General features: G+C 38.6%; 51 protein-coding genes and 1 pseudogene. 21 read left to right on the top strand and 31 right to left on the bottom strand.

Translation table 11 applies throughout. The features are described from left to right. Positions 1–86: 86 nt before the first annotated feature. Complete coding sequence (locus tag NRL14_RS17900) at positions 87–575, bottom strand: DUF3658 domain-containing protein (RefSeq protein ID WP_008137482.1); 489 nt, start codon at positions 573–575, stop codon at positions 87–89. Between the two features lie 511 nt (positions 576–1,086). Between NRL14_RS17900 and NRL14_RS17905 the strand changes: the two genes are divergently transcribed. Both NRL14_RS17905 and NRL14_RS17910 read left to right on the top strand, forming a co-directional pair. Beyond that, positions 1,087–1,968 carry a CPBP family intramembrane glutamic endopeptidase gene (locus tag NRL14_RS17905; protein WP_306725284.1) on the top strand — a complete coding sequence of 294 codons (882 nt, stop codon included), beginning with the start codon at positions 1,087–1,089 and terminating at the stop codon, positions 1,966–1,968. Positions 1,969–2,072: 104 nt separating this feature from the next. Next, positions 2,073–2,468 (top strand): hypothetical protein, encoded by a 396-nt coding sequence (locus NRL14_RS17910; protein ID WP_033037979.1) that lies wholly within the window; start codon positions 2,073–2,075, stop codon positions 2,466–2,468. Between the two features lie 13 nt (positions 2,469–2,481). On the opposite strand, the gene NRL14_RS17915 is transcribed toward NRL14_RS17910, so the two are convergent. The 4 genes from NRL14_RS17915 to proB all read right to left on the bottom strand — a co-directional run bounded on the left by NRL14_RS17915 (position 2,482) and on the right by proB (position 6,044). Then, positions 2,482–2,781: a hypothetical protein gene (locus tag NRL14_RS17915; RefSeq protein ID WP_021032137.1), complete on the bottom strand. Its 300-nt coding sequence runs from the start codon at positions 2,779–2,781 to the stop codon at positions 2,482–2,484. Between the two features lie 159 nt (positions 2,782–2,940). Next, positions 2,941–4,425: a glutamate--tRNA ligase gene (gene gltX / locus NRL14_RS17920; RefSeq protein ID WP_306725286.1), complete on the bottom strand. Its 1,485-nt coding sequence runs from the start codon at positions 4,423–4,425 to the stop codon at positions 2,941–2,943. A gap of 39 nt (positions 4,426–4,464) precedes the next feature. Beyond that, positions 4,465–4,824 carry a glutaredoxin domain-containing protein gene (locus NRL14_RS17925; RefSeq protein ID WP_007377005.1) on the bottom strand — a complete coding sequence of 120 codons (360 nt, stop codon included), beginning with the start codon at positions 4,822–4,824 and terminating at the stop codon, positions 4,465–4,467. Between the two features lie 116 nt (positions 4,825–4,940). Then, positions 4,941–6,044: a glutamate 5-kinase gene (gene proB / locus NRL14_RS17930; RefSeq protein WP_306725287.1), complete on the bottom strand. Its 1,104-nt coding sequence runs from the start codon at positions 6,042–6,044 to the stop codon at positions 4,941–4,943. Positions 6,045–6,163: 119 nt separating this feature from the next. Here proB and NRL14_RS17935 point away from each other — a divergent pair, with 119 nt between their 5' ends. Beyond that, positions 6,164–7,123 (top strand): DMT family transporter, encoded by a 960-nt coding sequence (locus NRL14_RS17935; protein WP_033023620.1) that lies wholly within the window; start codon positions 6,164–6,166, stop codon positions 7,121–7,123. On the opposite strand, the gene NRL14_RS17940 is transcribed toward NRL14_RS17935, so the two are convergent. The 3 genes from NRL14_RS17940 to pdsO are packed head-to-tail and all read right to left on the bottom strand — an operon-like array spanning position 7,018 to position 10,422. Next, a complete protein-coding gene (locus NRL14_RS17940; protein ID WP_306725288.1) occupies positions 7,018–7,623 on the bottom strand; it encodes a class GN sortase in 606 nt (201 codons plus the stop codon). The two genes, NRL14_RS17935 and NRL14_RS17940, sit on opposite strands and share 106 nt — an antisense overlap. 17 nt (positions 7,624–7,640) lie before the next feature. Beyond that, the gene (locus NRL14_RS17945) at positions 7,641–9,644 is read right to left on the bottom strand and encodes a marine proteobacterial sortase target protein (RefSeq protein WP_306725289.1); all 2,004 of its coding nucleotides are present in this window, start codon (positions 9,642–9,644) and stop codon (positions 7,641–7,643) included. 46 nt (positions 9,645–9,690) lie between these two features. Beyond that, positions 9,691–10,422 carry a sortase-associated OmpA-like protein PdsO gene (gene pdsO, locus NRL14_RS17950; protein WP_306725290.1) on the bottom strand — a complete coding sequence of 244 codons (732 nt, stop codon included), beginning with the start codon at positions 10,420–10,422 and terminating at the stop codon, positions 9,691–9,693. A 204-nt stretch (positions 10,423–10,626) separates the two neighbouring features. On the opposite strand from pdsO, the gene pdsR reads away from it, so the two are divergent. The 3 genes from pdsR to NRL14_RS17965 all read left to right on the top strand — a co-directional run bounded on the left by pdsR (position 10,627) and on the right by NRL14_RS17965 (position 13,871). Then, a complete protein-coding gene (gene pdsR / locus NRL14_RS17955; RefSeq protein WP_306725310.1) occupies positions 10,627–11,316 on the top strand; it encodes a proteobacterial dedicated sortase system response regulator in 690 nt (229 codons plus the stop codon). Beyond that, the gene (pdsS, locus tag NRL14_RS17960) at positions 11,316–13,454 is read left to right on the top strand and encodes a proteobacterial dedicated sortase system histidine kinase (RefSeq protein WP_306725291.1); all 2,139 of its coding nucleotides are present in this window, start codon (positions 11,316–11,318) and stop codon (positions 13,452–13,454) included. Before pdsR ends, pdsS begins: the two co-directional genes overlap by 1 nt. 252 nt (positions 13,455–13,706) lie before the next feature. Next, positions 13,707–13,871 (top strand): hypothetical protein, encoded by a 165-nt coding sequence (locus tag NRL14_RS17965; RefSeq protein WP_002961633.1) that lies wholly within the window; start codon positions 13,707–13,709, stop codon positions 13,869–13,871. A 6-nt stretch (positions 13,872–13,877) separates the two neighbouring features. Here NRL14_RS17965 and NRL14_RS17970 read toward each other — a convergent pair whose 3' ends face one another. Beyond that, positions 13,878–15,137 (bottom strand): multifunctional CCA addition/repair protein, encoded by a 1,260-nt coding sequence (locus tag NRL14_RS17970; RefSeq protein WP_306725292.1) that lies wholly within the window; start codon positions 15,135–15,137, stop codon positions 13,878–13,880. 132 nt (positions 15,138–15,269) lie between these two features. Between NRL14_RS17970 and NRL14_RS17975 the strand changes: the two genes are divergently transcribed. Together NRL14_RS17975 and NRL14_RS17980 are read left to right on the top strand one after the other, a co-directional pair. After that, positions 15,270–15,488: a hypothetical protein gene (locus tag NRL14_RS17975; RefSeq protein ID WP_033023621.1), complete on the top strand. Its 219-nt coding sequence runs from the start codon at positions 15,270–15,272 to the stop codon at positions 15,486–15,488. Between the two features lie 128 nt (positions 15,489–15,616). Beyond that, positions 15,617–16,054 (top strand): hypothetical protein, encoded by a 438-nt coding sequence (locus NRL14_RS17980; RefSeq protein ID WP_306725293.1) that lies wholly within the window; start codon positions 15,617–15,619, stop codon positions 16,052–16,054. Between the two features lie 376 nt (positions 16,055–16,430). Here NRL14_RS17980 and NRL14_RS17985 read toward each other — a convergent pair whose 3' ends face one another. From NRL14_RS17985 to NRL14_RS18020, 8 genes are all read right to left on the bottom strand, one after another. Next, positions 16,431–17,582: a murein transglycosylase domain-containing protein gene (locus NRL14_RS17985; RefSeq protein WP_306725294.1), complete on the bottom strand. Its 1,152-nt coding sequence runs from the start codon at positions 17,580–17,582 to the stop codon at positions 16,431–16,433. Between the two features lie 146 nt (positions 17,583–17,728). Then, positions 17,729–19,816, bottom strand: coding sequence for a winged helix-turn-helix domain-containing protein (locus tag NRL14_RS17990; protein WP_306725295.1), 2,088 nt, complete (start codon positions 19,814–19,816; stop codon positions 17,729–17,731). 219 nt (positions 19,817–20,035) lie between these two features. Then, entirely contained in the window at positions 20,036–21,142 is a 1,107-nt protein-coding gene (locus NRL14_RS17995) for a metallophosphoesterase (RefSeq protein WP_096793634.1), read from the bottom strand. A 57-nt stretch (positions 21,143–21,199) separates the two neighbouring features. After that, positions 21,200–24,235, bottom strand: a complete 3,036-nt coding sequence (locus tag NRL14_RS18000) for a TonB-dependent receptor domain-containing protein (RefSeq protein ID WP_306725296.1) — start codon at positions 24,233–24,235, stop codon at positions 21,200–21,202. 601 nt (positions 24,236–24,836) lie between these two features. Then, the gene (locus tag NRL14_RS18005) at positions 24,837–25,337 is read right to left on the bottom strand and encodes a DUF1543 domain-containing protein (protein ID WP_306725297.1); all 501 of its coding nucleotides are present in this window, start codon (positions 25,335–25,337) and stop codon (positions 24,837–24,839) included. 10 nt (positions 25,338–25,347) lie between these two features. Beyond that, positions 25,348–26,694 (bottom strand): sigma 54-interacting transcriptional regulator, encoded by a 1,347-nt coding sequence (locus tag NRL14_RS18010; protein WP_306725298.1) that lies wholly within the window; start codon positions 26,692–26,694, stop codon positions 25,348–25,350. 2 nt (positions 26,695–26,696) lie between these two features. Next, positions 26,697–27,242: a hypothetical protein gene (locus tag NRL14_RS18015; RefSeq protein ID WP_024607489.1), complete on the bottom strand. Its 546-nt coding sequence runs from the start codon at positions 27,240–27,242 to the stop codon at positions 26,697–26,699. A gap of 1 nt (position 27,243) precedes the next feature. Then, positions 27,244–28,701 carry a sensor histidine kinase KdpD gene (locus tag NRL14_RS18020; protein WP_306725299.1) on the bottom strand — a complete coding sequence of 486 codons (1,458 nt, stop codon included), beginning with the start codon at positions 28,699–28,701 and terminating at the stop codon, positions 27,244–27,246. A gap of 330 nt (positions 28,702–29,031) precedes the next feature. On the opposite strand from NRL14_RS18020, the gene NRL14_RS18025 reads away from it, so the two are divergent. From NRL14_RS18025 to NRL14_RS18040, 4 genes are all read left to right on the top strand, one after another. After that, positions 29,032–29,265, top strand: coding sequence for a cag pathogenicity island protein Cag25 (locus tag NRL14_RS18025; protein ID WP_007581561.1), 234 nt, complete (start codon positions 29,032–29,034; stop codon positions 29,263–29,265). Positions 29,266–29,289: 24 nt separating this feature from the next. Further along, entirely contained in the window at positions 29,290–29,517 is a 228-nt protein-coding gene (locus tag NRL14_RS18030; RefSeq protein WP_169044215.1) for a hypothetical protein, read from the top strand. 187 nt (positions 29,518–29,704) lie between these two features. Next, on the top strand, positions 29,705–29,941 hold the full coding sequence (locus NRL14_RS18035) for a hypothetical protein (protein WP_007581558.1): 237 nt from the start codon (positions 29,705–29,707) through the stop codon (positions 29,939–29,941). Between the two features lie 9 nt (positions 29,942–29,950). Next, entirely contained in the window at positions 29,951–30,187 is a 237-nt protein-coding gene (locus tag NRL14_RS18040) for a calcium-binding protein (RefSeq protein WP_024598659.1), read from the top strand. Positions 30,188–30,244: 57 nt separating this feature from the next. Here the strand turns inward: NRL14_RS18040 and NRL14_RS18045 are convergent. After that, a pseudogene (locus tag NRL14_RS18045) lies at positions 30,245–30,523 on the bottom strand (energy transducer TonB); the annotation flags it as partial. A gap of 51 nt (positions 30,524–30,574) precedes the next feature. Next, positions 30,575–30,697, bottom strand: a complete 123-nt coding sequence (locus NRL14_RS18050) for a hypothetical protein (protein WP_306725300.1) — start codon at positions 30,695–30,697, stop codon at positions 30,575–30,577. A gap of 172 nt (positions 30,698–30,869) precedes the next feature. Here NRL14_RS18050 and NRL14_RS18055 point away from each other — a divergent pair, with 172 nt between their 5' ends. Next, positions 30,870–32,546 (top strand): amidohydrolase, encoded by a 1,677-nt coding sequence (locus NRL14_RS18055; RefSeq protein ID WP_306725301.1) that lies wholly within the window; start codon positions 30,870–30,872, stop codon positions 32,544–32,546. A 52-nt stretch (positions 32,547–32,598) separates the two neighbouring features. Here the strand turns inward: NRL14_RS18055 and NRL14_RS18060 are convergent, their stop codons facing one another. After that, positions 32,599–32,835, bottom strand: a complete 237-nt coding sequence (locus NRL14_RS18060; RefSeq protein WP_007377025.1) for a YgjV family protein — start codon at positions 32,833–32,835, stop codon at positions 32,599–32,601. 287 nt (positions 32,836–33,122) lie between these two features. Between NRL14_RS18060 and NRL14_RS18065 the strand changes: the two genes are divergently transcribed. Then, complete coding sequence (locus NRL14_RS18065; protein ID WP_002962665.1) at positions 33,123–33,779, top strand: Crp/Fnr family transcriptional regulator; 657 nt, start codon at positions 33,123–33,125, stop codon at positions 33,777–33,779. Positions 33,780–34,213: 434 nt separating this feature from the next. Here the strand turns inward: NRL14_RS18065 and NRL14_RS18070 are convergent, their stop codons facing one another. Further along, positions 34,214–35,053 (bottom strand): HDOD domain-containing protein, encoded by an 840-nt coding sequence (locus NRL14_RS18070; protein ID WP_007377026.1) that lies wholly within the window; start codon positions 35,051–35,053, stop codon positions 34,214–34,216. A gap of 300 nt (positions 35,054–35,353) precedes the next feature. Here NRL14_RS18070 and NRL14_RS18075 point away from each other — a divergent pair, with 300 nt between their 5' ends. Next, positions 35,354–37,054, top strand: a complete 1,701-nt coding sequence (locus NRL14_RS18075) for a Zn-dependent hydrolase (protein WP_306725302.1) — start codon at positions 35,354–35,356, stop codon at positions 37,052–37,054. 41 nt (positions 37,055–37,095) lie between these two features. Here NRL14_RS18075 and NRL14_RS18080 read toward each other — a convergent pair whose 3' ends face one another. Then, positions 37,096–37,500, bottom strand: coding sequence for an HIT domain-containing protein (locus tag NRL14_RS18080; RefSeq protein ID WP_008137532.1), 405 nt, complete (start codon positions 37,498–37,500; stop codon positions 37,096–37,098). A gap of 111 nt (positions 37,501–37,611) precedes the next feature. Between NRL14_RS18080 and NRL14_RS18085 the strand changes: the two genes are divergently transcribed. Together NRL14_RS18085 and NRL14_RS18090 are read left to right on the top strand one after the other, a co-directional pair. After that, positions 37,612–39,837 (top strand): S9 family peptidase, encoded by a 2,226-nt coding sequence (locus tag NRL14_RS18085; RefSeq protein ID WP_306725303.1) that lies wholly within the window; start codon positions 37,612–37,614, stop codon positions 39,835–39,837. A 145-nt stretch (positions 39,838–39,982) separates the two neighbouring features. Continuing rightward, positions 39,983–41,617: a methyl-accepting chemotaxis protein gene (locus tag NRL14_RS18090; RefSeq protein ID WP_008137536.1), complete on the top strand. Its 1,635-nt coding sequence runs from the start codon at positions 39,983–39,985 to the stop codon at positions 41,615–41,617. Between the two features lie 362 nt (positions 41,618–41,979). Here NRL14_RS18090 and NRL14_RS18095 read toward each other — a convergent pair whose 3' ends face one another. Then, positions 41,980–43,515, bottom strand: coding sequence for a leucyl aminopeptidase family protein (locus tag NRL14_RS18095; protein WP_306725304.1), 1,536 nt, complete (start codon positions 43,513–43,515; stop codon positions 41,980–41,982). Between the two features lie 130 nt (positions 43,516–43,645). Next, entirely contained in the window at positions 43,646–44,698 is a 1,053-nt protein-coding gene (dinB, locus tag NRL14_RS18100; protein WP_033016120.1) for a DNA polymerase IV, read from the bottom strand. A gap of 202 nt (positions 44,699–44,900) precedes the next feature. Here dinB and NRL14_RS18105 point away from each other — a divergent pair, with 202 nt between their 5' ends. Continuing rightward, on the top strand, positions 44,901–45,335 hold the full coding sequence (locus NRL14_RS18105; protein ID WP_008137540.1) for a thioesterase family protein: 435 nt from the start codon (positions 44,901–44,903) through the stop codon (positions 45,333–45,335). Between the two features lie 9 nt (positions 45,336–45,344). Further along, on the top strand, positions 45,345–46,397 hold the full coding sequence (locus tag NRL14_RS18110; protein WP_306725305.1) for an aldo/keto reductase: 1,053 nt from the start codon (positions 45,345–45,347) through the stop codon (positions 46,395–46,397). 54 nt (positions 46,398–46,451) lie between these two features. Here the strand turns inward: NRL14_RS18110 and NRL14_RS18115 are convergent, their stop codons facing one another. From NRL14_RS18115 to NRL14_RS18140, 6 genes are all read right to left on the bottom strand, one after another. Further along, positions 46,452–47,066, bottom strand: a complete 615-nt coding sequence (locus NRL14_RS18115) for a fumarylacetoacetate hydrolase family protein (protein WP_306725306.1) — start codon at positions 47,064–47,066, stop codon at positions 46,452–46,454. 284 nt (positions 47,067–47,350) lie between these two features. Then, positions 47,351–49,318, bottom strand: a complete 1,968-nt coding sequence (locus NRL14_RS18120; protein WP_033031441.1) for a hybrid sensor histidine kinase/response regulator — start codon at positions 49,316–49,318, stop codon at positions 47,351–47,353. Between the two features lie 10 nt (positions 49,319–49,328). Continuing rightward, positions 49,329–49,790: a response regulator gene (locus tag NRL14_RS18125; RefSeq protein WP_007377037.1), complete on the bottom strand. Its 462-nt coding sequence runs from the start codon at positions 49,788–49,790 to the stop codon at positions 49,329–49,331. Next, positions 49,791–51,275: an ATP-binding protein gene (locus NRL14_RS18130; RefSeq protein WP_306725307.1), complete on the bottom strand. Its 1,485-nt coding sequence runs from the start codon at positions 51,273–51,275 to the stop codon at positions 49,791–49,793. Between the two features lie 28 nt (positions 51,276–51,303). Then, positions 51,304–51,495 carry a histidine kinase gene (locus tag NRL14_RS18135; RefSeq protein ID WP_033016122.1) on the bottom strand — a complete coding sequence of 64 codons (192 nt, stop codon included), beginning with the start codon at positions 51,493–51,495 and terminating at the stop codon, positions 51,304–51,306. A gap of 58 nt (positions 51,496–51,553) precedes the next feature. Then, positions 51,554–52,894: a sigma-54 dependent transcriptional regulator gene (locus NRL14_RS18140; protein ID WP_007377040.1), complete on the bottom strand. Its 1,341-nt coding sequence runs from the start codon at positions 52,892–52,894 to the stop codon at positions 51,554–51,556. A gap of 283 nt (positions 52,895–53,177) precedes the next feature. On the opposite strand from NRL14_RS18140, the gene NRL14_RS18145 reads away from it, so the two are divergent. Further along, positions 53,178–53,693 (top strand): NUDIX hydrolase, encoded by a 516-nt coding sequence (locus tag NRL14_RS18145; RefSeq protein WP_008137549.1) that lies wholly within the window; start codon positions 53,178–53,180, stop codon positions 53,691–53,693. Between the two features lie 78 nt (positions 53,694–53,771). On the opposite strand, the gene NRL14_RS18150 is transcribed toward NRL14_RS18145, so the two are convergent. After that, complete coding sequence (locus NRL14_RS18150) at positions 53,772–54,812, bottom strand: nitronate monooxygenase family protein (protein WP_306725308.1); 1,041 nt, start codon at positions 54,810–54,812, stop codon at positions 53,772–53,774. A 200-nt stretch (positions 54,813–55,012) separates the two neighbouring features. On the opposite strand from NRL14_RS18150, the gene NRL14_RS18155 reads away from it, so the two are divergent. Continuing rightward, positions 55,013–56,389 (top strand): NAD-dependent succinate-semialdehyde dehydrogenase, encoded by a 1,377-nt coding sequence (locus NRL14_RS18155; protein WP_306725309.1) that lies wholly within the window; start codon positions 55,013–55,015, stop codon positions 56,387–56,389. Positions 56,390–56,967 lie beyond the last annotated feature (578 nt).

The following is a 56,967-nucleotide window of genomic DNA, read 5'->3' on the forward strand; positions in this document are numbered from 1 at the left end:
TTCTATGGTGAGAGATGGTGTCATGTGGGATCCTAAAATGGTTTAAAATTAGGAATTGACACCATAGTCACTTGTTATGTTTCGATTTACATATCAGGTAATTTAACTTCACTAAACCTCATAGCACCAAGATTTCCTTGTGAATCTAACTTTCCACGCTTTACCAAAGATTTTATTCTTTCCGCATAAAAAAGATCTGGCAAATTAAATGAATCAAGTTCATTTTGCATTGATATGCCTATAACACGCGCTACTTTCCGAAATTTAGACCTAGTGTTCGATAACAAAAATCCGTCAATTTTATCTAATTCATCCGGAGATAACTTCGAACAAACCTCTGCTTGCTCTGCTGTCAAAGGCGGATCTAAACTAATTTTAATTTCTGTTTTTAAGTCTGGAAATTGGTGGTAAATTTGTTCCTGAAATTCTCTAATTAGACCTATAGTTCGACCTAAGCCACCAACACTATACCTAATATCTCGTTCTTTTGATGTGAAATAAGCTTGTTCCATAACTTGCTCTATCAAACGAATAGATTGATTCAGTTGCTCATTCATAACTTCATCGGCTGACACGAAATACTCCTAGAAACATAACAATTTTGTCTACGACATTTGTCGTTTTATAAACCGACAAATGTCCATATTACAATGCATTTATCTTAACCATCAAATAAACATATGTAAACAATTGGTTAAATGAAAATTATTTTTAATCAGTGCAAAAATACACCAAAATGGTGGAGATCAGTAATATTGGACAAAACAACAATCACTGTCTGTATTTACAGCATTTATTAACCTAGGCAACCAACTAAATTGATAACAAAAGACGGTGTTACTAATAACAAGTACTGCTTTGGCAGTTGCTTTTTATAGGCTGACCAAGATCAAATTTTAATTTCATACACTAAGTACTGCCTAGCTACTTATCGCTCATTACTGTCTGTTTAATAAGATAAGCCTGTTCATTAAATCTATAAACACACACCAACCATGACAGTACCGATTAGTGAAAATATAATGGTTTATTAATACAAAATTGCACGTTATTGTTTAGTACTTAACACTAGAAAATGATAAATAAATGGCTTTTTATATTCTGGCATTGTCAATATTATGTGTTTTTTCTCGCTGCAATATTCTTATAATACGACAACCCCTTTGGCACTACTTAGTAGCTTTAAGTGTTATAAGTGCTTATGCTGAAGGTTATATAAATTTATATGCTCTGCTGAGCACTGGGCTTTACGTTGTTTTATACTACTGTGCGCTAAATACAAAGCGGGCAATAATACGCACTATATTAAGTACTGTTTTTGTTATTACCTCATTAGCATTAGCACTTCATTGGGTGCCTGGTTTTAGTAACCTCCCTATTGTTATAAACGAGCGTATTACCAGCGATGCGATTACTTTTACCCTTTATGCTAATTTTGATAAAGCTATGGCTGGGTTATTTCTTTGTGCTTACTTTTTTTCAAACTTAGATTCAAATAAAAGGCCTTTAAAAGCAGACTCTAATAAAGCGGGTCAATTAAACGTTAAACAACCCATTTTAATAGTTATTGCTACTGTTTTAGCTACGCTCATAGCGGCTTTAATGCTTGGACTTGTAAGCTTTAACCCAAAAGTGCCCGACTTTTGGTTAGCCTTTATTGCTATTAATCTTTTATTTACCTGTGTTGCCGAGGAAGCTTTATTTAGAGGATTACTGCAAACTAAGCTTAGCCAAATTATTACACCAACCCGTTTAGCGCTACTTGCTCCTTTAATTACGGCTGGTATTTTTGCTTTGGCACATTTTGCAGGAGGCATTAACTATGTGCTGGTCTCGTTTATAGCAGGCTTAGGATACGGCTATATTTTTTATAGAACGCAGCGCTTAGAGTGGGCTATTTTATGCCATTGGTTGGTGAACGTTTGCCACTTCTTTTTGTTTACTTACCCTATGCTCAGTAAAATCTAAATACATTTACAAATGCTAACAATTTACTTAGTAGTAAACATTGCCCGCATTTGATTTTGTTAGTAATTTACTATTTCAAATAATAAATTAAGGGACTAATAAATATGCGGCGTTTTATAACAATAATGAGTGTGGTGTTCGTGTTAACTGGCTGTTCTGGCGTTACTTTTCATACAGATATAGACAACGGCGTTTTATCTCAAGAAATTGGCACCTATGTTAATAAAAGAGATTTACAGCAGTTTTATAGCGACCAAGAAGCACACGAAAGTGGCGCTACCCTTTTAGGGCGAATAGAAGGTGAAAGCTGTGATGGCGACGGTATGGGTAGCAATAATGTAAGTTACAATCGCTCTAAATCAAATGCTATCGATTTACTTAAAGCTGATGCCATGCGCAGAGGCGGGAATGCTTTTACTATTAACTCTTGTAGCGAAACGTCTGTATCGTATTGCGACTTATCTGTTTTATGTAGCGGACAAGCCTACGACTATCAATAAGTAAAAGTGCAAATTATATATTAAGCGCAAAGCTCAGTAGCACGCGCTTTCCTGACTCAATTTTAGATACGCTGTGCTCGTACTTATCGGGTCTGAACAAATACACGCGATTAAATAAATTTATAATGCATTTTGAGCATTTAAATACCCCACCCGCTTTAGGTTTTTCTAATACAAAGTTGAGCTTGTAATAGCGCCCTTGCTGCACGGGATCAATATGGTTCATTACGCTGTGATTAGTTGGGTAAGTAACAAGGTTTATCGAGAATGTATTACTGCTAAAAATAGCTTTGTTTTTAACGGTTGCAATCATACTGCCTCCTATGAGTTTATATGCCTTATTGTAGCATTTAGTAAATTATGAATGCTTAGGCTAAACAATATCAAAATACGATGTCATATAGCTAAACAGCCTGAAACAAAAAAGCCGAGCTTAATAAAGCTCGGCTTTTAAAAGTACATTGTTTAGCAATTATGCACTTGGGTATTCGCGGTACGCACGCTCTATATTTTTAGCCTGCTTTTTAGAAATACCTAAATGAGCAAGGGCTACACGTAAACGAGCACGTGATAAGTCAGACCCCAATATTTCCATTGCATCAAGCACTGACGTACTTGATGTTTTGCCTGTAATTGCGACAAAAATTGGCTCTAAAAAGTCTTTAATTTTAAGCTCGTGGAATGTTGCAACTTCTTTTGCAATTGCAAAAATAGCTGGCTTTTCAAAGCTACGTAAACCTTCAAGCTGCCATACAAAAAATTGCAGCGCTTGGCGTATTACGTTTTCGTCTGCTTTGCCGGCTGTTAATAGCGCAGGATCGTAAGTTGGAATACCACCTACAAAGTGCCCTGCAAGCTCAACCATATCCGACAGCGTATTAATACGTGTTTTAACTTCTGGTAATATTTTAGCGAGCATTTCGCCGTTAAATTTCCAATCAACAAAGCGCTGAATTAACTGCTCGTCGGTTAGGTTTTCGCGGATCCACATGCCGTTTAACCAGCTTAATTTATCTACGTCGAATACTGGGCCACCAAGCGATACACGCTTCATGTCGAAGTTTTCAATCATTTCATTAAGTGTGAACTTTTCACGCTCATCTGGCATTGACCAACCCATACGGCCTAAGTAGTTAAGCACGGCTTCTGGCAGGTAACCCATTTCTTTATAGTAATTAATAGATGTTGGGTTTTTACGCTTAGACAGCTTTGATTTATCTGGGTTACGTAGTAATGGTAAGTGACCAAGTACTGGCGCTTCCCAACCAAAATCTTCATACAGTTTTAATAATTTAGGTGCTGAGTTAATCCACTCTTCGCCACGGAAAATATGGCTAATTTCCATATGGTGGTCGTCAACTACGTTCGCTAAAAAGTACGTAGGGAAGCCATCAGCTTTTAAAAGCACTTGCATGTCTACGTTTTCCCACGGGATCTCAATTTCGTCACGTAGGTAGTCGTTAAACTTGAATGTGCCTTCGCTTGGGATTTTCATACGTATAACGTAAGGTTTTCCTGCCGCTAAGTTTGCTTTAATTTCTTCATCTGTGTGGTTTAAACCACGACCGTCGTATTTAGGGCGTAGGCCTTCTGCCATTTGATCTTCACGCATTTGATCAAGCTCTTCGCTTGTTGCAAAGCAGTAAAACGCTTTGCCATCGTCAACTAACTGATGCGCGTATTTTTTGTATAAATCGCTACGCTCAGATTGGCGGTAAGGACCAAATTCGCCACCCACATCAGGACCATGATCCCACTCAAGCCCTAACCAACGTAGGCTATCCATAATCGCAAGTTCAGACTCTGGCGTGCTACGTACTTGGTCTGTATCTTCTATACGAAGTACAAATTCACCGCCTTGTTGTTTAGCAAAACAGTAGTTAAATAAGGCGATATAAGCGGTGCCAAGATGCGGGTCACCAGTTGGCGACGGGGCAACACGGGTGCGAATTGTCATGGTATATTCTCTTTAAATAAGTGAGATAATAAAAGTGGTTTATGCAGCTACTTTGTTTAAGTAAGCAATAATATCGTTTGATTCATACAGCCATTGTACTTGACCGTTTTGCTCTATACGCAGGCAAGGAACTTTAACTTTACCGCCTTGCTCTAGTAGCTCTTGACGATATTGCTCATTGTCTTTTGCATCACGCGTTTCTATGTTTAAGCCTTCGCGTTTAATGGCGCGACGTACTTTTACACAAAACGGGCATGCTTTAAATTGATACAGTTTAAATTGTGAGGTTTGCAGATCAAGCTGTGCTTGCTCGTCGCTTGCGCGCTTTTTACTGCGAGGAGTAAATACAAAATTAAAGAATAAGATTATACAACCTAAAAACCAACGAACTAATTTCATGTTCTGTGCTCTGCTTACAACAATTTAAGGAGCCAGATTTTAGCACAAATTTACAATCAAAAAAGTGTAATACTGCGAGAATTACACTCACGTAATTTAATTTACTAAAAGTGCTTCTATAGCAAGACCATATCATCCCTATGAAGTACTTCTGCGCCACTATCGTAATCGAGTAATTGGCCTATTTGACTAGAATGAGCACCCTTTATTTTGTTTACCTCGGTACTACTAAAGCGCGTTAAGCCCCGTGCAATCACTTGATTTTTATTATCTATTAAATCAATTAAATCACCGCGTTCAAAACGTCCAAATGCATTAGTAACGCCTTTAGCAAGTAAGCTTGCGCCTTTATTTTGCAGCGCTGCAATAGCACCTGTATCTATAACAATTTGGCCGGTACTTTTAGGCCCAGCGAGTAGCCATTTTTTACGGCCATCTTTTGGAGCGGTGAGTTTTAAAAAGCGTGTACCTGGTAACTCGTCACTCATACATTTTAAAATAACGTTTTTACCTGCGCCTTTAGCAATAATAACTTCAACACCTGCACGCCTTGCGATGTCGGCTGCTTGTAATTTGGTTGCCATGCCGCCAGTACCTAAGTTTGTACCACTGCCACCAGCAAGTTGGCGCAGCTCATCGTTTATATTTGTTACTTCGCCAATGAGGGTGGCATCGGCGTTTGTGCGCGGATCGCTGGTAAATAACCCTTCTTGATCGGTAAGTAGCAGTAACTTATTAGCATTAGCCAAAATAGCGACAAGTGCCGATAAATTATCGTTGTCGCCTACTTTTATTTCACTGGTTGCGACTGCGTCATTTTCGTTAATGATGGGTACAACGTCGTAATTTAATAATGCATTGAGTGTATCGCGGGCATTAAGGTAGCGCTCTCTGTCGTCTACATCAGCGCGAGTAAGCAGCATTTGCCCCACATTTACCCCATATAAAGCAAACAAACTCTGCCAAATATGAATAAGTTGACCTTGTCCAATTGCAGCAAGCATTTGTTTATCAATTAAGCTTCTGCCACAGGGTTTTAATAGTTGTTCGCGCCCAGCAGCAACCGCGCCGCTCGATACTAAAATAACCTGGTGACCTTGTTTTTTAAGCTCGCAGCATTGGCGTACTAATTCAACCATATGTGCTTTGTCTAGCTTATCGGTGCCGCCAGTTAGTACGCTTGTACCAAGCTTTACAACTATTACCTGTTCCCTTTGCATGTGCTTTTTACTATTGATTAATTAAAGATGAATTAATTTATACCAGCTCGGTATTTTTGAACAAGTTAAAAATTTTCATGCTAGGATCTGATTTTATTAAATTAAGTAAATTACTCTCTATGCCTGCCAGTTTATGTTTAATTATTGCCACCTTTTTATGGGGCAGCTCTTTTATTGCGCTCAAATACGCCATTGCCATTTACGACCCTGCATTGGTGATATTTTTACGCATGCTCACCACGTTAGTTTTGTCGCTTTGTTTATGGCGCTACGTTATTCGGTTTGAGTACTTAAAAGGTGACTGGAAGTATTTAGTGGGTATGTCGCTTGCTGAGCCTTGCTTGTACTTTTTATTTGAAGGCCATGCAATGGAATACACATCAGCCTCGCAGGCCGGTGTTATTGTCTCTTGCTTGCCTATTATTATTGCGCTGCTTGCCTTTGTATTACTTAAAGAACATATAAGCAAAGCCATTGTTGTCGGCTTTACGCTGTGTATTGGCGGCAGTATTTTACTTACGCTTCTTTCACCCAGTTCTGAGCAGGCACCTAATCCGTTACTGGGTAACTTTTTAGAGCTTATGGCTATGGTGTGCGCTGCATTTTATACCGTAAGTATTAAACATTTAGCTAATCGCTACTCGCCTCTTACTTTAATTGCGTTGCAAGGTATTAGCGGCAGCTTATTTTTTGCGCCGTTTTTATTTTTTATCGACCTACCAAGCGAAAACCAACACGACTTAACTGCGCTTATGAGCATTTTGTATTTAGGTTCGTGTGTAACCCTTGGCGGCTACGGCATGTATAACTATGCTATTAGCAAGGTATCGGTATTAACCGCTGCGGCGTACTCTAATTTAATTCCTATTTTTACACTTATTCTGTCAGCGATTATTTTGGGCGAAGTACTCAACGTTTGGCAATGGTTGAGCATATTTGTGGTATTTATTGGCGTAATGGTAAGCCAGCGTCATCAAGAACTTGTGGTTGATATACCGCTTAGTGAATCAGGCGAAGACATTTGCGCAGATACAAGCAATCTTAAATCAGTACCCGAGGCAAGCGAATCAAAAGGATAACAGGTAAGCAAATACAGCCCAGGTGTTTGTAAAAATGAGTTTTGGGATTGATGAATAACCTCAATCCCCGTTACCTTATAATTTTGTATCACCCCATTTTGCAGTTGCAAAGTAAACGCCTCCCCCACTTTTGCGTTTTGTAAAAATGCAAAGTGGGTGTCGTTATGCCCTGCTATTAGCGCGCCTTTTTCGTTTCCAAATTCTTTGCCGCCAAGCTCCCCTGCGGGTAAAAATTGGCTAGGCGCAAACGCTAAATTACGACCACTCGCTCCAGCCAATACACTTAATGTTTTATTATGGCTTGGCCAATTAAGCTTTGCAGTCACGTAGCTGTCGGCGTAATACCACGGTTTTACTTTAGTGCTGGGTGATTTAAGCGCCTCTTGCCATGCTTGTTCAATTAATATTTGAGCAAGCCATGCTTTTGCCTGCATATAAGCGCCGTGCCCAAATAATCCAAGCCCAGCGATTAGTAAGCCCGCGCTTAGCCACGTTTTCATTTTAAGTCTCTTTTCATTTAAGGATTCGCTCTGTGTTTAAATTTAAGCGCGCCAAATCCTAATAATAAAATACAGCCTAATACTATGTGCAGCCTACTTTGCCCATCGGTTTGCGGTAAACGCATTGCCATACCTTGTGGTACTGCATTAGTAGCTTGCGCCGTTTGATCTGCCACTTCTTTTATTTGAGTTTGTTCAATCGCTATAAAAGCAGTAAACGGACTAAGTAATTGATGAGTAAGTGCAAGCTCTTGTACTTCATCTTTAACGGTACTTTGCTCGTTGTATAAAAGTAATGACTTAATTTTTTGGCGCGCCCATAGTTTTGCAATACCTTGAGCGTTTGAGCTATTTTGTGTGCTTAATTTAATACTTAAAGGACCTTGTGCTGTTTGCCCAGCAAGTACCACATTTTTAGCATTATTAAGTTTTATAGCGACCATAATAGGCTCGCCAAAATATAAATCAGGTAGTGGTGATGGCCAAAAATCTAAGCTGTTACCGCTTTCATCGCTTAGCGCCAAGTTAGTAATAGCCGGATGTGCAAGCTTATCAAACAACTGCTGCATTTTAGGTTGCACCTCGCTTGTGCTGCCTATAAACATGAATGAGCCTTTACCTATATCTGCCGCTCGGCGCATAAAAAAGCTATTCGGTGCGCTGCCAATACCCACTGTAAATAAGCGGCTATCGCCTAACTTACTTTGAATATTTTTAAATAATGCGTCCTCATTGCTTACGCTTCCATCAGTTAAAAATACAACTTGGCGTACAAAACCATCAAACTCGCTGCCATCAAGTACGGCATTAAGCGCACCTTGTATTTCAGTGCCGCCGTCAGCTTCTAGGCTATAAATAAATCGCTCTGCACGGCGTAAATTAAAGTCACTGGCTATAAGTGGTTTATCGCTCATTGGAGTTACTATGTTGTCAAAACCAATAATGTTAAAGCTGTCGTCGCTATCGAGTAATGAAAGTGCATAAAACAACGCTTTTTTAGCTTGCTCCATAGATTGCCCATGCATAGAGCCTGACGTATCAATGACAAATACCATTTCGCGAGGTAAGCGCTGAGTTTGTGTAAAGTGATCCCCTGGTGGCATTAGCATAGCAAGCCCGTATCGGTCACCATTTTCAAACTGCTGAGTAAAAAATGCGGCTTGAGCTTGCTCTTTTTGCAGCGGTTTAAACTCAAGTACAAAGTCGCGATTAACTGCATTTGTCTCATTTAACGCTATTTTATATTGCCCAAATGCTGTGTTTTGTACATCAACATTATGAAATTTAGAATTGATATCCACCAGTTCTAAGCCTACGTCTATATTAATGTTTAAGCTAAATTGGCTGCTTGGTACGCTATCATTTTGAGTACTGCTTTTAATACTGTAAACAGGACTTAACCATCCCGTTGGAAGCGGATTAACGTGCGCTTGATTTTGAGTACTAACCTCAACCTCACCACTAATCGCGTGATAACGCGGTGTAATGGTAGTAGGAAACCTAATAGCAAATGTGCCGCTGCTGTAATCAATTATTTCTTGATACTCAAGCTCAATAATCACTTGCTCACCGGGGCCAATATTAGCCACATTCGTAATAAACATATTCGCACGTTGTTGGCGAACTAAAGCCGCTTGCTTACCTGCTTTTTTAGCCTCCTCGTATTTTTTTTCGGCTTCCACTTTTTTATCAATTTGGCCTTTAATGACTCGCTCACCTATACGCATCGTCATGGCATGTACGGCGCTTTCATCAGGCAATGGAAAAACGTAGCGCGCGTTCACTGCAAACGGGTTTTCGTTTTGATAGGTTTGCGTTACTACAACATGATTAATTAGGCCAGTTAAGGTCATATTGGCGTCGCTTTTTAATATTATTGCTGGGCCTGCTGGCGCACCATTACTATCAAAAAGTTCTAACTTGGGTGATTGCGCACGGCTTTTAAAGCTCGCTAACAGCACAATCGCTATGAATATAAAAATGCTTACTTTAGTAAGCATTTTGGTTGGTTTACTCAACATAAAATCACTCCATCGAACGCTTTGTTTTACTTAGATTCAGTTAGATTTAGTTACTCGCCGTTTGGCCATTTACTGGACTCATTGAGCGAGTGGTAAGCGTTACGCGTCTATCAAAAAAGTTATCTTCCACCGTGTTGCTGTTAGCCAATGTTTGCTGCTCGCCAAATGCCTGCGTGCTTAAACGTTTGTGGCTCACACCGTGTTTTATTAAATAGCTTTGCACGGCATTTACACGCGCTTTAGAAAGTAAAAGGTTGGCTTGCTCATCGCCGCGTTGATCGGCAAAGCCACTTAAATCAAGTGCGAGTTGTGGTTGGTTGTTTAACAAGGTAACCAGTTGGTCTAACTGCAGTGCAAAATGCGGGGCAATAACACTTGAACCTGTTTTAAATTGCACCGTCATCGCCAGTAAGTTATTAATTTGAACTTGAGTTAACTGCTCATTTTGATTGGCAAGCACTTCTAGCTGCTGCTCTAACATATTGTTGTGGTTAAGCACGTGTTGGTAATCGCTGGTTTTTTCTTTCATAACCGTAATTGCACGCTCTTGCTCTGCAATTTTGTTATCAGCTACTTTTGAATCACCTATTAAACCACCAGCAAATGCCCCAATAAACGCACCAATTGGCCCTCCTACTACGCCGCCAATGATAGCGCCTGTACCTAAACCAATAGCCGTTTCTTTATGAGCTTCTTTTGATGGCGTGTTAGATGTTGAGGCAATTGCTGGAGTACAAAAACTAGCAATCAGTGTTAATGCGATTAATGTCTTCTTCATGATTTGATCCTTAAACTTACTTTTTAATTTGTGATGTTTTGTTTTGATGGGTGTATTAAAACAAGCTCAAGTGGCAGCAAAGGGGAGCAAAAATGGCAAACTGCTGAGCAATTGTGGCAAAAAAATGGCAATTGCCTTTTTAAGCGTACTTAGCTTAAAAACTTCGTTATAGTGCACAACAGAGGCAATAGGATAATGATTAAGATGAAAAAAATAGCCATCGTTGAAGATGAACCCGCAATCCGCGAAAACTACATAGAAATGCTGAGCGCACAGGGCTATCAAGTAAGGGGCTTTGCCGACCGTGCCAGCGCTGAAGCTGAATTTAAAAATGCCCTGCCCGATTTAGCCATTGTTGATATTGGCCTAGGCCATGAAATAGATGGTGGTTTTTTACTGTGCCAAACATTGCGATCGCTTTCTAAAACGCTGCCTATTATTTTTTTAACCGCCCGCGATAGCGAAATAGATACCGTATGCGGCCTACGCATGGGTGCCGACGACTACCTAACAAAAGACATAAGCTTGGCTCACTTAGCTGCACGTATTGGAGCGTTGTTTCGCAGAATGGAAGCACTTGAACAACCCGCTGATGTAAACGCACTCATAACACGCGGGCAGTTAACGCTCGACACGCAACGTATGCAGGTATTTTGGCAGAAACAATTAGTTGATTTAACCGTAACCGAATTTTGGATGCTGCATTCACTCGCCCAGCGACCAGGCCATGTTAAAAGCCGTAATGAGTTAATGAGCGATGCAAAAATTTATGTAGACGACAGCACTATTACTTCACACGTAAAACGTATTCGTAAAAAGTTTATAGCACTCGATAGCACCTTTGATTGTATAGATACCGTGTATGGCATGGGTTACAGGTGGGAACAACACTAATGCTACGATTTGGTCTGCGCAGTAAATTTATATTACTTTCATGTTTTTTGTTTTTGCTACCGTGGCTTGGCTACGAGTACGTATGGGAAATGGAAAAGTTTTTACGCCAAGGCCAAGAAAAAACCCTCGTAGGCACCACTCGAGCACTTGCCACCGCATTACATGAGCGCCCCGCATTATTTGACGAACAAACCAACTTTTTAGACCAAGTAGTAAAAGGGCGCGACTTATACGCTTATAATCTTAAAAACCCTATTCAATTAGACGGTAAACTCACCGATTGGGAAAGCTACCAACCACTCTTTTGGCATTACGATAAACGCTACTTACAAAAAGCAGACAAGGATCATAAAGGCAGCGACTTGTCGTTTGATCACATGGTGGGCAAGTTTGATAATTACTTATATGCGCTATTTAAAGTAACCGACAACACATTAATTTACCGTGCTAAAAACAGCTTAAGCATTACCAATAACGATTACTTAAAAATTGGCTTAAAAACCCCAAGTGGCCAATTTCAAACGTATATTATTGCACCGCGCAAAAATGGCTGGGTCAATGCGTTTGACGTAAAAACCAAAGCCCCTTTTACAAAAATTCAGGGCTATTTTGAAAGTACCGAATCGGGTTATAACGTAGAGCTGCGCTTTCCAATTAGCATGCTGGGCAACAAGCTTGGCTTTGCTATTGTTGACATAGATAGTAAAGAGGCACTGCTCGAGCCTAAAATAATGTCGACCTCAAACTTAAATAACCCAAACGATTTAGGCTCAGTATTAGTCCCTTCCCCAGAAATTAGCCGTATTTTAAAAGGTATGGGCCACAGTGGTAGCCGTATTTGGGTAGTCGATAACCATCATCGCGTACTTGCGCAATCGGGTACTATTCAAAATGCAGATGGCGTATGGGCTGATGGGCTTGCTAACCAAGCACCTGAAACGTGGTGGCAGCGCTTTGAGCAAAATTACTTACACCCAATTTACTATAAAATATTAACGCGCCCCGAAAATGAGTTTTTAGATACCCTGCACGATGTAGCCTCTATGCAGGGCACACATTTAGCGAAAGCATTAAAAGGACAACCAGCATCGTCTTGGCGCTTAACTCCCGACAGTAAAGCCGTTATTTTATCGGCCGCTTACCCTATTTGGATTCAAGACCAAGTAATTGGCGCGGTAATAGCAGAGGAAACCACAAACGGCGTACGTACGCTGCGTAACAAATCGCTCGAAAAACTCTTTAACGTTATTTTAGCTGTGATGCTAATTGGTACCGTGACTTTATTCTTTTTTGCCTCACGTATATCAAACCGAATTAGGCGACTGCGCGATACTGCTGAGCAAGCAATTGATGCACAAGGGCGTGTTACCGGCAGTATTAATTACAGCGACGCTAACGATGAAATTGGCGACCTATCACGTAGTTTTTCAAATATTGTGAGCCGACTTGGTGGCTATACCGATTACTTAGAAAACATGTCGTCGCGGTTATCACATGAGCTGCGCACGCCGGTTGCCGTAGTGCGCTCGTCACTCGAGAACTTACAAAGCTTGCCACAAAACGAGCTGAGTCAAAAATACCTCGATCGCGCCAGTGAAGGCGTTGAACGCTTAGGGAAAATAATAACCACCATGAGCGAAGCCACTCGCCTTGAGCAAAGTATTCAAAGCAACGAGCCTGAGCCTTTTGATTTACAAAAAGTAATAAATGGCTGCATGCAAGGCTATCAGCTTACTTACCCAAACCAGTTATTTACGCTTGATGTATGCCAAAACAAATTACCAATGCAAGGTGCACCGGAGTTTATAGCTCAGCTGCTTGATAAACTTATTAATAACGCGCTGGAGTTCAGTGAAGTCAATACGGCTATTAATGTAAGCCTTACGCAGAGCGAAAATAAAGCAATATTAACTGTGAGAAACACAGGTCCTGCTTTACCCGAAGGATTAACTGAGCATATTTTTGATTCAATGGTGTCGGTACGTAGCCAGCAAATGCAGCAACAGCCACATTTGGGGTTAGGGCTTTATATTGTAAGGCTGGTGTGCGATTACCATAAAGGCAGCGTAACTGCGCAAAACAACGAACAAGCCGATGGTGTAGTATTTACCGTAACACTGCCGTTAGTAAATGGTTAAGGCTGTATTTATACCGTTATATTTATAGCCACAGCATTATATGCAAATAGTAAGTACGTAATAAATTAAGCTGTATATTTTTAGTTAAAAAGAGTTAATTTAATTTACCTTAACTCCATATAAATTAACAAACAAACCCCTCTCACCCCTTAAAACCTGCCGATTACAATTTAGTACAACTTCATATGTAACTATTCACTTTTAATTCAGTCGAACGACCATACCCTAGTTGCTTATTGAGGAGATTACTTTATGAAAGAATTACTAGAACGTGAAGAGCTAGACTTTATTTTTGACCTATATAGGCCATCTAAAAAGCCTAAATCTGAAAATGTAAAACCAAAGAACGCTAATTATAAAGAACTTCGAAAACCCGACATACCTAAAAACGAAGGCGTGTCACACTATTTAATTTAACTCAGCCTAACGTTGTTGAGCTTCCAATTTCTCGCTTTGTAAAAATGCTTTAATGCAGTTTATTTCTGCTAGTTTTACTTCTTCGCCTATTTCAGGGCCTTTTTTGCCATTTTTAAGCGCATCTTGCACTACTTGCTTCTTATCCATTTTTTGCAGCTCAGTATGAATTGCTCGCAGTTTAGCTGCTTGCGGGTATGGCTTATCAACCAATGTTTCACCACGGCCTTGCGCATCACATTGGCACGCTTGAGTAAACGCTATAAAACGTTCTGGGTGTACCAAAGCATTTAAGTTAGTCACTACTAGCTTGTGAATGGTTTGCGGCCTTAACTGATCAATTGTATGGCAAAGGGTGTGATTATCACTGGTGAGTACACCAACATCGCGAAAGCGATTAGGCACTTTTAAGCGCTCACAAAACGCCTCAATAATTGCAACGCCTTCGCGTTCGTGCCCTCGTAGGTTTCCATACTTTTTAAAACTAAGCGCTTTTCCAAAATCATGGGTAAGTGCAGCAAAACGTGCTTCTAAATTAAAATTTAAATCGGCTGCACGCCTAAGTACCAACATAGTATGCACAAACACATCCCCTTCAGGATGATGGTTTGCCGGTTGCGGTACATTGACCATGCGCTCAAGCTCTGGAAAAATGCCCAAGCCTTGCAATGCTTCAAAATAAAGCTCTGGGTGCTTTTCACCTAGTGCTTTTTCGGTTTCAAGCCACACGCGCTCAGGTACTAAATGATTTAGCTCACCTTTATTTTTAAGCTCGCGCATCAATGCATACGTACTTGGGTGAATACGCCAGTCACTGCCATAACGTGCTAAAAAACGGGCAATACGCAGTACTCGAACAGGGTCTTCTACAAATGCCTCAGTGGTGTGGCGAAGTGTTTTATTTTGCAAGTCTGTTTGGCCATTAAACGGGTCAATAATATTACCGTGTTCATCAAGCGCCATTGAATTTATGGTCAAATCACGCCTTGCTAAATCTTCTTCTAGCGTAACGGTTGGGCTCGCATCAACCACAAAGCCAGTATAGCCTTTGCCACTTTTTCGCTCTGTGCGCCCTAGTGCATATTCTTCTTTTGTTTTTGGGTGTAAGTAAACCGGAAAGTCGCTACCTATTGGCACAAAACCAAGCGATTCCATCGTTTTTGGTGTTTCCCCAATCACTACATAATCGTTATCTTTTGATTTTATATTTAGCAGTTTGTCGCGCACTGCACCACCAACGAGGTAAACTTGTTTTAAGTTACTTTTCACTTTATTCCCATAAACATTAATAAAATTGTTTGATGTTAATCATAACATTAATTAAAAAATTCTGCGGTGTTTGCCAAGCTTAAGTAAGCTCATTACAATGGCGCATTATTTTTAGCTACAGCCTCGTATTCAATGAAAAATCATTCATCAAAAAAAGAACTTATGTTACTGCCTATTTTATTGGTAGTTATTTTAATGTGCGTAGCAGGTCACTTTTTGCTACAAGCAAACTTTCAAGACAGTAATGTGGTTGAATACATGTTGGCAGCACTGCCGTTTGCTATGTTTGGATTGGTTATTGTGGCGTTTAAAATGGCGGCTAAGAGTGAAAAAGAAGAACAAGAGGAATAACTGATTTTTCGTGGCGTAATTAGCTAAGGTATAGTTACCAATAGGTCATGCCTTATCCTTCGGTGTAAAAACGAGATTCCAATCCAACCTAACACTTCATTATTTATGAGCCATGGGGATATATTGCAATGTCAAAAGAGTACTTAAAAGAACATCGGCTAGGCGAAGTCATCGCACTAATTCAGGTCTTAGCATTCCATCGAAATACAAGTCGTAGTGAAGAAGGCTTAATTGAAGAACTAAAACTAATTCCAAGGTCTGCGAATTCTTGGGTGGAGCTATCAAAATCCCACCCTGAGCTATTTCGTGTTAGAGATGAGGAAGATAAAATAAATAGGGTCTCTTTAGTATCTCGTTACGTAGCATCTTACGAAACCAAAAATGATAAGAAAATACGTGAGCGATTAGAGCCGAGTTTAGTGCAAAAATTAATAGAAGTTGCTATTGAAATTCATGATAGGCAGGTTTCAAACTTTGAGCGATGGAAGGTTATAGTCCCACTACTAGTAGCATGTATTAGTGCAACGGCTGTCATAACTGCAACTCTAATGAAAATAGCTAATTAACAGATAACAACACACGCTGATGAGCACTAATACTTATTTTCCACCGCAGATTTTAGTAGCGTTGTTCCGTTATTTTTCAATGCAGCAAGGAAGCTGATTCATCATAGGGCGTATGTATTTTCAAGCACCTAAATAATATTCACTTAAATGCCAATGTTTTGAAAGTAAACAAGATACACAGCCTAAAAAAGCACACAAAGAAAGTAAAGCCACTCCCTCTCAACCTAGCCACTCAAACACCAGTAACAGCCTTTAAACGGCAGTTAAAATAACATCAAACCTCCTTTTAATATTTCACCTGAAATTGAAGTAACCGATTGAACCAAAACAGGAATTCAGCTATGGTTTGTTTATCAATAACAAATAAATTTGAAACTTATTGATATGCTTTTTCTGCTACGGTCACTTTTTCTAAGTAATGTCTCGATTCAGCTCTAGAGTGCTTAGTTGTGAGTATTTTATAAAACTGGCTCGACGTTAGTTGGTTAATTTTTGAAAATGCGATTGTTCTATTTGAATTAAATATTTTTAGTACATTGCCTGCGCCACCGTTATATGAAGAAATCATGGCGTAATGTTGGTTTTGTTTGGTTTGTATTTTATTTAAATAGCTATTTTTTAGTACACTTAAATACGCACTGCCAATATCTATATTTCTTTTAGGGTCAAACAATACTTCTTTACTCGGCTCCCCTGGTATTTTCTTTATTTTTTGATAGACGTCTCTTCCTGCGCGCGATGGAATTATTTGCATTAAACCATACGCATTTGAAGAACTTACTGCGTAAGGGTTAAAGTGACTCTCTGTTTCAATAATACCGTAGATAAGCGACGCAGATATTTGGTATTTCTTTGCCGCAGCCAATACATAATCACTGTATTTTTGCTTTCGTAAGTGAGCGTTTTGTTCTACCAGAGGAAAAGATACCGATGTAATTGAATGACCATCACTACGTTTTTTTTGTACCTTAGTGTCTACTAAGTAACGAGCAAAACGATTTGCTCGCCATTGGTATTTTATGGGGAGCCCGTCTTCATCAAGCACTTGTTGATACAAAAAAGGTTCATCCCCTAAAATAGGCGATTCACTGGTAAAAATGTCTGTTTTATGTGGATCACTTGAGGTCAATAATGTCATTACAATTGCTTGAGTTAGAAGCGAATTGGTATTTTTAGTGGCTATGGTTTCGACCTGTACCATATTACGGTCAAAATCAATAACAGCGCGTGCTTGGTAATCATTGCTGTATTTTACATATTTTCTGCGTGTTGGTTGCTGAGTATTTTTTTTACCCCATTTACGACTAACTACACTTTCTAACGTTGCTAATAGCTGACTAACGCTCCCCACTTGCTGCTTAATTGAGCGCTGCGTTTTTTTTACTTGTTTTTCAATTGCTTTAACATCGGTGGGATTGTTTTTTACTTGTTTTGCAAGTTTATTGAGATCCCTTACTGGCGCTAAGTGCGATATTGACTCGCAACCGGTCAATAATAGAATAAACACTAAGAAGCCATACTTTTTCACAACTTATCCCTATCTGTTTTTTAAGTAACACTATAAAATATTTAGCTAAAACTAATTTATGGCAGCCTACTTAGGGCCAACTTTATATTCAATTAGCTATTGTTCAAACTAATAGCAAAGCATTTATGTTACTCATTCGTTGAAAATCAATTAAATAATGGGTGATGTAATTGATTAATATTAGATTGTTCCGATAGACTTTTAGTAAATAACAGTTTTTTATGTAAAGGGATCATAGAAAAAGGCTCTGAATCTAAAATAGAGATTGTTGGGACATACAAAATATCGGTCAATAGTTTTTTCCCAATGTTAAAACGTTTTATTGAATCCCCTGCTTTATCACCACTTTTAAAATAAACTTCATGGTTATGTATACTCCAGCCATAGCGAGTACCAAACTGTTTTCTATCGAGTAGTTTTATAGGCATATGAGGTTCATTTATATCAACCTTATATAACTCCTTTTTATTATCTACATATACGAGTATTTTATCACTATCCATATAACCAAAACGTCCATTATTATCTGTTACTTTTTTTGTCATAAGCGTATTAGTATCTAATAAATAGAGTTCACGTTTTCCAGCTACATTTAACCTTATTACAAGATCTTTGTTATTAGGATGCCAAGTAGGGCGACCAAACTTATCTAATGTAATATTTAAGCGATTGATTTTTTTTGTTACTGAATTATAAACATAAATTTCATTTTCACTCTTACTAATTGCACTCGCAAATACTAATTTCTTACCATTATTAGACCAAAGGGGATATTTAGCATTCTTTTTTAAATTAGTAAGCTGCCTGCGATTACTGCCATAAATATCAGATAGCCACACTTCGTAATAACCACTTTCATTTGATAGATAGGCTAGCTCTTGGGATACCTCTGAATAAGTAGGGTATTTATTGCTAAACTCAGATTCAATAACGGGATAAATACTAGTACCAACCGATGTAGAAAGATCGTAACCCGCTATATAGTAAGTTTCTCGGCGCTTTTGGTAAAATAGACTGCCGTCTGCAGAAAAGCTAGGAAAGCCAAACCCAGATATATTTAAAGGTGTTTGCTTCAAGGTTTTTAAATTAAGTATAAACCCTGAATGCTTATCTGCTTTTTGACTTCCAAAGACAAGCAAATCGTTACTTTTATGCCAGGTCATCCCCTCAATATCATTATGCTTAAATGTAACTTGCTGAGCAGCTTTGGTTTTTAAGTTTACTATAAATATATTTTCGCTAGTATTACTTGCACGCCTTGCTACGGCAACGTATTCACCATTAGGAGAAAAAGCAATATCACGTTCTCTGTATGCGCAATTGTCTTGACAACTAAACCGCTCAGGCTTTGCTTGATTGTTATTTAAATTTAAAAAGTAAATGCCGTCTTCTATATCTCCTGTCACTTTAGAATTAAAAGCGAGCGTCCTTCCATCTGATGACATTGCAATATATTTAACTCCAGTTGTAACTGGACAAGTAGCTAGTTTAGTTTCCTTCTTACTAATTAGTTCAAACTTTATAACAAAGCACTTAGAGGCAGTTGTAGATAAAAAATAAATATATTGTTGATCAAGGCTCCAAACAGCTCGACTATAGGATGCATTAGTAATAGTAAGCTGTATAGGTGGCACTTGAGGTGCAGCTAACTCTTTTAAATATAAGTGACGCCCTGCATTATTAGCCCATATATAAATCACTTTTTTACCATCCGGTGAAGGTGAAACAAATAATTCACTACCAGGATCTTTAGTTATTTGCGTAACAGTGGCATTAGCTGCCTTTTTAGGAGCTAAGTAAAAAGAAAGTAAGCCTATGATTATAGTTATTAAAAATAGTGTGGTTAACCAAGGTATAGCATTAGATTTGTCGTTTTTACTTGAAAGGGAAGGAGCTTGTTCTACGTTAACGGCTTGTGGTTTAACTAATAACTTATAACCTCTCTTGCGTATTGTTTCTATTACACAAATTTCATTATTGGGATATTTAAAACATTGCCTTATTTGCCAGATGGTATTAGTAAGTGCTTTTTCCCCTACGAGTTCATTATTCCCCCAAACATGCTCAATTAATTCAGCGCGAGAAACAACACGAGGGTAATGTAAAACCAAATAGCAAAGTACCTCTGTTACTTTTGGTTGAATTGATTGCTTATTTTTAGTGTTGATTAAAATAGCATCTTCTTGAGGCAGCACAGTATAGGGACCCAGAAAAAAAGGCTGTTCAACATTCATAATGAAATACTTACCTTACTATTTTATTTAAAATACAAACAATTACATCTAAAAACAATATTTCACTGTTTACGAGTTATTATTTTATTCTACATGAGTTAAGTAATTAAAACACAAATGTCGGATAGGTGAATGCTGGTTTTTAATTTAGTCACGATGAATTATTGACTATTCCAATAAAATAAAAAAAGAGCAAGTAATCCTCCCCTTATATTAAGCTTAATTTAATGCTAAACGTTTGCCTGATAAAGTGCCTCGACTAAATAGACCATTTTCTATAAATAAAATTTCTCCGTACTCACCATTTTTAATACTGCTATCGATTGCGATCACCTTACCTTGGTAGCGCGACTCTATTCGTTTTTGAGAGGTGTGTCCCACCACTATATTTTTAATTTCAAAATGTTGTAGCAACAAATCGATTTCTATATCTGTTGCACCATCATCTTTAAAATATCCGCGATACCAAATAGGCCCGTTCTTTTTGTGTAATTCTTTAGCAAAGCCCTCTCTAGGGTTACCTAGCTCAACTTTAACTAAATTTTGTTTAAAAACTGTGTTTATCGATTGCAATGACACTGCACTTTTAGCAAAGTCGGGGTGAAACCCCCCATGAGCAAATAAATAATCATCTATTTTTACTAACACCGCTTTGCTACGTAACCAACGACCAAGAATAGTGTGCTTATTAAATAGACTAACAAATTCTACATCAAGTAACTTTGCAGTGCGGACATATTTAGCATGCAGGTAACGTAAGTCGTTATTCAGTACCATAACCTCATGATTACCTAATAATAAATGCAAAGAGCCACCAGCTTGCTTAGCTTGTTGCTCAAGTTCAAAAATAAACCATAGAATTTCAGTTACTTTATCACCTCGATCAAATATATCTCCGGTAATCACAAAATGGCCATCCCCATAGCTCCACTTGCCTTCATTATTTATAATTTTGTTATTGGTTAATAATTGCTTCATTAAATCAAACTGTCCGTGCAAATCACTTAGAGCCGCTATTTTAGAAACTCCAGTAAATTCAATTATATCTTCAGTAAACTCAAGGGTGTTTACCTCTGCGGTTAAACCACACTGAGAAAAATAAATTGGTATGCTTTTAAATTCTGTTGCTTGGTGTTTCGCCTTATCGTTACAAATCCAAGCTATATCTAATACAGAGTTACTTTCAGCAATATAAGGCCCGTCTTTTAGTACAAAAAACTCATTAATTGTTGTTTGTTGATTTTTTGTGTACAAGTCATATTCAAAAAATGCATATAACCCAGAACATACTAATAAAGGCAGTAGTAAAAAAAATATATGTTTCATATTTAACCTTATGAAACCACATCCTTGTGGCAAAAACTTAAATAAAGCTATCGTCGATTAAAATGAATATTCAGCTTTTATAAAACCAAATCGACCAACACCACCACCGTAACCACTGTAGTAGTTACCAGTGCTTTTGTGGAACAAACCGTTATTATCAAATATATTATTGATACCGCCTGATATTTTCAAACGAGAGTTTTTATCCATTTTCATTGAATACGAGGCTGAAATATCGTGTCTTAGGTAGGTTCCGTAATTTTGGAAGTACAATGGCTCTGGGTTTTCAATACACCCGCTATCACCCGTATTACAAAGGACCTTATTATCAGCTACAGCATCCAGATAATCGCTAACATCTTCATCAGTCTCTAGCTCATCTTTGAATCCCCCCAAGTATTTAACTTTCCAGCGTACACTTAACTCATCAAGCTTCCATCGAAGTGAAACCGAACCTTTATCTTGAGATGTATAATAACCTGCATAATTTAAGGTCTCTAAACCATCGTTACCTTCATAAGTCGTTGACTGCTCAATAACGTGATTAAAATCACCTTTTAGTGTTAAAGAACCGTAATCATTTAGATCCATTTTTTGTGAAAATGTTATATCAACCCCACGCGCACTTTCTTCGTTTAAGTTATATACACGTTGGATAATTTTAGTTATCTGGCCTTCACTGTTTCGTGTAATATCGTTACAAAATGCATTGTCGGTGCCATAACTTAGGCTTGAGTTATAGCATTGCTCTAATATTTCTTCGTTAGGGATTTCTCCAAGCGCATCTTCAATTGAAATGTCGTAGTAATCTATCGCGAGGTTGAAGCCTGTTAAAAAGTCAGGCGCCATTGTGATTCCAAACGTGTAAGAATCTGATGTCTCAACATTTACATTTGAATTACCTGCATTTGGAGAGTAACTATTGTTCTCATCTGCCAACTCAAATGCTTCATCCTCAGAGATTAAAGTAGCAAGGGTTGGATCTAATCGACAATTTGCATGGCCAACTTCTGTTGAGGTAGCTGTTACACCTTCGCATATGTCATCAAAGCTATCAAAGTCACCTCGAGGAGGTGAATAAAGATCACTGATACTTGGCGCACGCTGTGAACGTGAATAGTTAGCTCTAATGCCATAACCTTCAACGGGTATCCACATAAAACCAAGCTTATAACTGGCTACGTTGTCTAAACTATCGACGCTGTATTGTGCTAACCGTAATGACGTTTCGACTGAAAGTGACTTAGCAAAAGTTACTTCTCTGAGTAGCGGTATACTAAATTCACTAAATATTTCAAACACATCCATTGATTCATTAAACTCAGGAATTGTATTCCAAGTGATCCCCCCCACTTTTAGCTCTTCGCTGGTTTGTAAATCAACAGTGTCTTTGCGGTACTCACCTCCAAATACAGCTGATACATTACCCGCTGGTAGCTTAAATAAATCCCCTGTCATGTAACCTAAAAGATTATATTGCTCAATATAGGTATTAATTGTTGGACTACTGCGTATCCAATCGGCCATTTCTGGTGTAATTGAACCTTCGCCAAATATATTTAATGCAACACAACCATCTGCACGTGCTTGCTCATCTTTACATTGAATAGTACCATCTTCGAGTTGCTCTGCTTGCAAAGCTTGGTTTACTTTGACTATATTTAGTTCGTTATTACGATGCTGTTCTTGATGAAATTTACCAAAGCCTACCGACATATCCCATTCCCACTCATCATTAAAAGCGGTTCCCTGTAAACCAGCCCAAGTACGAAGGGTTGTACGATTATTTTCGGTTGTAATATTACCTACTTCACCAAAACGTCTATCCCAATAAATACGATCTTTATATGGATTAGTATCAATCATCTCCTGGGGAACATAAGGGTTATCTATTGGAATATATCCAGGTCGAATATCATCTAAAGCATCGCCAGTTTCTGCATCAAAAGTTGGTACATAGGCACTTTCATAATCGTCTTCTGGTGACTTATTATTGAAAGAACTAGTAAGGCTTAACTGAACTTGAGCATATGCTGTTAGTGAGTCGTTAATATCGTAATTAAGTTTTACGGCAGTGCTAAATTTATCATTTGGTATTTTGAGCGCAACATACTCATTTGAATTAATACCGTAACGCTCTTCGTTACCTTTCCAATCATCACGTAACGTTTGCCCATCGTACCAAAATTGAGTGTCATTATTACTAGACTCTAAAAATACGCCTCCTAGAGTTCCATCACTTTTGCTTGCCCAATCGGCGGGTGTTTGATCACGCATACATACATCATCGCCATCTGCATTTTGCATTGTGTTACACATAAGCGAGCTGTCGTAGCCATGAACATCTTCTAATTGGGCACGTTTTCTATCTGAGTAACTTAATCCAAATTCACGGTCCCAACTAGAGCTAACAAAGACGTAACCTTTATCATCATCAAATGAAGTACCGTAATCCATATCAATCGTGAATTCTTTTGCACCGCCTTCAAACGACTCCCCTGTTCGACCGCTTAAACTAAAGCCTTCTTTATCAGTTTGCGTAATTATATTAACCACACCTGATACCGCATCTGCACCATAAGTTGCAGATGCGCCACCGGTAATAACTTCAACGCGCTGCACCATACCACTAGGGATCGTACTTAAACTTACTTTATTACCACTGTAACTATTTGAAACAACACGACGCCCATCAATCAATGTTAACGTCCTACTAGCACCCAAACCGCGTAAATTAACGGTAGAAAGCCCGGTACCCGAAACTAATGACTGACTATTAGTATTACTAATATCTTCAGTTAATGAAGGAATAGCATCAACTAAAATATCAGCTAACGATCCCACACCTGTATCAGCAATATCTTCACGAGTCATAACAACTAGTGGTGTAGGAACACTAAAACTATCACGTCTTAAACGAGATCCTGTTATAACAATTTTTTCTACTTTTTCTTTGGTTTTGGCCACTTTTTTAGCTAACGTTGTATTTGTTTGTGGTCCAACATCAATATTTTCTTGTGCTATCACTTGCTGAGAAAAACTTGCAGTGATCGCGATTACTAATAGGCATTTTCTTGTTGATAAAGTGTTCACACGCTTCCCTTTATGAATGTTTTTAATATTTATGTCATTATTTTTAAGTTAAAACAGTTCAATTTATTAATTATTTTATTTGTTACTTATAATTAAATAAATGTTAATTAAATAGCAATCACCTTAACCTCCTTTATGTCACTTCTTTATATCTTTTTAAAGTCTATTCATTTAAAAACAATAACTTAAAAGATTACATAAAGCATGAAATCACATACCGTAGTTAGCTTTCATTGAAACACACTGTTTTCTAACCGTATGTATGGCGCGCTTTATTAGGTGGTACGCTTTTTACTTTGCAACAGATTATTGGCATCTAATTAGGTGAGGTTGATGATGAACTTTAAGAGTGATTGCACTTTTTCTATGTATTTTTACAACTTGGATCATGCAAAAATAAAAGAGTACCCACATCAGGCAGATACAATTAATTATTAGCTTTTGAAAGATATAAATATCGTGCGGAAGGAGAAATGTTGCAATATGAGTGTCATTAAAAGTTAGTTTCATTGCTTTGCTTTTAGCAAAACATGTCTTTATGTCGCCTCAATCTCACAAAAAAGCAGCATTAATAACTAGCGGCTCCTATACCCATAAATCATTACAATATATGGTAGCCAAACCAATCTGGCTTTATGGTTTGTGCTTCACCGCTGGGGGTTAACTTTATATTCAATTGGCTGTCGAGTAAATCGATGGCAAAGCAATCGTCTACGTCATGTAAATCATCTTTATGGATATGGCTAAGTCCTGCGAGTAAATCGCTTTTAGCTCGCTCTTTAGCTTCATGGCTACTGCTTGCAACATACAGTGCAAAGTCGTGTTGCTCAGCCATAGAATCACTTCTGTAAGCGCCTAAATTTACAAAATAGAGTTGTTTATTTTGCTCCACATAGCTATCAACAACTTCTACTTTAAAGCCATCAATATGATTAATTGCCATGTAGCTATCCATGTGAACATTACTTCTGTCGCCTACCCACTGGCTTTTTAACTTTGAGTAGGTTTGTTCTATATTCTCCCCTACAACAAAACGAATATCATGCATTTCTATATGGCAACCCTGAATTCGCCCCCCTAAATACACCATAAATAACTGCATTTGCTTCTCTTTATAAATTATCTACATCAATATTATGTTTTTTAATCAGTTTATAAAAGTCTGAACGGTTACGTTTGGCAAGCTTAGCGCCTTCAGCTACGTTACCACCAGCCATTTTTAAAGTGTTAATTACATAGTCGCGCTCAAACTCTTTTTTAGCGTCGTTTAGTGATAATGGTTCTACGTTTTTTTCATTACTATTTAGCGCAGCTAACACTAAGTGCTCTGAAATAACATCGCTTGGCGTTAATGCTACAACCTGCTCTACTACGTTTTGTAATTGGCGGATATTACCTGGCCAATCGTAACGTACAAGTGCATGCATAGCATCGCTTGCAAAGTGTTTTTCATTTTGGTTCATGCGCTTAGCAATGCTTGCACTAAAATGTTGTGCTAATAAGCTTATATCTTCACGGCGCTCACACAGTGGCGGTAATTTTAAATTAACTACGTTTAAGCGATAGTATAAATCTTCTCTAAATTGCTGGTTTAAAATAGCTTCAGGAAGATTTTTGTGTGTTGCCGATACAATACGCACATCTATTGCTATCTCTTCTTGAAAACCTACTGGGCGAATTGTTTTTTCTTGTAATACGCGCAGTAACTTAACCTGCAAGTTAAGCGGCATATCGCCTATTTCGTCTAAAAATAACGTGCCACCCTGTGCTTGTTGAAACAAGCCTTGGTGATCTTTAATTGCACCCGTAAACGAGCCTTTTTTATGACCAAATAATTCGGATTCTAAAAGCTCCCCTGGTACAGCGCCACAGTTAATTGCAACAAAAGGGCCACCGCTTACATGACTATGCTGATGAATCGCCTGTGCGAGTAACTCTTTACCAGTACCACTAGCCCCCGAAATAAGTACATTAACTTGCGTTGGCCCAAGTAGTTTTACTTGCTCTAGTAAATGCAGCATAGCACCACTGCGCGTAACTATATTACTTTTAGGTGCAGCTTCATCAGCGTTAACACCGTGAATTTCAATTGCTTTAGCAAGGCTGTCAAATAGCTCATCTTTATCTACAGGTTTAGTTATGAATGCAAAAATGCCCTGCTTAGTTGCCTCTACTGCATCAGGAATTGAGCCGTGCGCTGTCATCATAATGACAGGTAATGCAGGGTAGCGGCTTTGCAGCTGACGATGCAGTGCCATGCCATCCATTTCATCCATACGTAAGTCGGTTATTACGGCGTCAAACACTTGGCTTTTAAGTATTTGTAGTGCGGTTAAGCCACTTTCACAGGTCGTTACTTCGTATCCTTTTGATTCGATACGAATAGCGAGCAGTTTTAATAAGCTAGCGTCGTCGTCAACGAGTAATACTTTTGCACCTTGCACTTTAGTTGCTGCCATAGTTACTGCTCCTTAGTTTCTTCTCGTAGTAAAAGCTGCTGCTCAATAGTTGCTAACGATGAGAGGGTTTCTTGCATTTTATTGTTAAGTGCTTGCTGCTCTTTTTTAGCATTTATTTGCATAGTCACTTGCTGCTTTTGAAGCCATAAATATTGCTTTATATCATCTGGCCAAAAGTAAGCTAAATCGAGTTTTAGCAACTTAGTCATTACCGTATTTGGATCATCATTTATGTTTAAGCACATAAATTTAAAAAAACGTTTAAGATCGTTTTCACCTGTAAAAATATCTTTTTTTGGCACCAATTTAAATCCGCCACACTGATTAGCGTGCCATGCAATAACTTGCTCTGCAGGCGGATAGCTAGGTTCTATTTTTGGTCTGGGTTTTGGACTAGGTTTACTGTTTTTGTCGTTCGTTATTTTGGTATCGACCACAGGTGCAGGTGTAATTGACACACGCTCTTCTTGCCCATTATTAATTTCACAACCTGATATAACCATGCTGCTACTGAGCACACATAAAATAGCGATTAAACGCAAGCGCATGTTAATTAACTCCTAGATTTTTTGTTATGGGAATTTTAATTGAAAACCGGCAACCATGCGGCTCGTTATGCTCAACAGTAAGTGTACCTCTTAGCTGTTCAACAGATTCTTTCACAATAGTTAAGCCAAGCCCACTGCCTTGCAGCGTAACATTTTTACTGTGTTTACCTTGATAAAATGCGCTGAAAATTTGAGTTTTTTCTTGCTCTTTAATACCGCACCCTTTATCAAGTACAACGATACAAAGCTGGTTTTGCTCAAGCGCTAAATTAATAGTAACGCTTTGCTTATCTTGTGAAAATTTTAAGCCATTTGAAATAAGCTGAATTAAAATCATCTCAATAAGCTCACTAGGTAAAGCAAGCTGTTTATTAGGTAAGTTATTTTGCCATTGCAGAGCTTGCTGACGCGCACTTAAGCGATGTTCAAAATGGCTATTAATTTTATTAATAAGATAGCTAAACTCAACTTCGCTTAAGCTGTCTTTACTGGTGCGAATCGCATTATAACTCAGCAGGCTGTCAATCATTGTACGAAGGCGCACCATAGATTGGCTAATAAGCTCAAGCACTGCTTTTTGCTCAGCAGTAATTGGGCCTACTATTTCATCAGTTAATAAATCAGTGCCTTCGACCATTGAAGCAAGCGGCGTTTTTAGCTCATGGGTAACATGGCGTAAAAAGGTATCTTTTTGCTGCTCAAGCATGTGAAGTTGCTCTTGCACCCATTGGAGTTTTTCTCCTAGCTCAACTAGCTCAGCGGAGCCTTTCACAGATATTTTTTGCTGCCAATGCCCCTGCCCTAGCTTATCAATAACCGTAGTTAACCCTTTTAGTCGCCCACTTATACGCCATAAAAAACCACCACCAACAATTAAAGTAAGCGGAATGAGTGCCACCAGCCAGTTTATAAATGAAGTTTGTAGGCTTGTAAGCTCATTTTGGTTATTGGTAATTTGCGCTTCATTTTTATCACGTAACCATAAAGTAAGCTCAGCAACTAAATCGCTCACTGGCACAAATAGCTCCGCTTGCTGTTGTTTTTGCTCAACAAGCTCTACATGCGCTGTTTGTAAGGTGACATATAAGCGTTGCCATTGGTGGGTGTAATCTTTATCCGTGTTTACAAATTTAAGTTCATCAATACTTTGCAGGGATGATTGCCATTTATCGACAATGAGCTTATCTAACGATTCGCTTTTTAATACCCAGTTTTGCCTAGTGGCGCGCTCAAGGCTGTTGAGTTCTTGTTTTAGAGTATTAAACGATTTGGTAACTTGGTAGTTGTTACTCACGATACTTTGAGTCACTGCTAATTGCTTGTTAAGCGCATTTAAAAATACAATCACCACTATAGAAAGCGGGAGTAACGAAAGCAGCATACTCATTGCAAATTGCCCAATTAAATTAGGCCGCCAGTTAAGCATTGCATGGTATTTTTTAGCTATGGTTGCTGGCATTTCGTTTAGTCCTTTTAAGTTAAGCGCTCTATTATTAAGTGCTTACCTTATACACTAGCTGAACCAGCAATTATATTTAATACGATTAACAGCCAGCGCTACAAAAACAATGTGTCGCCAAATAGAGACAACGTAAACCATTGATTTTTAAAACCTACCTTTAATCTCACTATATAGTGTTGCAAAAGGCATACAAAAATTACATTAAACCCCGTAAAAACTTCCCACCCCTTTCAAGTTAAAAATATAAACACCTGAAAATTAACAACAATTATTTTTGGCATCATTTTTGTACTAGCAGTAATAACTTTAATCAATAAGGAAATAATTATGAACAAACGCATTTTAGTAATTTCATCATTACTGGCTTTAGGCTTTTTAGGCGCTAACGCACACGCAATGGACGTTCACGCGACTTTTAACGAGCTTGATAAAGACAGTAATGGCACATTAAGTGAAGCCGAAGCAGGTGAAGATGCCGTTCTACACGAGAATTTTTTACAAATTGATACTAATCAAGATGGGCAATTGTCGCTAGATGAATTCAAAAAATTTATTCAATAAACTCATTTAATAAGGAACGTGATTATGAAACAACTTATAGCCGCTTTTTCATTAATGTTTTTAGCAATTAGTGCCACCGTAATTGCATCGCCAACAAGCGTGCGCTTTGCCCATTTAGATAAAGATATGGATGGACAAATATCAATTGTAGAAGCAAAGGAAGACAAAGAAGTAATGAGACAATTTGCCGACTTAGATGAAGACGGTGATGAAAAAGTCTCAAAAAAAGAATTTGAAAGCTTTAAGCCTTAATGAGTAATTACTGATTAAGCTTTACTTAAGCTTGTTACAAGTAAGCTGAATTTAAAAGCATTTGCCATAATCCCTGAGGGAGTGTGTAAAAGGATTTAATGTTGGGAGTTAAATTACGGCAAGTGCTTTTTTCCTTTTTACTTTATTTTAGCCACGAACTTTTAATACATCTTTTGGAAGGAAGACCATGAAGATACTTTCCCTTGTTATAAGCATTTTAATGCTATTAAGTTTTGATGCCGCGGCACTTGATGTAAAGCAACGCTTTGATCACCTAGATAGCGACAAAAGTGGCTATTTAACACACGACGAACTTGATCCCCAACCACAACTTTTAAACACCTTTGTAAAATGGGACAAAAACCAAGATAACCAAATTTCGCTAGTTGAATTTAAAAGTTATCTAACTAACAACCTTTACTAAGTGATTTGTATGAAAAGTATTAGCTATATAACGCTGCTGGCGTTTAGTATTTTTAGCACATTTAGTTTTGCCGCAAGTAACGACATTGCAAAGCAATTTAAAAAGCTAGATAGGAATAAAGACGGCTTTTTATCACGTTCAGAAACCGCTATAGACCCGGCTTTGTGGTCACGGTTTTCAAGCTACGACAGTGACAAAGACGGTAAATTAGCATTAAATGAATATGGCTTATATGCAAGTAAGTAGTTTTATAGCTAGGTAAACAAGCACCTAGCTTATTATATTTATATCTATTAATTACGTTCAGGTTTTATTTTTAGAACAATGCGCCAAATACTCTGCATCAGTAGGTTTTGGGCTCACCATAAAATCCATTTTGAGATAAGTTAGAATAGGTTGCTTACTCGTATTTTCAGTTGTCGCTTTCCAGCGCCATAAACCCACAGCAGCTGCCGCGTTATTATCAAACACGCCCTCAGGGTAGGACGAGATAACCTTATACCCTTGGGCTTCACCTTGTGAATTAATTAACATAGCAAGCTCAACACAACCTGAAATACTTTTCTTTGCAGCTTCTATCGGATATCGCGGCTCTACTCTTTTAACAACATCCCAGTATTCACCGGCCTTACTTCACAGTTCAGGACTCGATAAATCAATAAAACTCTGCATTTCATCGCTTACTTGTTTATCAGACGTTGAACTACAGGCTGTTAGCATCATACTCAAGGGGAGTAATAAATAGAGGGCTTTCATAGCGTTTCCTTATGCTTTATTGATTGTTTTACATACTAAATAATCACATCAATTACCTATTTTGTAAACAGTTAATATAGAGAAAAACATTAAAATGAGGTCTATTAATTCATTGGTATTATAAAATCAAGTTTGTTAATGTAAGTAAATTAACAATAAAAATTAAGCAACTATGCCACTCAAAAAAATAATCAAACCACTCATACTAGCCAGCCTTTGCGCTAGTTCTAGCTACACTCTCGCACAAACAAAAGTAATTTATAACGCCAATGGTTATACCCCTTTATACAAAGGTGAAGTAAAGCAGTTTTCTACCCTCGTTATTAAAAATGGCAAAGTAGTTAAGCTCGGTAGCGAAACACTTAAAGATAGCTACCCAGATGCCAAGCTAATTGACGCGCACGGTAACACCTTATTACCTGGCTTAATTGATGCTCATGGGCACGTTATTGGCCTTGGCGACAATTTATCGCAACTTGACGTACGCGGCGCAACATCGGTTGATGAAGTCACAAATAAACTAAAAGTATTTGCCGATAACAAACAAGGTTGGATTATAGGGCGTGGTTGGAACCAAGAGCTTTGGGCTGATACACGCTTTCCTACAGCTAAAGATTTAGACAAAGTAGTTAGCGATCGACCTGTGGTTCTTTCGCGGGTTGATAGCCACGCTATTTGGGCAAATTCAAAAGCGCTCGAACTTGCAGGTATTACCGCCCAAACAAAAGCACCTGAAGGCGGTGAAATAATTAAAGATGAATTTGACAACCCTACCGGCATATTTGTAGATAAAGCAGAATCGCTAATTACCCAGCATATGCCAGCCCCTTCAAAACAAGATATAAGCGATTCGCTTGATGCAGCAGGAAAGCATTTATTAAGTTTAGGTATTACCTCTACCCATGATGCTGGCATTGATAAAGCAACGTGGGAAGTTTACAAAGAACGCAGTGAACTAGGAAATTTACCTGTGCGTATTGTGGCCATGTTAAGTGGTGCTAGCCCCGACTTAAACACAATGCTTAAAGCAGGGCGATACCAAGACGCAAACAGTTTCATGTCAATCCGCAGTGTTAAAGTATACGCCGATGGTGCACTTGGATCTCGTGGCGCAGCTCTTATTGAAGACTATGCAGACCGTACAGGCCATCATGGATTAATGCTAGAGACACAAGAAAAACTCGAAGCACTCTTTACGCAAAGCTTTAAGCGCGGTTTTAGCGCTCACACCCATGCTATTGGCGATAAAGCAAATAAAGTGGTACTTGATGCTTATGAGAAGGTGTTTAAAAAAACGGGAGGGATATTACTTCGTAACCGTATAGAACATGCGCAAATTGTAACGCTTGAAGACATTCCTCGCTTTAAAAAGTTAAAGATAATCCCATCAATGCAACCAGTGCATGCTACATCAGATATGCATATGGCAGAGCAACGCTTAACTGAAAAACAACTAAGCGGTGCCTACGCTTGGCAATCTTTTTTACAGCAAGGTTCTATTATTGCGGCTGGGTCAGACTACCCTGTAGAACTCGCTAATCCATTCTATGGATTATATTCAGCCATTACACGCATGGACCACAATCAATTACCTAAAAATGGTTGGCGTGCAAGTGAAGTATTAAGTAGAGAAGATGCATTACGTGCATTTACTTTAGGCGGTGCGTATGCCGCACATCAAGAGTTTAAAATTGGTAGCTTAGAACAAGGTAAATGGGCTGACTTTATTTTAATAGACAAAGATTACTTTAAAATACCTGTTGATGAGATTTATGAAACGAATGTGTTGCAAACATGGATAGCAGGAATAAAACGGTACGAAAAAGAAAAAAACATTATCGATAAATAAAACCTATAAAGGGTTAACGCAAGTTAACCCTTTATAGTTACAGCGTAGTATTTTAGCTTTTAGGCGCTTCAACTTTTGGCTGACGATATATTTTTATAATGTGATATAAATTTACGAGCGACAATAAGCCGTTGGTAAAAATCACAGGTACTGCACCAATGGCAACACCATATGCAGTAAATACAATACAACCAAACATGTTGTACCAGCGTAGTTTTACTACATCAGTCATTGTTAACGATGCAACCAATAAAGCTGACGCAATATAACCTAAATATTCCCAACTCAATTGTTCTCTCCCAGCCTTTAGGTTAGCATTACACTACTGCTAGCTTATGACATTTATAAGTATTGCAAAGTAACAACAAAATAAAAAAGCTAACTTGCTTAAAAAACCTGAAAAAGTTTGCCGGAAAATACCAGCAACTTCTTAAATCATTACACGGGAAATGAAGGTAAAATAATACTCTTAGCAAAGCTAATAGTATTAGTAGCAAGTTAGCGTAAATTCTTAGTGTCTTAATGCTATCGTCATTAAGATGTAATAAATAGGACAAATGTCCGAAGAGCACATTGATGTTTCAATACCATTTTTCTAGTTACCTTGTTGATCAGCTTTTAACCTTTGCCGGTAGTAGCTATCAACAATCAAAAAAAGAAGTTCTGATCCATCAAGATCAGCCTTTAAGCAAGCTTGTGCTTGTACGCAGTGGCACTGTGTCGTTTAGTTACGATGTAGGAAATGGACGACGCCTGCTGTTAGGACAATTGGATTGTAACAACACCCTTATTGGTGAAATAGAAGCGCTAAATAATAATCCGTGTATTTATACGGTCACGTGTTTTAGTGATGTAACCTATAACCTTATTGAATTAAGGCATTGGCGCGCGCTGCTGCTTGAAAAACCAGAACTGAGTTTATACACAGCGCAGACTATAGCGGCTAAATTTCAAGAAAATCAAAAAATCAATCTAGATAAGCTATTACTACCGCTAAGCTACAACATAGCTAAAGATTGTTTACTAAGAGCCGAAAACAACAACCCTACACTGCTTAGAGCTTACCCTACGGTAAATGCAGAAGCCGAACGTTTTGCAACAACTGAGAGAGCTTACAGACGGGTTGTTACAGAACTTGTAGAAAAAGGCTTAGTGCTTAGAAGTAACGATGGTTTGCAAGCGGTTGATATACCCAAACTAAGTGAATACGTAGACAGCTTTGCTCAGCTTTAAGGTTTTTGATTAATTGGCTTGGCTGGTTAAATAATTAGTAAAACGTTATCCATAAAAAAGCTATTTAAGGCCTTACAACATTCAGTTAAAAATTTGATATGAGTCGCGATTATCAGATTTTTAATCTGACAATGTTAGAATGTGCGTGCTTGTACAGCAAATAATCCCCAATTCGCTTAATTAAGAGACCTATTTTGAGATAAGAAAATACTGTCGATAACTGGCCTATTGCAAGTAAATTCAACGCAGTTAGCGCTAAAAATTGCTGCTCGAGATGGATTTATTATCCAGAGTTCAGGTTATTTAAATATTTCAAAAAATTGCTCCACTGTATACCTTAAACAGCATTGCAATTAAATCGTGTTTTAATAGTCAACATTAATACCAATCCGTATAAACCTTTAAATAATCTAAACGGACTGGTATTACTTACTTTAGCTAAACATGTCTTTCACATCGTCAAGCATATCGTTGTATTCATCACTCGAGAACAGATCCATGGAAGGGATAACCCCTTTTTCTATATACACTTGTAAAGCAGCTGACTTATCAGAAACCTGGAGTGTTCCCTCCAAAATAGCGCCAATACGAATGAAATCGACATAACTTATTTGTTCTAACTTATAACTCGGATCAGCCCAACTTAAAGCGACATTAGAAAATTCTTCAGGAAACTCCCAAGCACGCATGATAGAAGAACCAATTTTCCCACTAAGCTTTTGAATTGCATGAGCTAAAAAGCTCGGGTTAGCAAATACTTCAGGATGACGCTCAGCTTCAGTTAAAATAGGTAACACGCCAATGTTATAAACCAATGCAGCTAGAGTGATTGAATCGCGATTTAATGAAGTATGTTTATTATTTTTTAAGTAAAACTCCATGAGTGTTATTGAATGACTCGCAACCGTTAATGTTTTTTGCCAAGCTTTGCCCATGTAGCCTTTAATTATCTCGTTATTAGATACAAATAATTGCTCCATAGCCATTGCTGTTGCAATATTTTTAATTTGACGAAGTCCAATACGTGTCACTGCTTGTTGTAAATTGGATACTTTTACAGAGCGCCCCATAATCGCACTATTAGCTACTTTTATCATACGAGCAGAAAGCGCGGGATCTTGTGATATCACATCTGCCATTTGCATCAAATTGACATCAGAGTTATCAGCAGCTTGGCGAACCTTTACAGCAACTTCAGGTAATGTAGGTAAAACGAGTGTATCGTTATTTATTCTATCGACTAAAATTGTTAATAATGCATTTTCTGTAGACATAGATCTGTCATCCTTTTGTTCTTCGATTGCAATGCAACTGCAAACTTCGACAATTAATTTTTGTAATTTTCATAGTGCAATTAGTATTGTCTAACTTACCGCTAAAGTTAAGAAAATTATAGAAGTTTATTTCTTATTCTATGTCTTTTATCGCAAGGACTTGTCTTACAACGCCTAACACTTGCTATTTACCATTTAGTTTTGCTTTAATGCAGTCACTATAAGCAAACGTTTATATGTATTTAGCTACTTAGCTGGTGCATAAAAATTATTAAACTTACTTTTCAAACAGGCAACATAATGATCTTAAATAAAATTAGCCAAGCAATTATGCTCTCTGGTGTCGTTTTTCTTAGTGCATGTTCTGAACAAGCGCCGTCTTCTACCGACAACACAGCCGTAGAGCTTGCTCAAAAAAGCAGTGCACAATCAGGCCCTAAGCTTATTAATGCAGATAAACAACGTTTAGATATTTACACCGACTTTAGTCTGCAAAGTGATTTATCACACTTGAGCGACAACCAACGAGCGATGGTTGCACAGCTTATTGACGCCTCAAAAGTAATGGACGAGTTATTTTGGAAACAAGCATTTGGTGATAATAAAGATGCTTTTTTAGCAAAGCTAAGTGACGAAAAAGTACGTCAATTTGCCGATATAAACTATGGCCCATGGGATCGTTTAAATGGCGATGAAGCGTTTTTATCAGGTTATAAAGAAAAGCCACTTGGTGCACAGTTTTACCCTGCTGACATAACCAAAGAAGAATTAAATAATGCAGACGTAAAAGACAAAACAGGGCTTTATTCTGTAATTAAGCGTGATGAGCAAGGTAAGCTTTATAGCGTACCCTACTCGAAAGAGTACGCTGCAGAACTTGCAAAAGCAGCTGATCTTTTGCGCGAAGCCAGTAAGCTCGCCGATGACAAAGAATTTGCTAGTTACTTAAACCTACGCGCTGATGCTCTGCAAAAAGATGACTTCCAAGTCTCTGACTTTGCATGGATGGACATGAAAAATAACCCTATTGATGTGGTTATTGGTCCTATAGAAACTTATGAAGATCAGTTATTTGGTTACCGCGCTGCTTATGAATCTTACGTACTTATTAAAGATTTAAAATGGAGTGAACGCCTAGCTAAATTTGCAGCATTTTTACCTGAGCTTCAAAAAGACTTACCCGTTGATGCTAAGTACAAACAAGAAGTACCAGGCTCTGACGCCGACCTAAATGCATATGATGTTGTTTACTACGCTGGGCATTCAAATGCAGGCAGTAAAACAATCGCAATTAACTTACCAAACGATGAACAAGTGCAGCTAGAAAAAGGAACTCGTCGTCTACAACTTAAAAATGCGATGCGTGCTAAATTTGATAAAATTTTAGTGCCAATTTCAGAGCAGCTAATTGTACCAGAGCAGCGTAAACACATTACTTTTGATGCATTTTTTGCCAATACGATGTTCCATGAAGTGGCTCACGGTTTAGGTATTAAAAATACAATCACAGGTAAAGGCACTGTTCGTCAATCACTACAAGAACACGCAAGTGCACTTGAAGAAGGTAAAGCCGATATTTTAGGTCTATACATGATTGAACAGTTACTTAAAAAAGGCGAAATTACTGAAGGCACTATTGAAGATTATTACACGACCTTCATGGCAGGTATATTCCGCTCAGTTCGTTTTGGAGCATCAAGCGCGCATGGTAAAGCAAATATGATCCGCTTTAACTTTTTTGCTCAAGAAGGTGCTTTTTCTAAAAATGAAGCAGGCTTATACCGCGTTAATATGGAAAAAATGAGCATTGCAATGGCCAAGCTTTCTCGCTTAATTTTAACCTTACAAGGTGATGGCGATTACGAAAAAGTAGATCAACTAATTGCAACGCATGGCGACATTAAAGAAGAACTAGCTAAAGACTTAGATAAACTAAGCAAAGCAAATATTCCTGTAGATGTAACGTTTAAACAGGGTAAAAAAGTACTAGGGCTTAAGTAAGTTTAGTTAAACTTAGCTAAACCCTAAAAAAGCGTTGCAGCTTAAAACTGCAGCGCTTTTTTTAACTCTGTAATTTGTAGTTCGGTATACGGCACTGCAGGGTGCTTACCCCAAATCGGCGCAGGCCAAGCAGCATCAGTCGTAAAACGTGCAATATGATGAATATGTAATTGCGGAACTACATTACCTAAAGCCGCTATGTTTAATTTATCAGGTTTAAATACATCCATTAATAATTTACTTAGCTTGGCTGACTCATTTAAATACACAATTTGATCACTCTCAGATAAATCAATTATCTCTTTTAAGTTTGCTTGCCTAGGTACTAATACAAACCACGGATACAGGCTGTCGTTTAATAAAAGTACCTTACATAATGGCCAATCGGCAAGCTCTATGCAGTCACGTTTAAGCTCCGGCGCTAGTTTAAATTCAGGGTTAGTCATTGTTATGTCCTACTTTGTCTTTAATAATTGCCACTTTATAGCATTTAGTTGCAGTTGCACACGCTTGGCTTTACCATTCAAAGCAATATTTATAAAAGCGAAGGCAACCTTGTGCTAAAAAAAATAAAACATCTTTCACTGGCCCTGCCATTAATGGTTGGCACCCTTGCTGTTCAAGCAAAACCTTTATCGCTGGAGCGTATTTTTGACGATCCAAGCTTGTCGGGTAAATCACCTGTGCAACTTAAATTTTCGCCTGACGGCAGCCGTGTGACTTATTTGCAAGGTAAAAGCGATGACTACAATCGCTACGATTTATGGGAATACAACCTAAAAGATAACACCAATCGTGTGCTAGTTGATTCGGCAAAGTTATTTTCAGGCCCAGAAAATCTATCAGATGAAGAAAAAGCACGCCGCGAACGCCAACGTATTTTTGGTAAAGGCATACTTGAATACAAATGGTCTAAAGACGGTAAAGCACTTTTGTTCCCACTCAATGGCGACCTTTATTATTACGATTTAGCCTCAGCTAAAAGTAAAAAATTAACCGACACTGAAACATTTGAAACCGATGCACGCTTTTCACCTAAAGGTAACTACGTATCGTTTATTCGAGAGCAAAACCTATTCGCTTTAGAGCTTGAATCAGGTAAAGAAATTCAGCTTAGTAAAGATGGCGGCGGCGTAATTAAAAACGGCATGGCCGAATTTGTTGCTCAAGAAGAAATGAGCCGCATGACAGGTTATTGGTGGTCAGGTGATGAAACTAAAATTGCCTATACGCGTGTTGACGAAACTCCAGTAAAAGAAGCTATCCGTAACGAAATTTACGCTGATGAAGTTAAATTATTTAACCAGCGCTACCCGTTTACAGGTACCGATAACGTAAAAATTCAACTCGGTGTGGTTAAGCTAAACGATCAAAAAGTAGATTGGATTGATTTAGGTAAAGATGAAGACATTTATATCGCGCGTGCTAAATGGCTAAAAGATGGCAATACATTGTCGTACCAATGGCAAAATCGCTCGCAACATAAATTAGAGCTGCATTTTTATAACAGCGAAACTAAAGTCCAAAAAGTAGCATTAACCGAAAACAGTGAAACGTGGATTAACCTACATTTTGATCTTGCGTTTTTAAAAGACAAAAAACACTTTGTATGGGCATCTGAACGCGACGGCTTTAAACATTTATATCTGTATCGCACAAACGGTCAACTTGTTCGTCAAATCACCTCTGGTGATTGGGCTGTTGATAGTTTAAAAGGCATTGATGAGAAAAAAGGCATTGTGTATTTTGCTGGTCGAAAAGATACACCGCTTGAAAGCCATTTATACAGCGCGCCTTTATTTAAAAAAGGCGATGCCAAACGTATCACCAAAAAAGGTCAATACCATAATGTTGTGCTAGCAAAAGACAATAAAACCTTTATCGATAATAGCTCGTCTGATAATAAACCAAACTCAGCAGCACTTCGTAAAGTAAACGGAGAATTTATTACCTGGCTTGAAGAAAATAAGCTAGATAGTAGCCACCCCCTTACTCCTTATTTAAGCGACTTAACAAAACCAGAATACGGCACAATTAAAGCCGAAGATGGCCAAGTTATGCATTACCGTTTATTTAAGCCTAGCAACATTGCTGATGGCAAAAAGCACCCTGTTATTGTTAACGTATACGGCGGCCCGCATGCTCAGCGAGTAACGAATAGCTGGCGCAGTAAAAACTTGTACTTTCAGTACATGGCGCAACAAGGTTATGTCATTTTTCAACTGGATAACCGTGGTTCGTACAACCGTGGTAAAAAGTTTGAAGATGCTATTTATAAACATTTAGGTGTGGTTGAAGTTGCCGATCAAATTAAAGGCGTAGAGTTTTTACGTACACTTGATTACGTAGACCCACAACGCATAGGTGTTTATGGCCACAGCTACGGCGGCTACATGGCGCTTATGACTATGTTTAAAGCGGGCGATTACTTTCAAGCCGGCGTATCAGGTGCTCCAGTAACCGATTGGGCTCTATACGATACGCATTACACAGAGCGTTATTTAGGTCACCCCGATACAAATGCTAAAGGCTATGAAGACAGCGCAGTATTTCCATATGCAGATGGCTTAAAAGGCCCATTAATGATTTATCATGGTATGGCTGACGACAACGTATTGTTTACGCATTCCACTAAATTATTTAAACAACTGCAAGATAACGAAAAACAGTTTGAAATGATGACCTACCCTGGCTCTAAACACAGCCTACGTGGGAAACAAGTGCAAACACACTTACATCAAACCATAACAAACTTCTTTAATCGTCATTTTGATGTTAAATAGATGAGTTAATATTAAAGGTAGACTAAAGGCTGATTGAAAAATCAGCCTTTTTTTGTTTTATTAGCGGCTAAGCCTAGATTAAATACACTTTTTAGCTACGCTTATTCTAAGCACTTAATAGTGCAAACTCATAAAGGATAAATGTATGCTTAATCTTCGTCGTTTTAGTATTTTCCAGCGTTTTGCCATTTTAGTAGGTATTGTTATTTTTGGCTTAATTGTATTGAGTATTTCGAGCTTAACTCACCAATACAATGCCCTTAAGAACGAACAATACCTTAAAACACAAAATGTAGTAGAAACCGCGTATAGCATAATCGATCACTTTTATGAGCTTGAACAAAATAAAGCGCTTACGCAAAAACAAGCTCAATCCCAAGCGATACAAACTATTCGTGCACTTAGATACGATGAAACTAATTATTTTTGGATTAATAACTACCAACCAGAAATGGTAATGCACCCCATAAAACCAGCACTTGAAGGCAAAAGCCTAATCAATAATAAAGATCCCGACGGGAAAGCACTATTTGTTGATATGGTAAATATAGTGAAAAAAGATGGCGAGGGTTTTATACCTTATAAATGGCCAAAACCAGGTAAAGATAAACCCGTTGAAAAAATTGCATTTGTTAAAGGATTTAATCAGTGGCAATGGATTGTTGGCTCTGGTGTTTACCTTGATTCAATTGATACCGCATTTTCAGAACAACGAAACCTAATTATTCTCAATGCTGTTGTAATGATATTAGCCATTATTTTACTTAGCTATTTTATTGGCAAAAGTATTCTTATCCCAACACGTCTTGCAGCCGATATGATGAAAGATATTTCTCAAGGCGAAGGCGATTTAACGCGAACTTTAAATGAAGAAGGCAACGATGAGATTTCTGAGCTTTCTAAATCATTTAATTCCTTTATATCAAAAATGCGTGAATCACTAACTAATGTTTCACAAAGTGTACGAGACGTTAATGAGCACGTTCATACTGTTGACGAATCAAGTAAAACAAGTCAATCGTTCATAGAATTACAAAACGACAGCTCTACTCAAGTTGCCGCCGCAATGGAGCAAATGACTCACCAAATACATGATGTAAGCCGTAATGCGGAAGCCGCAGAACAGGCTGCTAATGATGCAGCTAAAAATGCATCTACTGGTAAAAATGTTGTAGCTAAAACAATCACTGCCATAGAAACCCTTTCTAGCAATATAGAAACAGTGAGCCGTGTAACGGAAGATCTAGCTAACGAAAGCCATAATATAGGTTCTGTACTCGATGTTATTAGAAGTATTTCGGAGCAGACCAACTTACTTGCACTTAACGCTGCAATTGAGGCAGCTCGAGCAGGTGAGCACGGCCGAGGCTTTGCCGTTGTTGCCGACGAAGTGCGCACACTAGCGAGTCGTACGGGGAAAAGTACTGATGAAATTCAATCAATGATCACCAAGCTGCAAGAAGGTACTAAAGCAGCTGTTGAAGCCGTAAAAGCGAGCCAAACACTTTCCGTATCAACGGTTGATCAAGCATCATCTGCCAACACGTCACTTAACGAAATTGAAAGACTTGTATCAGTAATAACTGAAATGAACAGTCAAATAGCGCGTGCTACTGAACAGCAAACATCTGCAGCCGATGAAGTTAATTTACGTATTAATGACCTATCACATTCAACTGAACAGTCGTTAAGCAATACAAAACAACTTACCGATGCTAGTGATAAACTAAAACAAAGCAGCTCGGAGTTATCCAATGTTGTTAACCGCTTTAAGCTATAGTTTAAATATTGAACTCAGAATAAAAATCAGCCTCGAATCACATTTTAAATAGTGTAAATTAAAAGCCCCAAATTATGGTTCATAATTTGGGGCTTTTATTTATATATTGAGGCCTGCTTATCTTTCCAGATTAAATTTTCAGCTGTATGTTTGGTAATTAAGCAAAGCAGTGCCTATTTATGGTATCTGGTTATTCTTCATAAATGACAAACATACTCTACCCTTTGGCCTCATCCTACGTTACATATATAAGTAACGCAGGAGCAACTACCTAGCCCACTAGGTTAAAAATTTCGAGTCGTGATCAAACCGCCATTGGGTATAACAAATTTTAATCCACAAAGGTCAACAGGCCTTAAATTTTATAAACAGTAACGAGCAAACAAGCTAGTTACTGATGCCGCAGTTGGCTTACCGTGCTGCCAATCACCACCTTCAACGCCGCTACCCGCAATATCCATATGTACGTAAGGTAGAGGCTGTGCAGAGTCGTTACCGTGCTTATCTAGCCCACCAACAATAGCCATAAACGCCATTGGGAACTGATGCCCACGCGCAGTAACGGCAGATGCTGCGTTATTGCTAGATAAAACATCGTCAGCTAGCGTACGTGGTTTAATAAAGTCGTAGTCTTCACGTCGTGAACGCGACACTTCAGCGCCATCGGCCCACAAATCTCCAAGGTCAGCTATTTGACGTGAAACACCAGCACTACGAGCTGGACCATTTTCAACATACGCACCGTATGGACCCATTGCCCGAGCTGCATGACCCGTTAATGTAGCTACAGTAAATAACGTTGGATTAACCTCAGTTTTAGCTAAATCTTTCATTTCGCTAAGCAGGTCGCCCATTGCTAAACGCCCTTCTGCATCGGTGTTACCGATGCGTACACGCACACCTTCACGACTAGTAATTATTTCATCTGGTACAAAGCAATCCGAACCAATAGAGTTGCGAACAACGGCTAAGTACGATACTACTTTAACGCCTTTAGGTTGATAATCAGCAACTGCTTTCATAAAGCCCGCAACAGAAGCTGCGCCGCCTTTATCACGACTCATGCCAGCCATATATCCGCCTACTTTTAAATCGGCTCCACCTGTATCGTATACAAGGCCTTTACCAACAAACATTAGGGTACGAGTAATTTCACCCTCTGGTACATATTCAAGCTTAACAACACGTGGGTGATGGCGCTCAACTGCATACGATGCGCGAGCAACTGTACTTAACATTGGGTAATTTTTATCAATAGCTGCAATATCATCGATTACATCAACCGCAATGTTTGAGCCTTTAAATAAATCAACACAGTAATCAGCAAAGCGCGGTGGAGCCATACGTTCAGGTTCAGTACCGCATAAATCACGCGCAGCATATTGACCAGCAGCAATTGCATTAACGGCTTTAATTGTTTGCTCGCTAGCACCAACTAAACCAATACTTGTTATCGGTTCAATACCTTCACCATGAAACTCACGCGCTTCTAATGGCTGCCATAATGCTTGGCAAGCACCTAAATAAGCAACTTCTAAAGCATGCTGATAACGGCTATCGCCATTTAAATTTGGTAAAAATAATGCAGGGTTAATACTACCCGATGCTTTCGCTTCGTTGATTGCAAGTTTAGCTGCATCAAAATAACGGCGCACATCGTCATAATCTCTGTTTAGCGGACCGGTTGGCGCAAGTACTACACGCTTACTTTCAATCACTAATAAAATAACTTGCTTACCAATGCGAGAATCTACTTTTGATTGTGCTAAAACAGCATCACGTAGCGAATTATTTGGTAATTGAGAAAAGTCATCACTAATAATGATTAATGCATCATGTGATGCGGATTCAAGGCTAGCACTTACTGGCTGAGCCAACACGGCTTTTGGATATGCCATAAATAAAGGTCCTGTTAAAAAACATAAGCCCCTATTATCGTCGATTTGAATATTGAAGACCAGCAAGCTGCGATAAGTGTTTAGTTTAATCCACTTTTTAGTGGCAACTTGCAATTACAGGCTTTACAGCTTAATCGAGAATACTAAGTTGGAAGTTTTGATCTGGTTGATTTTTTATGCCCACCCCAATACCTAAAAGCCTGACCGGTTGCTGCACACCTCGCTGGAAAGCTTTAGTAAGTAGTTGTGTAAAAACCTCAGTATTTAATTGGTGATAAGCCTGATCCGCAGAGGTTACTATAAAATTCGCAAATTTAACCTTAACGCTCAGTTTATTAATCCGATTTTGTAATTGTTGTTTTTCCAAGCGCACCTTTAACTCATCTAACAACGTAGGCAACTGTTCTAGGCATTCTTGTAAGCTGGTTTTGTTATACTCATAGGTATGCTCAACACTTAGCGACTTTCTAATACGATTAGTAGATACCTTACCGACATACTCACCTGCACATTTTTGGTAAAGCGATACGCCAAAATTACCTACATGCTGTTGCATCCAATTTACGCCTTTTTCGCGTACATCTTTACCTGTATATAATCCTTTTAAATTGAGTTTTTCGAGCGTTACTTTACCGACACCCGGAATTTTACCCAGAGGTAACTGTGCTAAAAAATCATCCACCTCATCAGGTAATACAACAAACTGACCGTTAGGCTTGTTTTCATCACTCGCTATTTTGGCAATAAATTTAATTGGTGCAATACCAGCGGATGCAGTAAGCCCTGTAGCATTATAAATATCAGCTCTTATTTGCTGCGCAATAAGCGTAGCACTGCCTTTACAAACGCTACTATCAGTTACATCAAGGTAAGCTTCGTCAAGAGAGAGTGGTTCAATTAAGTTGGTGTAACGATTAAATACTTCACGTATTTGATTTGAAGCTTCTTTATAAACAGCCATGCGCCCAGGTACAATAACTAAATCAGGGCATAATTGTTTTGCATGATAATTAGACATAGCTGAGCGCACGCCATACTCTCTGGCAATGTAGTTGGCTGTAGAAAGTACACCTCTGCGACTATTGCCACCAATAGCAAGCGGCACATTGGCCAGCTTAGGATTATCGCGCATCTCAACTGCCGCATAAAAGCAGTCCATATCTATATGAATAAACTTTTTCATCACCATTACAACACTGTTTATTTATACAGCCATTATTGTTTAATCATTATTAATAAGCAAGCTCCTAAACTCTGATTAATCGATTTATTATAGTGGGTTCAAGTTTAATAAACTCGTCATACATAAAAACAGCGCACTAATTACCTTGAGGTCATATCGTCATATTGATAATCTAGTGCTTTAAAATAAAGAGTTAAAGTGCATGCAAACGTTTAAAGATCAGCACCCTATTCATACTGACATTACTGTAGCGTGGGCCGATATGGATGCCCTTCAACACGTAAACAATGTGGTTTACTTGCGTTACTTTGAAATAGCCAGAATCGACTTTTTAAATAAAATAAACTTATTTGATACAATTAGCCCAAGCGGCATTGGCCCTGTTATAAGCGAAAATAATATTCGTTATAAGCGCCCTGTTACTTTTCCAGATACCCTTACTGTAGGCGTCACTATTTCTGACATTAAAACAGACCGATTTATGATGAATTATACAGTATTTAGTCACGCACAAAATGCCATAACCACAACCGGTAATTCGAAAGTGGTTATGTTTGATTTTGAAACAGGTCAAAAAGCCCCTATTTCAGAGCCTCTTTTATCGGCTTTAATTAGCTACGCTCAAGACGAGCAATAAGGAAATTTTATGCAATACAGTCCACTAGGAAGCAGTGGTGTTAATGTTTCAAGAGTATGTCTAGGTAGTATGACTTGGGGAATGCAAAATACCCAAAATGATGCTGATGAACAAATAGCCTACGCACTTGCTCAAGGCGTAAACTTTATTGATACAGCCGAAATGTACGCAGTTCCTCCATCACCCGATACCTATGGTAAAACTGAACAAATTATTGGCAACTGGCTATCACGTAACCAACAAAAGCGCGATAAAATTGTACTTGCAACCAAAATTGCTGGTAACGGCTTAGCATGGGTTCGCGATGGCGGTAATATTACTCGCCAAACAGTAATAGAAGCAGTGGACGATTCACTCAAGCGCCTTCAAACCGACTACATAGATTTATACCAATTACATTGGCCAAACCGCTCTACCCCACATTTTGGTAGGCAGTGGCCAGGTATGCTTAAATTTACCGACGTAAACACACAAGAACACCAAGCTGGCATGCTGGATATTTTAGAAGGTTTAAACGATTGTGTTAAAGCAGGTAAAATCAAGCATTGTGGTTTATCTGACGACACACCTTGGGGAATAAGCCAATTTTTAAGTTTGGCCAAAGAGCATAACTTATCGCGCATGGTATCTATTCAAAACGAGTTTAGCCTAGCGCATGCTAAAGACTGGCCGTATTTAATAGAGCAATGTGTTCATGAAGATATTGCCTACTTACCATGGTCGCCTCTGGCTGCCGGTTTATTAACGGGTAAATACTTAAACGGCGCTCGCCCTGAAGGCTCTCGCTGGACCTTTATGCAACGTAACGGTATTTTTAGAGATACACCAAACGCAGAGCAAGCAACCAAACAGTATGTTGAACTTGCGCATGATCACAATATTTCCCCTGCTCAACTAGCTCTTGCATGGTGTAATCAAGTAAACGGTGTAACGTCTTCAATTATTGGCGCAACAAATATGGCGCAATTAAAAGAAGATATTGATGCATTTGATATCACGCTAAGTGACGACGTACTTACAAGTATCGATGTTATTTTTAGAAACAATCCAATGCCCTATTAATACAAACCTAAACAGGTAACTAAATCACGTTTAATTACCTGTTTAATTGTCCAGTTAACTTACACTCCATTGCTGCTCAAGTAAGCATTGCTCATTAGCGTAAAGTCTTACTGTGAACACACTTTCGGCAATCACTTCACCTACGCCTGACGGCGTACCTGTCATAACCACATCACCATCTTCTAAACCCATAAACTCGCTAATTTCTTGTAAAATAGAATCCGGATTATGCAGCATAAAATGAGTATCGCCTTGCTGAACAACTTCATTATTAATTTTAAGTTCAAAGGTAAAGTGTTCCATTGCGGCTGTTAACTCTATAAAATCACTTAAAATAACAGAACCATTAAACGCTTTAGCGCGCTCCCAAGGTAGCCCTTTATTTTTTAATTTACTTTGCACAGTGCGCTTAGTTAAATCAAGGCCGAGTCCAACGCCTACAAATTTTTTATTTTTAATTACAAAACATAACTCGGTTTCGTAATGCAGCGTATCGCCGTTATGAGCTGCAAATAGCGTATTAGTAATCGCGCTATTTGGTTTGTTAAATAACACCATCTGGTCTGGCGTTTCGTTGTTTAACTCTGCAATGTGTGCGGTGTAATTACGGCCAACACAGACTATTTTTGTTGGCGTTAATTCTTCAGATACTAGCTTTATTGAATTCATATAAATAATGTCTCAGTTATTGGGCCTGTTGACCTTTCAGGATTAAAATTTGTTCAATCTAGGGGCTATTTAATCGCGGCGCGAGGTTTGTAACCTAGTGGGCTAAGTAAAAACCGAGCAATAAAGAGTAAATAGCCCCTGGGCAGAACCCTTCGGGCAGCACATATTTGGCATTTGTGCTACGTTATCGCCTATTTATGGGGAATAACCACACTACACAGGCTCTGCCTTGCCTAAATACCAAACATACTGCTGTAAATTCAACCTCTAAAGATAAACAGGCCCTAACTAATAAGCGTTTCAAGTAAGCTCAAATTAATAGGTTTAAGTAAAACTCGGTCAATATTTAAATCTTTTATTTCTCTTGGATCTGGCTCTGCGCCACTTACAATCACTAAACGTAATTCAGGGTATCGTTCATTAATTTGCTGGCCTAAATCAATGCCACGCCCATCAGGTAAGTGCATATCTAACAATACTTTATTAAATTGCTGATCGTGATTGAGTATTTGTAAACATTGCGCGCAACTCGATGCAATCACGGTCTCTACACCTAAACTTTCTAAAAGTAGTTGCGTAATTTGCGCAGCATCGTGGTCATCTTCAACAAGTAAAAAACGCTGTTTCTTCTCGGTTAAACTTTTACTACTATTTATATTTTTAGGTTGTGGTGCGCTTTCAGGCGCCACTAAGTAATCTTGTAAACACTGGTACAAAACTGCACTGTCAACTGGTTTGGGGATTACATCGTTGAAACCAAGGGCTGCCAATTCCTCTCGAATGCCTTTCATCGTTGCCGCTGTAAGCGCAATTATTGGGCCTTTATAGCCCATTTTTCTAAGCTCTATAGTCGCTTCCTTGCCACCCATTACAGGCATATGAATATCAATAAAAATAATATCATATGGAGCTTTGTAAGCATCCGCAATACGCACTTTTTCCAGCGCTTGTTGCCCATGCTCCGCATAATCAACCCTTGCACCACAAGTACTAATCATGTGGCCAACCAACATGCGTAAATCGCGTAAATCATCTACCACTAATACACGTCCATGCACCTTACAAGGTGCTGATTTACTTTGTAATTGTGGGGCACTGCTAAAATTAAGTACCTGTCGTTCTACTTCACTTATATCGCCCGGATACACAGAAATAGTAAATGTAGAGCCTTTGCCAATTTCGGAGTCTAAACTAATGCTTCCTTGCATACGCGCTAATAACTCAGCGCATATTGCCAAACCAAGACCAGCACCACCAACAGAGCGCGATTCTACATCGGCAATTTGCTCAAACGGTTTAAAAATCAGTTCTTGTTTTTCAGGGGCAATGCCCATACCTGAGTCTTTAATGCTAAAAAATAGCATTTCGCGCTCATCAACCCACTGTGTCCACGCATTAACAACTATTTCGCCTTTATCGGTAAATTTAACCGCATTATTTATCAAATTTATTAAAATTTGACGCACCCTTGTTGCATCTAGTTGTGCAACCAAAGGTAATGGCTGATTTGATTCAAAGCGAAGCGTAAGGCCTTTATCGAGCACAGACACACGCATTAATGTGTATACATCAGCAAGCATGCTATCGAGATTAACTTCACTTAGGGTCAGCTCTAGTTTATCGGCAGCTATTTTAGATAAATCGAGTACATCGTTTAACAAGCTCAATAAGTGCTTACCGTTTCGATAAATAACACCTAGCTCATTTTCTGCTTGCTGACTAAAGTCGCTCTGCATTAAGAGTTCGGTGTACCCTAAAATGGACGATAGAGGGGTACGTAATTCGTGGCTCAAATGAGCTAAAAAGCGATCTTTTGAGCGATTTTCGGCTTCGGCTTTTAAACGCTCTACTCGCTCGCCTTCAACATCTTTACGAGCAAGTGCATAACGAATAGCGCGTGCAAAACGGCTCGAGCTCATTTCTGTTTTTATTAAGTAATCTACTGCACCAGCATCAAGCGCCGCTGAATCTAATTCGTCGTTTGACTGCCCAGTAAGCATAATAATTGGGCCGCTAAAGCCATTCGCAATGGCTTCTTTTAATACATCTAATCCATTAGATGCACCTAGGCGGTAATCAAGCAGGCAAATGTCATGCTCATTTTTACTAAGCGTTTCAATTGCCTGCTCTGGGGAGCTAATCCATTGAATGTTAAACGTGTGTGAATCCAATTGGTCTAAATAGTCGCAGGTGAGTATGTAATCATCTTCATCATCTTCTACAAGCAGCAACTGAGTCACTTTATCTAACATAAAATCTCCTTTAATCGTTAAAAGTTGTCGGCAGCTCTACAAACTCTACCCAATACTTTCCTAGCGTTTTCATTAGCTCAACCAAGCCATCAAACGTCACGGGTTTGGTTATATACGATGCAGCGCCTAAGTTGTAACCTTTAACCATGTCCTCTTCTTGTTTAGACGTAGTTAGAATAACAACCGGAATACCTTTCAAGTTGGGATTTGATTTAATGGCCTCAAGTGCCTCACGGCCATCCATTCTTGGCATATTTAAATCAAGCAATATAAGTCCTGGTCGTGGCGACACAGCTTTATCTTCAAATTTACCTCTGCGCTCTAAATATTCAAGTAACTCAACACCATCTTCAACAAAGTGAAGCTCGTTAAGTACACGGCTTTCAGCAAGGGCATCTTGTGTTAGCAAACGATCATCTTCATCATCATCAGCCATTAAAATAGTAATCGGTTTTACTTTTGAATAGGGCATTTAAGCCTCTCCTTGCAATGTGAAAAGCGCAGCTTCCACAGGTAGTTTTAAAACGAAGGTAGCACCTTCACCGTCTTTACTTTGGGCTGTAATTGTTCCACCGTGACGCTCTACAATACGCCGACATACAGAAAGACCAATACCAGTCCCTTTGTATTGTGAACGACCATGTAAACGCTGAAATGGAACAAATATCTTGTCGGCATAGTCTTGTGAAAAACCAATGCCATTATCTTTTATAGTAATAACTTGGAAACTTAAATGCGTATTATGATCAGCACTAAAAATATCCTCATGCACATAACTAATCTTTATGTGTGGGCTTACATCCGGATGCCTAAATTTAACCGCATTCGACAATAGATTTAAAAATAGTTGCTGCATTTGGCTTTTATCAGCCTGAATAACCGGCAAGTCTTCTACATCTACTCGTGCATTAGACTCTTTTATCGCAATTTCTAAATCACTTAATATATCGCTTACCACTTCGTTTAAATTTGTATCAGCGAAGTCTTTACCACGCGTTGTAATGCGTGAAAACTCTAATAGATCGTTAATTAAGTTAGACATGCGTTGCGCCGCATTTTTCATACGGCCAATATAATCCATCCCTTTTTCACCCAGTTCATCTTTAAACATGGTTTCGAGGCGGTCGCTAAAGGCTTGAATTTTTCGAAGCGGCTCTTGTAAATCATGACTTGCCACAAAAGCAAACTCTTCAAGTTCTCGGTTACTTCGGCTTAGCTCATCAGAATACAGGGTTAACTCTTGCGTACGCTCAGACACTTTACCTGCTAATGTTTCATTTTGATTTTCAAGTTCTAGCCTATATTGCGCCGCGTTTCTTAAATTAAGTCTGGTCATAATAAACATACCAATAATAAGCAAAGCACTTGTTATGGCTGTAATGGCAAAGGTAATTTTTGCCTCATTTTTTATTTTTGCTAATTTCGAAAAGTGACTCACCTTAAAGAGTAATTCACGGTCTTGAATTTCATTAATATGTTCACGAATTTGCTTATATAGGTCTCTACCGCTATGTGTGTTAACTATATTTAACGCACGTCGTTCTTTATCATCTAATGCAAGATTAACTGTTTTCTTTAATTCACGTATTTTACGCTCAACAAGCAGTAACAACTCAGCAATTCGCTCAGCTTGACCATCAATTTCAGAACGAAGTGACTTTACATGATTAGTTTGTGCTTCTAACTGCCCAATAGCATCATAATACGGTGTTAAATAATCATCTTCTTCTGTTAATAAATAGCCACGCTGCCCAGATTCAGCTTGCACTATTGACAAATGCAGTTGCTCAATTGCCGTCGTTAGCATGCTGGTGTTGTCTAAACTCTTTTGGGTTTGCGTTAACCCCTGAATAGTATTTAACGCCAAAAAAGCATTACCCACAATAATACTTAGTACTACGACTATAAAAGCGGCCCATGTAACATTCGCTTTACCTTGCTGTTTTTGCTTGCTCATAGATGTATAAATGCCTTAGTTGAATTTACTAACCGTTATTATGCTCTGTAATATTTTGTAAACTCTCACTGCACTGCTGACAGTTTAAAATTATTTTATCTAGGGCCTCGAGTGCCTTTTGTTTGGGCATATCGTTTTCCAACACTAATTTAATTAGCTCCGCATTCATTGAGATTCTATTTAACGGGGCTCTTGCATCATGAACTAATTTATTAAGCATTATGGCTTCGTTATTTTCTTCAGACACTCTATTTCCTTTTATTTAACCTGAACTTAAATTACTTGTATTCACCAATCCCACCGTACGCATTAAGGCGGTTATAAAGTGTTTTTGTACTAATACCCAGCATTTGGGCTGCAAGCGTTTTATTACCTTGTACTTTATCAAGCGTGGCATGAATAAGTTCTTTTTCGACTTCTTCGATTGTTTGCCCTGCCGATACCTGCTTTTCAGCGGTTTTATTATTAACCCGAGAAAAAGGTGACTCTAAATTATCAGGCAGAGTAATTTCACTTGATTGCGGATCGCTCATAATAAATGCACGATGTATCGCATGGCGAATTTCACGAACGTTACCCGGCCACTCATAATTTTGCAGCTCTTTTAACTGTTCACTCTTCCAACTAAATGAAGTGCCATTTTCATCATTTAGTTGCTCTAAAAAAGCTTTAGCTAAAAGGGGAATATCTTCTTTACGATCGCGAAGTGGCGGTATATCGATAGGAAAAACAGCCAGCCTAAAATAAATATCTTCACGAATTACATTATTTTGCGCTAAATCTATAAGCGAGCGATTCGTCGCCGAAATAACTCGGCAATTGGTGGGAATCTCTTTATTTCCACCAACACGCGTTACTTTTTTAGTTTCAAGTACACGCAATAAATTTGGCTGCATATCAATCGGCATTTCAGTTACTTCATCTAAAAATAAAGTACCGTCGTTAGATTGTTCAAACACACCTTCCTTGCGCGCTATAGCACCGGTAAATGCGCCTTTTTCATGGCCAAATAATTCACTACCAATTAACTCTTTTGAAAGCGCACCACAGTTACTTGCAACTAATGGACCTTCGCACTGGCTAGCGTTATGGATAGCCTGAGCAACCACTTCTTTACCTGCGCCACTTTCTCCCATTAGCATCACGTTAGCATTTGTTTTAGCAACACGTTCAATCATAGTGTAGAGTTTTTGCATTGGCTCTGATTCACCGATTAAGCTACCAAAGTGGCGCGTAATACCACTGGGTTTTACTTTTTTAGCTGTTTTTTTAGGCCCATTTAAAACCAGCTCTAAGTCTTCTCGCTGTAATGGTTTTAATAAATGCCCAACATTAGGCTCACACATTTCAGCTAAAATCCCCTTAACTGAAGGATGGCCCGATATAAGTGTAATTTTTGGAGATTGACCAATCATTTTCAAATGATCAAGTAGGTGTAAACCGCTGCCGTCAGGTAACATAAAATCAAGCAGCACATGGTCAAAAGTATTATTTTCAAACCATTGGTGTGCTTCTTTTAAACTGGTTGCGGTGTTTATATTATGGCCGAGGAATTCGACTATGTGGCAAACAACGTCACTAAACTCAACGTCATCATCAACTAAAAGTATGTTTAACATGATAAATCCCTATGCTTTTTTATTATTCTACGCACCTTAAATACAAATTTAAAGTCACGCCTAGAATCTAATAACCCGAATTAACTTAAGTGATTCACTGCGTTTATATTACCAACTCAATATTTACGTATGCTTAAAAAAATCGATCACTAGGCGTGATAATATTTCAAGATTGAATTTTTTAAATCTCGAAAAAGGAACACACCCTAAAAAATAATTAAAATCGTTTCTATTTATACAATGGTAGCAACTGTTATCATTACAAACTTAAAAAGGAGACGAAATGCAGCAATTAAAAACCTTGATTCACTCTGGTATTAATATTAATGAAGGCACTATTTTTACCCGCTTAACAGCCCGTGCCATTGTTACTAAAAATAATAAAATACTTTTAATGTATACAAATCGTTATGAAGACTACAGCCTGCCAGGCGGTGGAGTAGATGACGGCGAAAGTATTGAACAAGGCTTAATACGTGAGCTAAGCGAGGAAACCGGTGCACAACAAATAAGTGTAGTTAAAGCTTTTGGACTCTATGAAGAGTATCGCCCTTGGTATAAAGAGGACTTTGATATTATCCATATCAAATCGTATTGCTACGTCTGTAATATTGCCGACGAACTGGGTAAAACACAACTAGAGCATTACGAACAGCAAAATGGAATGACCGCTAAATGGGTTAATATTAGCGATGCAATCGCACACAACGAACGCACGTTAGCAAATAGTGAAAAGCAAGGGTTATCGATCCTTCGTGAAACCTATCTACTCAAAAAGATTGCTAAACAACTTTTTTAATTACGACTCACGCTTAATTACTTATACGCCCTTTTACCTGCGTAGCTAACATGCGTTCAACTATTTACAGCTACGCATTTATACAGACCATTTTTGCATTAATATTTGTGTAATCTGAGCTGCGCTAATGTTCTCTCTTGGAATGTATTTTTGACCACACCACAAAGGTGAAAAGCCACTACCACCTAGCAATTCAACCCTACTTCTTAAAGCCGTTATTGCAATACTTGCGTAAGGAAATGGTGGCACATGTGCAGGTATTGCACCAAGCTCTTGCATAACGCGATTACAAACGCCTCTCGCAGCACGACCTGAAAACAACGTAGTAAGCGCGGTACTATCTTTTTGTTGAGCTAAAATAGCATCACGATGAAGCTTTGACGTAGTTGCCTCATTACAGAGTAAATACGCACTGCCAACTTGTACCCCTGATGCGCCTAATGTTTGCATATGTGCTACATCATCCTCAGTTGCAATTCCACCAGCAGCAATTATAGGAACTGATACGTGCGCAACGCATTCTTGCACTAGTTCAGCCGTACTTTTATGCAAACTTAAATCCATAGATAAAAAATGACCACGGTGTCCGCCCGCTTCTAAGCCCTGGGCAATAACAGCATCTGCACCATTATCAGCAAGCCATTTAGCCTCCTCAACAGTTGTTGCGGTAGAAATGACTTTTGTTCCCCAACTTTTAATTTGTTCAAGCAAAGAAGGCGCAGGTAAACCAAAATGAAAACTCACCACGGCAGGTTTATAAGGCGCAATAATATCGATAACACTTTGGTTTATTGGCTGTCGAGAAGCTTCGTCCGTTAAACTACTTTCAGCAATCGCGTATTCATTAAAATAAGGGGCTAATAATGAATGCCATTGTTGTTTTTGCAGCTTGGTATATTGCAAGGTTGAATGGCAAAAAAAGTTAAGATTATAAGGTTTACTGGTTGAGCGGCTAAGCAACTCTAGCTGTTCGATAAGCTGCTGATTAGAAAGCATCGCACATGGTAATGAGCCAAGCCCACCAGCCTCACAAACATTCGCAGCTAAGTTGGCATCTTGCACACCTGCCATAGGCGCTTGTATTAGCGCAACTGAAATATCAAAAAGTGTCCGTATCATTTTATTCTCCATGTAATTTTTTCTGCAACTTGCATTATTTACAGAACATATCAGAAAACTAACTAAATAAAAAATAAGCACACTCACAAATAAAAAATAAAAAGCTATAAATAACAAAAAGTTAAACTTAATTTTATATCTTTAAATAGTTGGTGTTCGTTTTGCACTACTACCTATACATAATTAGTAAGGAGATATAAATGAGTAACACAGTTAAAACGATTAATCCCGCAACTGAGCAAACCATTGAAACCTATACACTGCTTTCTCAAAAAGAAGCGGAGCAGGAAATAGAAAAATCTCACGAAACATATTTAAAATGGCGCTTAACGTCATTCGCTGAACGCGCGAAATATTTAAATAACTTAGCATCACTTTTTGAAGAGCAAAAAGAAGCGATTGCAAAACTTATGACCGAAGAAATGGGCAAGGTGTACAAGCAAGGCTTACAAGAGGTTGAGCTGTGCGCAGGCATTTGTCGTTATACTGCTGAAAACGGCCCACAAGTACTTGCCGATGAAGATCGCGAGATGGATGGCGGCCGTGCAATCATTAGCTACCAACCAACGGGTGTACTACTGGGTATTCAACCTTGGAACTTCCCGATTTATCAGGTAATTCGTTACAGCGCCGCTAACATCATGGCAGGTAACACAACCGTATTAAAGCATGCTGGTAACGTATTTGGCATGGCTGAAAAAATTGAAGCGCTATTTAAGCAAGCCGGTTTCCCAGAGTACTGCTTCAACAACTTACTCATCGATGGTAAAACCGCCAGCTCACTCATTGCTCACGAGGCAATTAGCGGCGTAACATTTACGGGTAGTGATGCCACAGGTAAAAAAGTAGCTGAAGAAGCGGGTAAAAACGCTAAAAAAACAGTGTTAGAACTGGGCAGCAACGACGCTTACTTAGTACTCGATGACGCCGATTTAGAGCTTGCAGTTAAAACCTGTGTAACCGGGCGCATGATCAACAATGGCGAAACATGTGTTTCGGCTAAGCGCTATGTAGTTGTTGAGTCACTTTACGATGACTTTAAAGCGCAAATAAAAGAGCAGTTTGAAGCCATGAAAATGGGCGACCCAATGGCAGATGACACAGACTTAGGCCCAATGGCACGTGAAGATTTACGCGACGGCATTCACGACCAAGTAATGGAATCAGTAAAAGCAGGTGCAAATATAGTAACAGGCGGCGAAATACCATCGCAAACGGGTTACTACTACCCACCAACGCTACTTGATAATTTATCGCCAGGTATGCCTGCTTACGACGACGAATTATTTGGTCCAGTTGCTTCGCTTATTAAAGCCAAAGACAACGACGACGCAATGCGAATCGCCAACGACTCTCGCTATGGCTTAGGCGGTGGTATTTTCTCAAAAGATGAGAAAAAAGCTATTGAGCTCGCTAAAAAGCACTTTGACACCGGCATGATCAATATCAATGGTTATGGTTTAGCACAACCTAATCTACCATTTGGTGGCGTTAAAGGCAGTGGCTACGGCCGAGAACACGGCGGCTTTGGTATGCGTGAATTCGTAAATGTTAAAAGCATTATGATTGCCAGCTAATTTAGCTGCATAAATGAAATAAGTGTTTAAATACAGATTTTTAATATGTGTTTAAAATACAAAAATTACTAAGCCTAAAAGTGGGTAACCACTTTTAGGCTTTTTTATTTATAGCTTTAGAAAGTAGTTTTCAGGAGACAATACTTGGTTTTTAGTAAGTGATAGTACCGAATTTTGGATATATTCGTAGGTGCGATTTTACATCGCGCTTTTGAGAATTAAATATCCTTCAAAATAAAAAGTTACAAACTAACCATTGCTACTTCATTAAATTTTAATAATTTAAAACTCAATTCACAATTTAGCTTATTTAATAAAAACGTAAGCACGCTGGTTTTATCGTTATTTTAAATTGCGCTTACAAACCAGTTTAGCTATGTATTTAAAGGCATAAATAGAGTGAGCACTATTACAGAAAACATCACAATTATAATGCTTAAACAGAGCGAGACCAAGTACGATTAAACCCAGAGCTAGCTATTAATATGTAGAAGCTAATACCCAGGGCAAGAGCATGAAAAAAGTCTATGCGTTCAGTACCTTTTCAAGGTAGGCTGTACTGCGCATAGCTTTTTTCT

Source organism: Pseudoalteromonas sp. 20-92, from assembly GCF_030847595.1.
In the GTDB taxonomy this organism is placed as follows: domain Bacteria; phylum Pseudomonadota; class Gammaproteobacteria; order Enterobacterales; family Alteromonadaceae; genus Pseudoalteromonas; species Pseudoalteromonas fuliginea.

Excerpts from the sequence above, each read along its gene's own strand:
- NRL14_RS18025 (WP_007581561.1), top strand. The coding sequence starts at position 29,032 with ATGAACAAACGCATTTTAGTAATTTCATCATTACTGGCTTTAGGCTTT.
- NRL14_RS18015 (WP_024607489.1), bottom strand. The coding sequence starts at position 27,242 with ATGCGCTTGCGTTTAATCGCTATTTTATGTGTGCTCAGTAGCAGCATG.
- NRL14_RS18030 (WP_169044215.1), top strand. The coding sequence starts at position 29,290 with ATGAAACAACTTATAGCCGCTTTTTCATTAATGTTTTTAGCAATTAGT.
- NRL14_RS18020 (WP_306725299.1), bottom strand. The coding sequence starts at position 28,701 with ATGCCAGCAACCATAGCTAAAAAATACCATGCAATGCTTAACTGGCGG.
- NRL14_RS17910 (WP_033037979.1), top strand. The coding sequence starts at position 2,073 with ATGCGGCGTTTTATAACAATAATGAGTGTGGTGTTCGTGTTAACTGGC.
- NRL14_RS18145 (WP_008137549.1), top strand. The coding sequence starts at position 53,178 with ATGCAGCAATTAAAAACCTTGATTCACTCTGGTATTAATATTAATGAA.
- NRL14_RS17915 (WP_021032137.1), bottom strand. The coding sequence starts at position 2,781 with ATGATTGCAACCGTTAAAAACAAAGCTATTTTTAGCAGTAATACATTC.
- pdsS (WP_306725291.1), top strand. The coding sequence starts at position 11,316 with ATGCTACGATTTGGTCTGCGCAGTAAATTTATATTACTTTCATGTTTT.
- NRL14_RS17905 (WP_306725284.1), top strand. The coding sequence starts at position 1,087 with ATGGCTTTTTATATTCTGGCATTGTCAATATTATGTGTTTTTTCTCGC.
- NRL14_RS18075 (WP_306725302.1), top strand. The coding sequence starts at position 35,354 with ATGATCTTAAATAAAATTAGCCAAGCAATTATGCTCTCTGGTGTCGTT.
- NRL14_RS18090 (WP_008137536.1), top strand. The coding sequence starts at position 39,983 with ATGCTTAATCTTCGTCGTTTTAGTATTTTCCAGCGTTTTGCCATTTTA.
- NRL14_RS18050 (WP_306725300.1), bottom strand. The coding sequence starts at position 30,697 with ATGAAAGCCCTCTATTTATTACTCCCCTTGAGTATGATGCTAACAGCC.
- NRL14_RS17990 (WP_306725295.1), bottom strand. The coding sequence starts at position 19,816 with ATGAATGTTGAACAGCCTTTTTTTCTGGGTCCCTATACTGTGCTGCCT.
- NRL14_RS18010 (WP_306725298.1), bottom strand. The coding sequence starts at position 26,694 with ATGGCAGCAACTAAAGTGCAAGGTGCAAAAGTATTACTCGTTGACGAC.
- pdsR (WP_306725310.1), top strand. The coding sequence starts at position 10,627 with ATGAAAAAAATAGCCATCGTTGAAGATGAACCCGCAATCCGCGAAAAC.
- NRL14_RS18115 (WP_306725306.1), bottom strand. The coding sequence starts at position 47,066 with ATGAATTCAATAAAGCTAGTATCTGAAGAATTAACGCCAACAAAAATA.
- NRL14_RS18070 (WP_007377026.1), bottom strand. The coding sequence starts at position 35,053 with ATGTCTACAGAAAATGCATTATTAACAATTTTAGTCGATAGAATAAAT.
- NRL14_RS18035 (WP_007581558.1), top strand. The coding sequence starts at position 29,705 with ATGAAGATACTTTCCCTTGTTATAAGCATTTTAATGCTATTAAGTTTT.
- NRL14_RS18155 (WP_306725309.1), top strand. The coding sequence starts at position 55,013 with ATGAGTAACACAGTTAAAACGATTAATCCCGCAACTGAGCAAACCATT.
- NRL14_RS18055 (WP_306725301.1), top strand. The coding sequence starts at position 30,870 with ATGCCACTCAAAAAAATAATCAAACCACTCATACTAGCCAGCCTTTGC.
- NRL14_RS17965 (WP_002961633.1), top strand. The coding sequence starts at position 13,707 with ATGAAAGAATTACTAGAACGTGAAGAGCTAGACTTTATTTTTGACCTA.
- NRL14_RS18150 (WP_306725308.1), bottom strand. The coding sequence starts at position 54,812 with ATGATACGGACACTTTTTGATATTTCAGTTGCGCTAATACAAGCGCCT.
- gltX (WP_306725286.1), bottom strand. The coding sequence starts at position 4,425 with ATGACAATTCGCACCCGTGTTGCCCCGTCGCCAACTGGTGACCCGCAT.
- NRL14_RS18080 (WP_008137532.1), bottom strand. The coding sequence starts at position 37,500 with ATGACTAACCCTGAATTTAAACTAGCGCCGGAGCTTAAACGTGACTGC.
- NRL14_RS18140 (WP_007377040.1), bottom strand. The coding sequence starts at position 52,894 with ATGTTAAACATACTTTTAGTTGATGATGACGTTGAGTTTAGTGACGTT.
- NRL14_RS18120 (WP_033031441.1), bottom strand. The coding sequence starts at position 49,318 with ATGTTAGATAAAGTGACTCAGTTGCTGCTTGTAGAAGATGATGAAGAT.
- NRL14_RS18095 (WP_306725304.1), bottom strand. The coding sequence starts at position 43,515 with ATGGCATATCCAAAAGCCGTGTTGGCTCAGCCAGTAAGTGCTAGCCTT.
- proB (WP_306725287.1), bottom strand. The coding sequence starts at position 6,044 with ATGCAAAGGGAACAGGTAATAGTTGTAAAGCTTGGTACAAGCGTACTA.
- NRL14_RS18105 (WP_008137540.1), top strand. The coding sequence starts at position 44,901 with ATGCAAACGTTTAAAGATCAGCACCCTATTCATACTGACATTACTGTA.
- NRL14_RS17995 (WP_096793634.1), bottom strand. The coding sequence starts at position 21,142 with ATGAAACATATATTTTTTTTACTACTGCCTTTATTAGTATGTTCTGGG.
- NRL14_RS18005 (WP_306725297.1), bottom strand. The coding sequence starts at position 25,337 with ATGCAGTTATTTATGGTGTATTTAGGGGGGCGAATTCAGGGTTGCCAT.
- NRL14_RS18130 (WP_306725307.1), bottom strand. The coding sequence starts at position 51,275 with ATGAGCAAGCAAAAACAGCAAGGTAAAGCGAATGTTACATGGGCCGCT.
- NRL14_RS17935 (WP_033023620.1), top strand. The coding sequence starts at position 6,164 with ATGCCTGCCAGTTTATGTTTAATTATTGCCACCTTTTTATGGGGCAGC.
- NRL14_RS17975 (WP_033023621.1), top strand. The coding sequence starts at position 15,270 with ATGAAAAATCATTCATCAAAAAAAGAACTTATGTTACTGCCTATTTTA.
- NRL14_RS18125 (WP_007377037.1), bottom strand. The coding sequence starts at position 49,790 with ATGCCCTATTCAAAAGTAAAACCGATTACTATTTTAATGGCTGATGAT.
- NRL14_RS18065 (WP_002962665.1), top strand. The coding sequence starts at position 33,123 with ATGTTTCAATACCATTTTTCTAGTTACCTTGTTGATCAGCTTTTAACC.
- dinB (WP_033016120.1), bottom strand. The coding sequence starts at position 44,698 with ATGAAAAAGTTTATTCATATAGATATGGACTGCTTTTATGCGGCAGTT.
- NRL14_RS18040 (WP_024598659.1), top strand. The coding sequence starts at position 29,951 with ATGAAAAGTATTAGCTATATAACGCTGCTGGCGTTTAGTATTTTTAGC.
- NRL14_RS18135 (WP_033016122.1), bottom strand. The coding sequence starts at position 51,495 with ATGCTTAATAAATTAGTTCATGATGCAAGAGCCCCGTTAAATAGAATC.
- pdsO (WP_306725290.1), bottom strand. The coding sequence starts at position 10,422 with ATGAAGAAGACATTAATCGCATTAACACTGATTGCTAGTTTTTGTACT.
- NRL14_RS17940 (WP_306725288.1), bottom strand. The coding sequence starts at position 7,623 with ATGAAAACGTGGCTAAGCGCGGGCTTACTAATCGCTGGGCTTGGATTA.
- NRL14_RS18110 (WP_306725305.1), top strand. The coding sequence starts at position 45,345 with ATGCAATACAGTCCACTAGGAAGCAGTGGTGTTAATGTTTCAAGAGTA.
- NRL14_RS17925 (WP_007377005.1), bottom strand. The coding sequence starts at position 4,824 with ATGAAATTAGTTCGTTGGTTTTTAGGTTGTATAATCTTATTCTTTAAT.
- NRL14_RS17980 (WP_306725293.1), top strand. The coding sequence starts at position 15,617 with ATGTCAAAAGAGTACTTAAAAGAACATCGGCTAGGCGAAGTCATCGCA.
- NRL14_RS17945 (WP_306725289.1), bottom strand. The coding sequence starts at position 9,644 with ATGTTGAGTAAACCAACCAAAATGCTTACTAAAGTAAGCATTTTTATA.